Source organism: Deltaproteobacteria bacterium, assembly GCA_016235345.1.
Classification (GTDB): domain Bacteria; phylum Desulfobacterota; class Desulfobacteria; order Desulfobacterales; family Desulfatibacillaceae; genus JACRLG01.
This window is the reverse complement of record JACRLG010000011.1, coordinates 99172-156842: the sequence shown is the minus strand read 5'-3', so window position 1 is coordinate 156842 and position 57671 is coordinate 99172. Positions and strand designations below refer to the sequence as shown.

Here is a 57671-nt window from a genome sequence, read left to right as displayed (position 1 = left end):
GAGCACGTAAACCGCGAGCGGAAACAGCGTGAAATTTTTTTTCGTTGCAAGCACCGAGAGCATGGAGTGATCCATGAGGCAGATGCGGTAAAAATCGAAGGCCGCCGAGGCCAGGGTTGAGTCCCTGCGCTTTCCGGCGTAGCGCACCAGGTGCGCAAGCCTGCCGGGTGCCACTTCTTCGGGGGAAAGCTCCGAGAGGGTCTTCACGTCGTAGAGGTGCTTCCGCCACTGGGCCGCGCTCATCTTGTAGGCTTCCGCCACAAGCTCCTCGGCGATGGCCCCGGCTTCCGCCACGGTGCTTATCTGGCCCTCATCGAAATGAAGAAGCTCTCCCATGCCGCCTCCAAGGTTTTACCTCTATAATATAAGACAGGCCGGGCAGGTTTTCAAGGGGGGGGCGGCGGGTTTTAAGCGGTAAGAAAGGACGGCTTGGGGGCCGGTCCGCCGGGGCAGGAATGAGCGCCCCGGCGAACGCGGAACACGGGTTGGAAAAGGCTATTTGTCGGTGGTTGTGATCTGGCCGCTTGCATCCAGGCTGTAAACCTTTTCGCCGTCCTTTTGGCTGGCGCTTATGGCAAGCCCGGCCTGATTGCCGGATACAGAGATTTCAACGCCTTCCGAGGGCGTAAAGCCCACCTGCGCAAGGGCCTCAAGGGAAGCCTGGGCGTCCGGGTTCTGGACGAAATACGCCTGGGCCGCCATATAGGCCATCTTGGCGTCGTTACTGGCCGGATCGCTGTCCTCCATCATCTCCGAGGATTCATCGGAAGCCCCCTGCCCCCCGTTCTGCTGGGACATTGCCTGTTTCATGAGCGCCTGCAAATCCATGCCGCTTTCCGAATCTTTCTCCGAAGCTTCATCCTCGTCGCTTGAAATGTTACCCTCGGCATTCACCGTATAGGTGTTTTTGCCCTCTTCGTGGAAGGCGGCAAGCATGAGGTTTTCCCTGGTTCCGTCCATTATCTCAAGGCTCACGCCCGGAGTGGGGACATAACCGCTTTGTTTGAGCAGGTTCTCGTCTACCGCTCCGCCTGGATTATCTGTAAAAAAGGCCTGGGCTGCAATGTAGGCGTTTTTGATGTCCGCATTGGCGGCGGCATCGTAGCTTTTTTTCTGGTAGGCGATGAAATTGGGAATGGCGATGGCGGCCAACACGCCGATTATCGCGGCGGTCACCATTACGTTGGCGATGGGGTTGCCCGCGCCCACGTTGGGAACGAAAGCAGCGAAAACAAAGGCCAGGGGGTGGCGGGTGGGAAAGGCCAGCCTTGGGGGCATTACGCCGGGAATCCTGGCAACGCGCTTGACCAGCCAGGGGTAGCCGGCGGTAAGCTCGTGAAAGGACATGAAAAATCCGCCGGTTGCAAAGGACTGCTCCGCGAACCTTGAAACCGAAAGGGTTTTCCAGCGCTGCCCGCCAGCGGCCAGGGCCGAAAGTGCGATGGCGGCGTCTTCGGGGTTCGGGCAGCAGTGCAGGCCGTAATTGTCGCAGGTGTACTCCCGCGCGCGGGAATAGGCCGCGCCCAGAAGGGGCAGGATTTTTCCGGGCGCGAGAATCGGGGAAATCAGCATGTGCTTGCGGGCGATGTGTCCAAGCTCATGGCCGATGTAGAATTTCAGGGATTCGGGGCGTTCGGCCAGGGCGTCCACCACGTCGGAGAAAAGGACCAGGAAGTTGCGGCCCAGAAAGCGGGCGGCAAAGGCGTTGAAGGCCCCGTCCGCGTGAAGCAGATAGGCTTCCGGAATTTCCCTAAGCCCAAGGGTGTTGCAGCATGAAACAAGCTGCTCGTGGATGTCCGGGAACTGATCCTGGGTGATCAGGACGCCGTTTCCCTTGAGATATGAAATAAGGGCCGACTGGGCGAAGAGGTAGAATATGAAAAAAATGAGCAGGTATGCCAGCGCGATGCCGATTGTTCCGACGATAATGGCAAGCCATGCGATAATCGAGATTATCAGAAGAATTGCATAAAGCGTTTTTTCCTTCTTGTAGACGAGATCCATGTGCGCCCTTTCGAAATTAAGGTTTCTGGCGGCCCCGGGTGCTTTCCCGGCACAGGGCCGCAGGAGGACAAAGAAAGACGAAGGGCCTTCCCCCTGGCCCGTCTTTCCCTTATAAGGTGGATCGAATGAATTTATATATTGTATTACATAGACTTAAAGCAAGGCAAGAGATATTTTTCTGCCGGTACGGAGCAAGTATGCAGCCCCTAAAAGTCCCCTGAGGCGGGAACGGCGTCTCCAGTGAAAAATGGGCCGTATGGGAGGAACGTTTTTTGACGGGCATGGGGTATTATGTGAAATACGGGTAACCTTTTTCACATAGGGCGATCATGCAAATCCTCAACAAGCCCGTTGCATAAGCAGATAGCGGCGTGATAGCATTGCCCATCAAATTTTTCTGCGGGGGCGCAAACCTTGCCCCTCACCGGACATAGGGACTGCCCTATCGCAGTTCAGTCCACGGCGTATGGGCCGAAGGGCTTGTTTTACTTATGGAAACCGGATCTCATCAGGGGCCTGATCGAGAGATCGGGGCCGTTCAAAAGAATTCCGTTCAAATCAACATCGGGTGAAACAAAATGGCCGAAAAGCTAAACGGCGTAAAACAACCAGCCAAAGAGCCCGCCATCGGGGCTGTCATGGAAACCCTGCCCGTGCCGGACGCGGCGGAAATGGCCAGGGTTGCGGAAAAATGGATGAAGGCCAGGGAAAAAGAGGCCCGGCGCAAGGCCCGCCTGGAACGCTGGAAAAGGCGTCTGTGGAAGCTGCGCAACGCCGTGGCCAATCCCTGGAAAAAGGTGGAATACCAGCTTGAGTTGATCGGCAGGCGCATTCGTGAGCCCTTTGACGACATACTGCTCAAGATGGAGGCCAAGCGCGAGGAAAAACGTCAGAAGGAGATAGCTTATCTCAAGTCCATCGAGCCGGAGCGCGAGGAGGCTGCCCGCAAAAAGTGGGAAAAGCGGAAAACCCGGCAGGTGGCCCTTTCCATGCGCCTTGCGGTGTTGCAGGACTTTTTGTCTGCGGCGGGTCAGGTGATCGCAACGCCCTTTAAAAGGATAGACCGCCTGGGAGTGGACTTGAAGGACTTCCTCCTGGCCCCTTACATGGAGATGCTCCGCAAAAGGGAGGCCATTGTAGAGGAGCGCCGGAAGAAGATTGCCGAGATGATGAACAAGGACCGGGGAATGCAGGATGAAAAGATCCGGGCCCGGCACTACAAGATGATGGAAAAGATCATGATAGCCAAGGAGCGGGCGCGCCGCCGCCGCGAGCGCCTGGACTTCCTTTACCAGTGGCTGAGAAGTTTCGGCAAGTTCTGGCGCGACACCGCGCCCATCCGCAAGCTGATTTACCTCATAGTTCTGGTCTACCTGGTTTTCCGCTACAGGATGGTTATAGCCGACAGGTTCGGCAGCGTTTTCGGTTTCGACCTTCAGAAGCTGATGGAATAGTCGTCATCTTGAATGAATACAGTGAAAGGAGAATCTTTCCTGGGAGCGCGGGCGTCCCGCCCGCATTAAAGGCAAAAGCGGGCGGGACGCCCGCGCTCCCAGGTGCGCCATCCCTTTGCGATGGGGTTTAGGCTTCAAACAAACTTCATTAATGTCCCGCACGTTTTTTATTCGGTGGTAAGCCCCTTTATCCTGTAATTGAACTCGTTGGCCAGGACCGTTTTCCAATCCGGCGCGAACATGCTTTTCATCCTGGTTCCGTCCTGGGGGCCCACCGGTGTGCCGTAGGTGTAGAACCAGTTCACGATGGGGCTTCCGGTGAAGCCCAGGGCAAGCCAGTACTGGCCCGGACCAAGCACCACGTCCCCTGCGAAGTTGAAGTTCTCCCAGTTGTAGCCCGGCTTGTAGGGTATGCGCTCCACCTCGGCCACCTCGCTGGTGCCGATCAGCTCGCCCGGCGCGTTTTTGGCGTCCCTGTAAAGCTCAAGCCATATCTGGCCCTCGCCGCCGAAGCTGTGAAGGGCCAGGCCCGCCTCGGAAAGTTTCAGCGGCTGGTCGGTCACGAAGGCCTGGGCGTACTGCTCGCCCTTGGTTGTGACGTATTCGGCGGTCTCCGCCAGAAAGGTCCGGGGGTAGCTCAGGGAGCCGTCCTCCGCAATCACGGGCTCGCCCTGCCAGGTTGCGAAATCGAGCCCCTCCGGGAAATCCATGTTTCCGAAGGCCACCGGGGTTGACAGGGCCGAGGCGGGCGGAAGGGCGACCGGGCAGGCGAAGACCGGGCCTGCGGCTGCTGCGGCCTTCACCTTGGCGAAGGTGCCCTCCACGTTCGGGGTGAGATAAAGGGCGCGGGGGCCGTAACCGGCCTTGTCGGCCCGCATGTCCACCCGGTCCTCCAGAAAATCCACGTGGAAGATTTCCGAGGGCCTGGGCTGGCCGGTGGTCCCCTTGGGCTGGGTCCACTGGATGAAGCCGTCCTTGGCCGCCTCGTCGTTGTCCCGGCCCGATTCCATGCGGATGAAGCGGTTGGAGACGAAAAGCACAGAGTTCTGCGGATTGAAGGGGACCCAGCCGAGATCGGGAAAATAGACCTCTATCCAGGCGTGGCGGCCCATTGCCATGTTCATGGTGATGATGGCGTTTTTGGCCTTCACCCGGTAGGGCCATTTCAGGGTGACGCCGGTCACGATCCTTACCGGAATGCCCACGCTCCGCATGAGGCCTGCTGCGAGATGGGCGTAGTTCTGGCAGTTGCCGCGCCCGGAGGAAAGGGCGCTTAGGGCGTCACGGCTCTGGGGCCTGGACTCGTAACGCATGTAATCCACAAGCCAGGTGAGGATGCTTGAAACCGCGTCGTATTCGGTTTTCGCCTGCCTCGTAAGCTCAAGGGCCTTGGCCGCCACCACAGGGTCCTCGCTCTGGACCAGACGGGTGGGGGTCAGGAAGGGCCGGACCTCCTCCGGGACCTCGGCCACGGGAAAGGGCGCCTTGGTTTCCAGGGTGTCCAGCTTCACCGTGTTTTCGGCCACGAAGCGCACCGTGCTGCGTATGGTGGATTGAGGCTCGTTGAACACGGCCTCCACGAATTCGTTTCCGCGCTGGTCCGTCACCCGCCTTTGGGATGCAGGCTGAGGGTAGAAGTAAAATCCCTCCTCCCTCACCGCTTGGCTGTAGGTGGCAGAGTCGAAGCCTCGCGGCACGGCGAACTTCAAGGTTAATGTCTTTATCCCAGGATGCGGCTCCACCTCCTGCACCATCATGTAATTGATCTCTGCCGTCTGGCCGCCGTTAAGAAGGTAGGTTTCGGCAAGGGCTTCGCCGTAAAGGCCGAAAAACGCGGGGATCAGGGCCAAAAAAAAGAACCGTGCGGAACGTTTCATGGTTTCTCCTTGCTTGCCTTTGCAATGGAAAAGGCCGTGGGACAGGGGGAATCTGACGCCAATTCGTTTCGCCGATGTTTTCATTCCATTTTTTCAGATTATGATTAGCGGGCGATACTGTCAAGCATGGTTTGTTGCACTCTATCCACCGGCATTGAATTGACTTGAAAAAACGCCGGGCTTATAGTGCGTCCCGGCTCGATGGAACCGGTTCGGCGGCCTTGCGGCGGACCGGGCCAAAAAACGATAATTGAAGGAGAAATCGGTGAAAGCGAAAAAATCGGCGTTCCTATTAATCAGTCTTGGCGTCCTTTTGATTCTTCAGGGATGCGTGGCCCCCAACGTGAAACTTTTCACCGACGCCCAGGACCCATTGCGGGAGCGCCTGCTTTCCGGCAAGTCCGCCCAAAAGGTGCTCATCATACCGGTCAAGGGCAAAATCTCCGACGCCCCCCAGGAGGGAATGCTGCGCTCCAAGCCCAGCATGATGCAGGAACTCGTCTCCCAGCTTGACATGGCGGCCAAAGACCCCAAGGTCCGGGCAGTGGTTCTTGTGGTGAACTCGCCGGGCGGAAGCGCCATGGCCTCCGACATCATCTACAAGGAACTCACCGACTTCAAGGAAAAGACCGGGGCCAAGCTCGTGGTGTCCATGCTGGACCTGGCCGCTTCGGGCGGCTACTACATAAGCCTTCCTGCGGACTGGATCGTGGCCCATCCCATAACCGTCACCGGCTCGGTGGGCGTCATAATGGCCCGCGCCCGCGTCACCGGCCTCATGGACAAGCTGGGCCTGGACGTCACCGCCCACACCTCAGGCCGCAACAAGGACATGGGCTCGCCTTTCAGGCCCGCCACGGACGAGGAAAAGGCCCTGTTCCAGGATATAACCGACGACATGGCCGCGCGTTTCATGGGACTCGTGAAGGAGCGCCGCAGGCTCACCACCGAAGCCGCAGCCGAGGTCTCCACCGCCCGCATTTTCACAGCCGCGCGGGCAAGGGAACTGAACCTAATAGATGAAGTGGGCTACATGAAAGACGCCATCGCCAAGGCCAGGTCCCTTGCCGGACTGCCGGAGGACGCAAAGGTGGTGGCCTACCGCCGGGCGGACTACCCGGACGACAACGTCTACAACCCTTCCACCATGAGCGCACCCGCAAGGGCCTCCCTGGTGGACCTGGGGATTCCGCCCCTGGCCCCGGCCAGTCTCTCGCCGGGCTTCTACTATATGTGGCTTCCAGGCGCTGAGTAGTCGCCCGTCTAAAAACGCGAATCGCTGTGTCAGGCTTCAAAGCGCGGGTCGGTCATATACGAACAGTATTATATCTCCCCGCGCTTCTCGCCAACCTTCGCGCTTCATCGTTTTTAGACGGGCTCGGTACGTGGCCCCGGCAAATTTTCAGTAACGAAAGACGAAAAATGCCCCAATCGGCGAAAAATCATTTCAAGGCGGCGGTGTTCGACCTGGACGGAACCCTTCTGGACACCCTGGACGATCTCACGGACTCGGTCAACACGGTGCTGGCCATGCGCGGATTTCCGGGGCGTACAAGGGAGGAGATGCGCTATTTCGTGGGGGACGGGATAGTGATGCTCGTCCGCCGGGTGCTTCCCGAAGGAGCGAAGGACGAAAAAACCGTGGAGGAATGCGTGGCGCTTCTCCGCGAAATCTACGGAAAAACCTGGAACGCCAAAACAAAGCCGTATGAAGGAATCGTCGAGATGCTTTCGGAGCTTGACCGGGCGGGACTTATGCTTGCCGTGCTCTCCAACAAGCCGGACGCCAACACAAAGGAGACGGTGAAGTTCTTTTTTCCGGGCATCCCCTTTAAGATGATCTTGGGCGAGCGCCTTGGGGTTCCCAAAAAGCCCGATCCCGCCGGGGCCGTTGAAATCGCCGAAAGCCTGGGGCTATCCCCGTCCGAAATCCTCTATCTCGGCGACACATCCATAGACATGAAAACCGCCATCGCAGCCGGAATGCACCCGGTGGGGGCGCTCTGGGGCTTCCGCACCCAGGATGAGCTGGCCTCATCCGGCGCGGCCCACCTCGCCAAGACCCCGGCGGACGTGGTTGAGCTTGCGCGGCCTTAGTATGTAACGGTTAGCATTTGATTTCAGTAGGTTGGGTGGTTCCGCGCGAAGTGCGGGTTCACCCAACATGGAGGCCGATAAGCATTATCTGCCCCCAATAAATACTTTTTTAGGTATAATCAATTTGTGCCCAAGCGGAAAAATAACTTCTATTGCATTATTGGTCCAAAAAACAGAAATTTTATCACCTTTTTGAAATAAATCTGTCTCGATGAAATGACCATATGAGTCGTCTTTGTTACGCATTATCATGATAATTGTTCTGCGAGGCCAACCAATGGTATTCCATTTGATTGATCCTTGAATAATTTTAAATATATAAGGGTCAAAAGACTCATAATGAATATTTGGTGGCTGTTGTGAAGCAAATAATACCTGTCCTCCTGGTCTATCACCCAAAAATATAATAACAATACTATATATAATAATTAGAAAAAAGATGCATGTCGCGCACGCAAAAGTTAGTTTTTTGGGCTTCATATAAGTTGTCCTCTTAAGTGGGCACTGTGCTTCAGCTTATCTGGTCAAATCATTACAAGTATGCTGCCAGGTCAGCCGCCGCCTGCCTATTCTCTGTCAGCCTGGCTTTTCATGAGCCTCGGCATATATATCAGCATCGCCGCACCTGTTACGAAAAAGACAAGGCCGAATATGGGCATGAACAGGGTCTGGCCCTTGACTCCCGGCTCCAGCACGCACACCTCCGGCCTTCCCGGCATGTAATGGACCGTTACGCTCGCCTCTTTAGGATACCTGTTCACAATGTTTTGGGCGCGGGCCACCGAGCTTGTGCTCAAATCGCCGAAGCCGACGGAATCGCCGCTGTACGTAACCCGGTTTATGATGAAATCATAAACGATTTCGGCGCTGTACGTGCTGCCGTCGCTGTCGGAATGGTATTCGACGGAGCTTCGCTCTATCACACCCTTCGCCGTGGGCCACGAAGCGCTTTCCATGGCCCGGTTCAGATCCCTAAGTCCGAAGAACAGGATTACGGCCCCTGCGATGAAAAAGGGCAGGGGGAACAACCTTCCGAAGAAAAAACGCATTCCCGGCGACATTTTCTGGTCCATGTCTGGTCCCGCCCTTTAAAGGCTGTCACGCGCCTGTTGGTTTCATCCTGTTCCCGGCAAGGCATCGTGAAAATCCGATAGTCTTAAGAACTTCCCTTGCAATGACCTCGTTTCCGTAAGCGCTCGGATGAGAATAATCCTTCTGGCTGACAAGGCTTGACGGATGCGCGGATAAAAGAGGCTGCAAATCCTTTACGTAGAGGCCGTGATGCCTGGAAAGCGCGGTTATCAGGCCGTGTATGTGGGCGAAAACGTAACTGTCCGTTTTATCGGGGGTGAAAATCGGGACGATGAATATATACGGCGATATTTTCGATTTTCTGCAGAACCTGCCGATGCCGGATAACCCGGCGTTCAATTTCAGCAGGTAATACAGCTTATTGTAATAATCGGGATAATAAGAATGTTCCGCATTGCCCCAGTTCACGTCGACATAATGATGTTTGTATTGCCTGGATAAAAAGCCGTTGATTATTTTTAACGCCGTATCGTCGGTTCGGTTTTTCAAATAAGTGAAATCGGCTTGAACGCCGGTTTTTACCGCTTTTCCGTATTTCAATTTTCTGTACAGAAGAACGCCCCTTTGCGCCATTTGTAGCCGCAGCAACAGATCGATATATTTTGTTTCCAACATTTGTTCGGGCAATATCAATTTATCGTTGTTGGCGATCAAAAAATTTCCGGCCTGTCCTGCGTCATCAAAGATATCGTTGAGGCAGTATATGTATGCCAGATAATCCGCTTCGTATTTTGCGCCCTTGTTTTCGAGCCGCGCGCAAATCTGCCCTATTCCGTGGCCCGGCACCCCCAGGTTGAGGGCTTCCCAATCATCGGTCAGCCCGCAGCCTTTCAGAATGCGGCCCATTGTTGCAGAAATCGTCTGGCCGGGGCCGACCCCGAGCCCGTAGGCAATGGAATCGCCCGTTACGAGAATTTTTTTCCCGTGCGGCCCTTTGCCGGTTTGGGGGCCGGATACCCTTAGTCCGTCCCGGTCGTGTTCCGGCCACCTTGGGTTAAGCTCGTAACAGACGGCGGGGTCGGCAGACGGCGCTATCAGGCCCTCCGGGAAAATGACCACCTGCACCGGGCTTAGGGTTCTCATTACGATTTCGGCGATAACGAGGCCAAGGGCCGCAGATATTGCAACCGCAGCAATTTTGAACCCAAGAGTTCCTGATATCGCGCGGCGCATGGCCTTTTTCCCTTTTTTAAAGGTCTCCAGCCAGGGAGGAAATTCAGCATCCCCTTGCGACGCGCCTCACCCTTTTTCCGGGCGGTTTTTTTTCATCCATTTTTCGAGGTCGGCGGAAAGGGCGGGGTCGAGCCTGTTCATATCGGCGAGTTCTTTTCTTGCGCGGTCGGGCCTTCCGGTCATCCACAGGAATTTCACAAGCTCCTCGCGGGCGTTCAGAAAATCCGGGGCCAGCGCCACCGCCGCTTTCAGATGGGGCTCGGCCTCGGCAAAGCGATTCCGGGCGAAAAGCTCCCGGCCAAGGGCGAACCGGGCCTCGGGAAAATTCGGGGCAAGTTCGGCGGCCCTTGCGAAGTGAGCGAAGGCCTCCCCGCCGCCGCCCTTGGCGATTAGGAGCACCCCGATGTTGTAGTGGGTTTCCGGGTTTTTCTCCTCCACATGAAGGGCCTGCCTGTAGCGGGCCAGGGCCTCGTCTTTTTCACCCGCCTTCACAAGCAGAAGGGCCAGGTTGGTGATGGCCTCTGCGTAGCGCGGATTGAGCGAAACGGCCCTTTTGAAGGACTCCATGGCCTCGGATTCCCTGCCCTCTGCCACAAGTATCGCGCCCAGGTCGTTATGGATGGTGGCCTCGCCCGGAAGGCCGACAAGGGCCGTGCGGAATTTTTTTTCCGCGCCCTTTGCGTCCCCTGAGGCGGCCAGCACGCGGCCTATGCCGTGATGGGCCTGGGCCATGGTTGGCTTTATCGCAAGGGCCTTTTGAAAATAATAGAGAGCCCGCCTGTCGCCAGCCTCCGAAAAAAGCGCTCCCGCCTCGTAAAGGGCCTGGGCGTGCGAAGGGTTGGCCTTGGCGGCCTTCAGGAAACGCACAAGGGCCTCCTGTTTACGGCCCTTTTCCAATAGCAGAAGGCCAAGCTGGTAATGCACGTCATCCTTGGAGGTCTCAAGGGAAAGGGCCTGCTCCAGGTGCTCCGCCGCCTTGGCCCTGTTCCCCTTCCGGCCGTAATAACCCGCCAGGTTGTAGTGCACTTCGGGCAGGTCCGGGCGGATTTCCAGGGATTTTTCAAGATGCGCCAGGGCCTCGGCCTCCCGGCCCGCCTGATCGAGGTACACCCCAAGGTTGTTGTGGGCGATCCAGGCCGAAGGATTCGACTTTATGGTCCTGCTCCAGAGGGTCTCCAGGCTCGTGAACACCCCGGCGTGGCCCGACGACGAAGCGGCGAGGAAGGCCAGAAGCGCTGCGGGAGCGATCATGGCCGCCCTTGGGGGCTTTTGACGCAAGCGTTCCAGAAGCCCAGCCCCCCCGCAGACGACAAGGGCGATGAAGAAGGGAAGCGCGTGATAGGCGAAGTGGTCCGCAACGAAGGAATAGCGGTGTGGAAAGACGTTGAAAAAGCCCAGGGACGGGAAAAGGGCCATGGCAAAACAGGCTATGGCCGTGGCCGGTCCCCTGCCGATTTTTCCGCGAAAGGCGAAAAGGGCCGCGAAAAAGAGGATGAAGGCCGCCGGAAAAAGCCAGGAGACGAAATTTACGGCGTCTGTGGAAAACCTTGGGTAGATGAAGCAGAGGTTTACCGGCAGGAGAATTTTTCCGATATAGAACCAGAGGGCCTTTCCCGCCACTATGATGCGTTCCGGGAAGGTCAGGTCCCACTCGCCCCCGGCGGCCCCCACGTGGTGGCGCTCAACCCAGGCGGTGATGCTCCCGAAGGCCAGGGCCAGGGCGAAGAAGGGCGCGAGCCTCGCCCAGTCGGTCTTTTTCACCGCTCCGTTTTTCCACCACAGAATCGCCACAAAGGCGGCTGGAAGAACGGACGTGACGGTCTTGGACAGAAGCGCCGCCAGAAAGAGCAAGAGGGCCGCCGCGTACCAGAAGGAGGGGGTCCTGTTGCCGGTTTTGGGGCCGAACCCGAAGAAACGCGCAAGGCAGAAGGCAGAGGAAAAATAGAAAAATCCGGAAAGCACGTTCTTGCGCTCGGTGATCCAGGCCACGGATTCCACGTTCATGGGGTGAAGGGCAAATACTGCGGCGGCGAGCCAGGCTCCGGGAAGGCCGAGCCGTTTAAGAACCCGCCACAGGATGAGGCTTCCCAGAAGGTGCAAAAGCACGTTGGCCGCGTGATATGGCAGGGGATTTACGCCCCACAGCGAGCGCTCCAGCAAAAAGCTCGTGAAAACCAAGGGGTAATACTGGGGATTGGCGGAAAGGGAAAACCAGGTCCGGGAAAGGCCGTCCGGCGAGGCAAGGGTTTTGTTGGCGGTGAGATAGGAGTCGTCGTCCCAGATGAAACCGGCCTTTAAGGCAGGGATATAGGCCGTGATCACCAGCGCGGCCAGAAAAAGGGCCAGAAGGATATTTTTTCGCGGCACGCCTCGCCTCGCGGATGTTTGCCCCGCCTTGGGCGCAAGGCGGGGCTTTTGGCCATGTAAAAGCTAAAGCGCCTCCGGCGGCCGGGGGAGCGTCGCTCCCCCGGACCCCCCTTTATCTTACGCTACGCGTGCTTCGCACGCTTGCGCGGTTTTTTAAAGGCGCTACGAACTTCGGGGGCATCGTATTTTTCATCCAGGCTACTATGGATGCCGTGTTTTTCGGGATACTCAAAATTGCAGATCATCTTGAAAATATTGGCCGACAACAGGTATTGGTTCAATAACCCTCTAATATTTAAAGTTTTTTGGAAATGGTGGGAGGGGGTGTGGGGGAGGGCGGGAAAACCTTTTTTTCAAAAAAGGTTTTCCCGCCCTCCCCCACAAAATCGCAAGTCCTGTGTTTAAGTATCTTTCGGTTTTCAGATGGCGGCTGGGCCGCGTTCTCCGGTGCGCACACGTATGGCCTCGTCAACGGGCAGCACGAAAATCTTTCCATCGCCTATGGAGCCGGTGTTGGCCGCCTGCCGTATGGCCTCCACCACCCGTTCGGCCACGTCGTCGTCCACCACTATTTCCATCTTCACCTTGGGCACGAAGTCCACCAGGTATTCGGCGCCCCTGTAGATTTCCTTGTGGCCCTTCTGGCGTCCGTAGCCCTTGACCTCCCACACGGTCATGCCCTTGATTCCCATTTCGGACAGGGCCTCTTTGACTTCCTCGAGTTTGAACGGCTTGATTATGGCTTCGATTTTTTTCATGTCGTTTTCCTGAAGCGTTCTGATTGAAGTTGCGGATAAAATTATTCAGGATCCCGGTCCTGACGGTTTCCCGTGCGGTTTTCGAAGGGTCTGAACGACTCGTTTTTGAAAAGGACCTGGGTGGCCGTGGCGGTGGCCACGGCTTTCCTGTCCTCACGGATGAAATCGGCGGCAAGGTGGGCCATGTGGCGGCTGCGGTTGATGACCCTGCCTTCCACGTAGAGCCGCCCGCCTGTCACCGGCCTGAAAAAGGACATGCGAAGGTCGCTGGTGGTGAACATCTCCTCCGGGCCAAGCACCGTCATGACCGCAAAGGCCAGTATCTGGTCGGCCAGGGCGGAAAGATAGCCGCCGAAAAGGGTGCCCGCCGGGTTCATGAAGGCCGGGTCCACGGTCCAGGTGAACCACACCCGGCCCGGCTCCCAGCCGTCTATGGGGGGCAGCTTAAGGTTCACCGCGTGGGGCGGGGCCTCGGTGAGGGTGCGGGCCTCCATGCTGTCCAGGAACTCGGTCCAGAAATTTTTCGATCCGGTCATGGCGCTAGGGTTAAAGCCTGGGCGGTTTCAGGGGCCGCCGCAACCGGGCTTGCGCCCGTGGGCCTCGGAACAAAGGGGAACCTGGCCAGTTCGGCGGAGGTCAGAAGGGCCATGCGGGTGTAGCCGCCGTCCATTTCCACGAACTGGAGAACGCCTTTGTCGTCCACGTAGAACCGGCATTCCCGGCGCACGCCCCTTAAAACGAACAGGGTGCAGGCTAGCTTGCGGTCGGCGGCCTTTATCTCGGCCTCGCCCATGCATTCAAGACCGATGCCCTCTCCGGTTTCGGGCCTGGGCTCCTGGGGGTCGAAATAGCCGGGAAAGGTGTACAGGACGCCCTTTTCCCTGGGCAGAACCTCCACGATCCTCATGAGCCCGGCCTGGGACACGATATTGTCGGGATAGTCGATGACGTTGGGCTTGGCCTTCAGGAAACTCTGATGGAGCTTGCCGTTTTTCACCTCGACCCTGGACTCGTCCAGGATTTTCCCGCCCTGCTCCTCGGTTACGTGGCTGCGGACCACGTCCAGATAGGGGCTTTTTTTGCAGGTGAGGCGCATGTTGTAGGTTTTCGCGCCTGCTGTCACGGTGTCGAACATTTCAACTGCGGTGGCAAGGATCGTGGTGGTCCTGCTGTAAAGGAAATTGGACTTGCTCTTCCAGTCCCATGTTTTGGGGTCTGCGTTAAGGCCCAAGGCGTAGTGCATGGTTTCGGTTTTCCCGAAGGCGCTCACCTCTATGGGAATTTCATTCAAAGGCTTCTTTTTGGGCTTGCCCGAACAACCCCCTGCGAATATAACCGTGACGGCGACGACAGCGCACAGCGCGATGATCCGGTTACTGTTCCAACGCCCCATGATTTTGAAATCCTTTCGGCTGATTTCGTTTTTATGTGACCCTGTTGCCTGGTTTGGATTCAAAGCCCGCAGATGGCCGAAAAATGAAGCGGCGGGCGTAAGTCTTTTTTACGGATTGGTTCCCGCCTACCCGTATCGTGTCGGAATAATCAGAATAATACAAATTCCACGGGCTTTGCAATTCCTTTTACATGCAAAAAAATTAGACTTGCAATTCCCGTGAACCTCGCCTAATGTTATTGAACACGATTCAATTAATGAACTTGATTACACCACTGCAGGAGGACCATCATCCGAAACCGGATAAAAGCGAACGCTCGGTAACAGCCTGTTGAAAAGGCAAGATGCAAAGCCTGAATAAAAACGATGAACACGGCGCGCTAAAAGCCAATGAGTAAGCCTACTTAAGGTACGTGACGGAATTGGCTTTGAAGCGCTGGCGCTGCCAGTTCGCGTTTTTAGACAGGCTGGTAAAATGATCCACGAGGCCAAACGCTGGCATAGAAAAAGGAGCCCTTAATGTATCCATACCTCTTTTCGCCTTTGAAAATCGGGCGTCTTACGGTGAAAAACCGCATAGCCTACCCGTCCCTTGGGCTTTTGTACTCCTACGACGGACTTTTGAACGACCGTTATTACGAGTTTTTCAGGGCGCGCGGGGCTGGCGGCGCGGGCATAGTAACCGTGGGCCCGGTGGGCATCGACTTTATCGGCGCGGGCTTCGTGGCCCTGTCCCTGGCCGATGACGACGCCATCCCGGCCTTCGCCAGGCTGGCCCAGGTCATCCGCGAAGGCGGCGCAAGCCCCTGGGTGCAGATATTCCACGCGGGCCGGTATTCCCATCCCATTCTCATCAATAACGGTGTGCCCATAGGCCCAAGCCCGGTCTACTCCCGCTATTCCAAGGCGACTCCAAGGGAAATGACCCTGGAGGACATCGAGCGCACCAGGAAGGCCTTCGCGGCGGCGGCCCTTAGGGTGAAGCAGGCGGGCTTCGACGGCGTGGAGATAATAGGATCGGGCGGTTATCTCATCACCCAGTTCCTTTCGCCGGTAACAAACATCCGCACCGACCAGTACGGCGGCTCTTTTGAAAACCGCACCCGTTTTCCGAGGGAGGTTCTGGAGGCCGTGCGGGAATCCGTAGGGCCGGATTTCCCCATGGGCATAAGAATGGCCGGAAACGACTTCATACCCGGAAGCAACACGGATGTCGAGGCCGCCAGGATCGCCGTGGTGTACGAGAAGGCGGGCGTGGACGTGCTGAACGTGACGGGCGGCTGGCACGAGACCCGCGTTCCCCAGCTTCCCATGGAGCTTCCCCGCGCGGGCTTCGCGTTTCTGGCCTTAAACGTGAAGCGGGCGGTGAAGGTTCCGGTCATGGCCTCCAACCGCATAGCCGATCCGGTTTCCGCCGAGGCCATAATACGGGACGGCTGCGCCGACATGGTGAATCTTGGCCGGGTGCTGATAGCGGACCCGGAATGGCCGAATAAGGCCCAGGAAGGCCGGGAGGATGAAATCCGCCCCTGTGTGGCCTGCTCCCAGGGCTGCACCGACATGGTCTTTTCCGGCAGGCCGGTCTATTGCATAGGAAACCCCCTTGCGGGCTACGAGTTCGAGCGCGGCCTTCCAAGGACGAAATCCCCCAAAAAGATTCTGGTGGCGGGTGCCGGGCCGGGCGGCCTTGAGGCTGCCGTCACCGCAACCCAGATGGGCCACGCGGTTTCGCTCTACGAAAAATCGGGCAGGATAGGCGGCCAGCTTTGGCTTGCGGGCGCTCCCTCCCACAAGCACGAAATCCTGGAGTTCATCCGCTACTATCGGGCCATGCTGAAAAAGCTCGACATCCCGGTGTTTCTCAATACCGAGGTGGACGCCGCCCTGGTTGCGCGCGAAAAGCCGGATCACGTGATAGTGGCCGAAGGCGCGGAGCCACTGGTTCCGCCAATAAAGGGAATCGACGGCCCCAATGTTCTCACAGCCTGGGAGGTGCTCTCGAACAATCCGCCCATAGGCCCCAACGTGGCCATAGTGGGCGGCGGGGCGGTGGGCCTGGAAACGGCCATTTTCGTGGCCCAGAAGGGGACCCTGACGCCAGAGGTGGTTCATTTCCTGCTGGCCTACGAGGCGGAGCCTCCGGAACGCATAAGGGAGCTCATTTTCAAGGGCTCCTGCTCGGTGGTCGTTTTCGAGATGCTGGACAAGGCGGGCAAGGACGTGGGCCGCTCCACCAAGTGGGTGCTTCTGGACAACCTGAAGCGCCACGGGGTTGAAATCAACACCGGGACCAAAGTCCTTTCCTTTGAAGACGGCAAGCTCTCCTGGGAAAAGGACGGGGCTGTCCTGTCGGGACAATTCGACACACTCATCCTGGCATCGGGCTCCAAAAGCCGCAAGAGCCTTGCCGAGGCCCTGTCATCAACGGGCGTGCCCATGAGCGTGGTGGGAGACGGAGGCAAAATCGGGAAGATTGACGACGCCATTCACGGGGGCTTTTTGGCGGTGACCGCCCTGGGCTGACCGCTTCCCGCCTGAAACAGAACGAGCCGACCGGAGATTGTCTCCGGTCGGCTCGTTCGTGTTTGTTAGTAACACATGTCGTACGCCGGTCAGGCTGAATAACAGCCAGGATGCGAAGCCTGGATAAAAACGATGAAGTGCGAGGCGATGCACAACGCAGCAATTCGCGTTTTTAGACGGCTTCGCTGGCCCACTCCTGGGACCAATAGTGGAACGCGTCATAGACACAGAGCATGGGGGCGATGGAAAAAGAGCCCAGAAGCAGTATCACCGCTATTATGACTATGTCCGTGAAGGCCTGGTGAAGGGGCGGCTGGTAAGCCTTGAAGTAGGGGTCGGTGGCCCGGAGCACTTCCTCGGAGCCTGTGAAGGAGGCCATGCTGATGTCCAGCACCGAGCCTATGGTGTGCTCCCCGCGTGCTATCTGCATCCAGTGGTCGAGGTAGACGGCTACGTTGGCCTGGGTCTTGGGGCCGAGGCCCGGAACCACGCTGACCGCGCCGTCCTCAATGTTTATGGTGTAATCGGCGAAGAAGATGTCAGGCAGCTTTTTTGCCTCCGGGGCTTCCTGGCCCGGCATGGCGAAGTCGCTTTTCCCCGCCTCCTCCATGCCCGCGAATTTCATGAGGCGCACCCCGATGGAGGCGTTCACGCCCTGTACGGCGGCCATGTTCACCCTGTCGGGCAAAGTGGCGAAGGAAGCGCTGATGAACTGCTTCTGGGTCACTCTGGGGGCGAGAAGGGCCAGCACCACGCCCACTATCACCGCCACGCCCACCATGACGGCCACAGTGAGCCTGATGGACGCCCAGGCCGGATAAACGGCGTCGAACTTGATTCTTGCGTAGGCGATCAGAAAAAGGACGCCCACCACGAAGGCCGCGCCGAAAATCAGCATGGGGTATTTCGCCAGGGCTTCTACCATTTCCGTCTTGGCGTTCATCATGGTCCAGACCGGCGAATCCTGTTTCACAAGGCTGACCACGGTGAGGATGGCTCCGTAGCATACCATCCAGATGCAGAGCATGGCGGCTGCGGCCCAGTTGATCCATGAGCCCACCGCGCCCGAAATGGCCCCGACGGCTATCAGTCCGACCCTTTTCTGAAAAGCGGCCAGTATCACTCCGGTCAAAAGCCCGTACAGGGTGACGTACATGAGGATGAAGCGGATGCTTACGATGTTGTCGATTTCCGCCACCGAGGCAAGGCCGCGCGCCACCAGGAAGGTGACCACGAATAGGGCCGAGAAGAACACTACGAAGAAAAAGGCCGAAGGCATTGAACCAACGAGGAGATTACGCTTGTCTTCCATGGCGGCTCCCTGGCGAGATGAGATTTTTGAAGAGGAAAAAATGGCGAATCGGGGGAAAACGGGCAGCAGCGCCGGTCCCCCCGAAAATTTGACCGTATCGTCAACCTTAGCCGCATGGTTGGCCGGGTGTCAAGGGCAAATCAGCCACAGGGCCGCGTTGAATGGAAAATTTTGAGGCCGGGGGCGGGGCATTTCAGTCCGGGACTCGCGAGGCGATCGCCCGACGCACCTTCTCCATGAGAATCTCCATGTTGCCGTCGTCATAGCCCGCAGTTTCGATGGCCGGGTGGATGACCATATGGGCGTCCCCGGGGAAGAGCTCCATGGTGAAGGCGGGCAGAATTTTGGCGGTGCCGATGATGGTTACCGGCAGGATGGGAAGGCCCATGTCGCAGGCCATCTTGAAGGCCCCCTTCTTGAAATTTCCGAGTTTTCCGTCCCGGCTCCTGGTGCCTTCGGGAAAGAACAGCACGCTTTCGCCGCCCGAAAGCCTCTCTTTGGCGGCGTTGATGGAGGCCACGGCCCTTTCGTGGTTGGAGCGGTCTATGTAGATGTGGCCGAGCCTGTCGCAGGCCGCGCCCAGAAAGGGAACCTTCCTCAACTCCATTTTCATCACCCACTTGAAGGGGGCGGGAAACCAGCCGTACAGCACGAACACGTCGAAGTGGCTGGAATGGTTGCAGCATATCACGTAGCTTTTGCCCGGCCTCACGTTTGAAAGCCCCTCCGCCGTAACGTGCATGGGGGTGAGCTTCGCCATGATGCGGCTCCAGATGACGCCCATCACGTTGGCCCTTTTGGGCCCGGCGGTGGAGGCCAGGGCTATGGCGGTAAGGCCGCAGAGCATTGTGAAGAATGCCAGGCCCGGCATGAAGACCAGCCACTTGTACGGAAGATAAAGAATGCGGGCGAGTTTGGACCCGGTGAAGGTGCGCGGGAGGTTAAGGCGTCTGAAAAGCATGGGCGAATTCCTTCCGGGGAGAAAGGCCGGTAATCAGCATAGATGTCCGTAAGGCCCCCCCAAGGGCTTTTTCGCTTATCAGATTCGGCGGCTTTTCACAAGACTCTTCGTTTTTAAGCGTCCGGTTGCCGCGCAGAAAAACATGAAGGCACGTTGGCATCGCCTGCATGAAAACTGCGGCGATTTTGCGCAGCAAAAGCGCCGTCAGATAAAAGGGGGCCTGGGGGAACTTGAGTTCCCCCAGCCGCCGGAAAAGCTTTTCATCTTTTGCTTTTCGTATGCGCCCTCCCTGCCCCAAGACGGGATTTTCTTGTATTGTAAGGTAAAAAAGGCGATAATATTATGTTATGGGCCGGAACCGGCCTGCGGGCTCCAACACCTTCTTCAACGGGAAAACCATGTCGCCCATTCCCCGCGACAAATCGGGCCTCACCGTCATCACCACCCACGCAGGGATGGACTTCGACGGCTTCGCCTCCTGCCTCGCGGCCCGGAAGCTCTACCCGGACGCGATGGTGGTTCTGCCCTCAATCCACAAGGGCGGGGTGCGCGACCTGATCCCGCCCGGAATGCTGGATGAATTCACCATAGTCAGCCCGGAGGACGTGGACCTGGACCTCGTCACCACCCTTGTTCTGGTTGACACCAGAAAGGCCGGGCGCATAGGCCCCCTGGCGAGGCTTCTTCCCCGCACGGATGTTGCGGTGCACATTTTCGACCACCACCCGGACGCCGAAAACGACATCGCGGGAAACGTCTGCCACTGCCTGCCCTACGGGGCCACCGTCACCATACTGGTGGAGCTTTTGCGGGCGAACAGCATCCACGTCACGGCGGAAGAGGCCACGGTGATGTGCCTTGGCATTTACGAGGACACTGCAAGTTTCACCCAGAGCTCCACAACGCCCAACGATCTTGCAGCCGCCGCCTGGCTCCTTAAAAAAGGGGCCAACCTGAACATGGTTTCAAGCCTCATCATCAAGGAGTTCAGCCCGCTCCAGATAAAGCTTTTGAACGAGCTTCTTGAGTCCATGACCAAGAAGACCGTGCACGGGGTGGAAATCGCACTCGCCGTAATCTCGACAGAGGAATACATCGCCGACTTCTCCTTTCTGGTGCACAAGCTCGCCCGCATGGAGAACCTGGACGCGCTCTTCGTGATCGCCCGCATGGGGCAGACCATTTACATAATAGGGCGAAGCAGGCTGAACGAGGTGGACGCAGGCAGGATTCTCGCGGCCTTCGGCGGCAGCGGGCACAGGCAGGCCGCAAGCGCGGTTGTGAAGGACAGCGACCTCCACAAGGTGTCCCAGAGGGTGGAGCGCCAGCTTTTGCGCAACGTGAAGCCCAGGCAGAAGGCCATCGACATCATGAGCACCCCGGTGATTCACACGGGCCTTGAAACCACCATAGCCGAGGCCGGGCGGATGCTCACCCATTACAACATAAACGCCCTGGTGGTGGCCGAGCCGGGCGTGGGCAAAAAACTCAGGCTTTTGGGCTACATAAGCCGCCAGGTGGTGGAAAAGGCCCTTCAGCACGACCTTTCGGATGCCCCGGTCTCCGAGTACATGACCACGGACCCGGCCACCGTGGGGCCGGACGCCGAGCTCGCCGAAATCCAGCGCACGGTGCTGGATCACAAGCAGCGCATACTCCCCGTGGCGGAGCATGGAATGCTCATAGGGGTGGTCACCCGCACCGACCTTTTGAACATCATGGCGGGGGAATCCCTGCGCGCGGCCAGGGACGACAAGGCCGACCACGAATACCGCTCCCGCAGCCGCACCCGCAGCGTTGCCTCCATCATGAAGGAGCGCCTGCCAGCGCACATCATGGACATAATCGAAAACCTGGGCAGGGCGGCGGATGAGGCCGGGGTTTCGGCCTATCTTGTGGGCGGCTTCGTGCGGGACCTGGTCATCGGCTCCAAAAACGAGGACGTGGACGTGGTGGTGGAGGGTGACGGCCCGGCCTTCGCAAAACGCGCCGCAGGCCGGCTTGGAGGACGGGTCCACGTTCACGAAATCTTCGGAACGGCGGTTCTGACGCTTCCCGACGGCTTCAAGGTGGACGTGGCCTCGGCCCGGTTCGAGTATTACCAGTCGCCCGCAAGCCTTCCCGAAGTGGAGAAAAGCTCGCTGAAACTCGATCTCTACCGCCGGGATTTCACCATCAACACTCTGGTGATCCAGATCAACCCCGACCGCTTCGGCGCGCTCCTGGATTTTTTTGGGGCCCAGGAGGACCTGAAAAAAAAGACCATCCAGGTTCTGCACAACTTAAGTTTCGTGGAAGACCCCACCCGGATTTTCCGGGCCATACGGTTCGAGCAGCGCTTCGGCTTCACCCTGGGAAAGCTCACCGCAAGCCTTATATCCAACGCGGTGAAGCGCGGTTTCGTGGAGCGCCTTTCCGGGCGGAGGATAATGACCGAGCTTCGGCTCATCCTCTCCGAGGAGACCCCCCAGAACCCCCTTCGCCGGATGCACCAGCTGGGGCTCCTGCGCCTGGTCCATCCGTCCCTGGTATACGACGACGCCCTGGACGCGCGGCTTTCGCGGGCCAAGAACGCCCTGGCCTGGTACGAGCTCTTGTACCTCAACCGGCCCTTCACCAAGTGGAACGTGGTCTTTTGCGTGCTTCTCCACGGACTTGGGGCCAGGGAGGCCGCAAGCGCCTGTCGCCGGATGGAGATTCCGCCCAGGCTCAACGCCATTTTTACGGAAGACCGCCTGGATGCGAAAAAAAGGCTGGGCCTTCTTGAGCGGAAAAAAGACCCTCTGCCCAGCGAGCTTTACAAGGCTCTTTCCGGCCTTTCCCACGAGATGCTGGTTTACATGATGGCGGTTACCGAAAAGGAGCCCGTGCGCCAGGGCGTAAGCCTATACATTACAAGGCTTTCCCGCACGAGTACCCTTCTTCGCGGAAACGACCTTAAAAAAATGGGTTTTCCCGCAGGCCCGCTTTACGGAAAAATTCTGGATGCCCTTATCTGCGCCCGCCTGGACGGCCACGTGGAAACGCTGGATGACGAGATCGCCCTGGCCGGAAAAATAGCCGGGGACTTTCCGTAGGCCGCCCGTAAGTAAGTCCCGTATCACGAAAGCCGATATGGACAGAATAATCGACATCGTCATGGCCGTTTCGGCCCTTGTAATAAGCGTATCGTTTCACGAGGCCGCCCACGCCTACGCAGCCTGGCGTATGGGCGACCCCACGGCCAAGCTCATGGGGCGCATCACCTTGAATCCCATAAAACACCTGGACCCCGTGGGGAGCGTGGCCCTGCCCGTCATTCTCTCCCTCATGGGCCTTCCCGCCTTCGGCTGGGCAAAGCCGGTCCGGGTGAACCCGGCCAATTTCCGGGAACTCCGCAAGGGCGACATAATCGTGTCTCTGGCCGGGGTCATGGCCAACCTTGGGCTTGCAATCGTCACGGGCCTTTTCCTGCGGCTCCTCTTTTTGTCCGTGGACGGACGCCAGACCTTCTCCGCCCTTCAACTGATATGGCGGATGCTGCCCTTTTTCATCACCTTCATATATCTCAATCTCATCCTTTTCGTGTTCAACCTGATTCCCGTGCCGCCCCTGGACGGCGGGCGCGTGGTGTCCGCGCTTTTCCCGCATTCCTATCAGGCGGTGGCCCGCCACTTCCAGGCGGCAAGCCTCGCCCTTCTGATCATTTTAATGGTGACGGGAAGTCTGGACAGCTTCATATCAGCCGTGGTAAGGCCCCTTTTCATCGTCATAACCGGGCCGGACGTCTTGAACGCCTTTATCCAGATGCGTTACGGCATGGGCTGAGGGCGGGGAAGGAAGGAAAGCCGGAAACTTGAGATCACAGATTGTGATCTCAAGTTGGGGCGGGACGCGCTGCTGCGGGAATCAGGTTTTGCAATTACCTCTAAATTCAGTTTGTTATATTTAATGATAATCTCCTGAAAAGAAACCAGCCCCATGAACCCGATCTTAGAGATCCCCATATCCCTCGCTGTCTTGATGATGAGTGCAAGCGTTCATGAAGCCTCTCATGCCCTGGCCGCGTACAGAATGGGTGACCCGACGGCCAAACTCAAGGGCCGGCTCACCATTAACCCCTTGAAGCACATTGATCTTTTGGGAAGCCTGGCCCTTCCCCTTTTACTCATCTTGATTCACGGGCCGATCTTTGGCTGGGCCAAGCCGGTACCCGCAGTTCCCGCCTATTTTTATGACCGCCGCAAGGGGGAGATCATGGTGTCCTTGGCCGGGGTCGCGGCCAATCTGGGGCTTGCGGTGGCAGCAGGAATTTTTCTGCGGATACTTGAGCTGGCGGCCATTTTGGGAGGAGCTTTTGGAGCGGTAGTTTATGACCATGTCCTGCCATTTTTCATACTCGTAATACGCATCAACTTCATCCTTTTAATAATCAACCTAATTCCTATTCCGCCCTTGGACGGCCACAAGGCGCTTGCCGCCATCCTTCCCCGCTCGTTCAAGCAGGCCGGAATATACGTCCAGGCCGCAGGCCTGGCCCTTTTTGTTTTCCTTTTCGCAATATTTAAGCTGGACGGCGTTCTCTCCGACATTCTAAAGCCGCTGGCCACCCTGATATTCGGAAGCCGTGTATTGGATGCACTTACAGGAATGAGATAGAAAATTGCCGCGAAACCGGGAAAATGCTTTTCAAGTTCGAAAAAAGCTGCCAGAAGAACTCCCACGCATTTGCGGAACGTGAATAAAAATCGAGGAACAAACGATGGCGAAAAAACGAATCCTAAGCGGCATGAGGCCCACCGGGGCGCTTCATCTTGGCAACCTCCACGGGGCGCTCGCCAACTGGAAATCCATGCAGGACGAGTATGACTGCTTCTTTTTCGTGGCCGACTGGCACGCCCTCACCACGGGCTGGGAGGACACCGGCAACGTGGCGGCAAGCATAGGCGAGATGGTCACCGACTGGCTGGCCGTGGGGCTGTCGCCCGAAAAATGCACCCTTTTCGTGCAGAGCCACATAAAGGAGCACGCCGAGCTCTTCCTGCTTCTCAGTATGCTGACCCCAGTACCCTGGCTGGAGCGCAACCCAACCTACAAGGACCAGATGATCCAGCTCGAAGACAAGGACCTGTCCACCTTCGGATTTCTGGGCTACCCGGTTCTCCAGGCCGCCGACATAATCATGTACAAGGCCCACGGAGTGCCGGTGGGCGTGGACCAGGTGCCCCACGTGGAGCTTACCCGCGAAATAGTGCGCCGCTTCAACAACTTCTACGGCCAGGTCTTCGTGGAGCCCCAGGCGGTTCTCACGGAAACCCCCAAGATTCTGGGCCTCGACCGCCGCAAGATGAGCAAGAGCTACCAGAACGCAATCTTCCTTTCGGACCCGGCGGACGTCATCGTCAAAAGGGTGGGGGAGATGATCACGGACCCGGCGAGGATGCGCAAATCCGACCCCGGCGACCCGGACATCTGCAACGTCTTCTCCTTCCACAAGATGTACTCGGACGCGGCCACGGTGGAGGAGGTCAACCGGGAATGCCGGGTGGCGGGAATAGGCTGCGTGGCCTGCAAGAAGAGGATGGCCGCCAACCTTGCCGCATGGCTCGCTCCCATCACCGAGGAGCGCATGAAGATAGCGTCAAAGCCGGGATTCGTGGAGGAAGTGATTGCCGACGGCGACGCCCGCGCGCGCAAGACCGCCCAGGAGACGATGGAGCAGGTTCGATCAGCCATGAAAATCTAACCACAAGGGCGCGCACAAGCGCGAACTGCGGTGTCAGACTGCGCGGCGAGGTCGGGTTATAATGTAGTTTGGTTCCCCCCTCCGGCTCGCGCTTCCCCGTTCATCGCTTTCAGAACGCCTGGACGCAGTGCCGTCGATAGCGCCAACCGCTGTGTCAGACTGCGCTTGTGCGCGCCCTGGACGCGGTGCTATCGGGATTTTAAGGTTACTGCCGGTTGTGCATTCGAGTGGATGACTGGCTCGCCTACTGGGGGTCCATGTTTTCCAGCCTGCAATGGATCTCCAGGATTCCTTTTTTGCCGGACCAGACAAAGGTGGGGCCTTCGCCGTAGGGGTAGGGGACAAGGACCGCGCTGCCGTTGAAGCGCGCGCCGTTTTGGGCGGAAAAAAGCCGCTTGGCAAGGGCCGGGGGCGAAAGGTCGGGGTTGGCTATGCCCACCCAGCGCCTGCCCCTTATGTGAAAACGGAAGGATACCCAGGAGGGAAGCTGCCCGAAAACCAGCCGCTTTCCGGCTTCGTCCTCCTTTACAAGAAATTCGCCGGAAAAGCGTTTTCCCGGAACAAGTTCCCTGGAAAGCTCGGCAAAGGCCTCCTTTTCCATCTCCGCCCGGCAGGTGGCGCAGGTTTCTGCGCGGCTTTTGGACAGAAGGTAGAGCGCGCCCTGGGGAACCGGCCCGTCTTCTGCGGGCGCAGTCGAAGGCGGGGCGGTGGCGCAGCCCAAAGCCGCAAGCCCGATAATCGCCGCCATCCCGATAATATATATGATGCGCTTGGTTCCCACCGGTCTTCCCCTTTTCCTCAAAAATAAATTTTGACACAAGCGCCCGCCGTTGTCTCAGAAAAAATGTAATCCCGCGAAAAATTGATATCTGCCGCCACCGCCGCGTTGGCGGAAACCGCCCATGACGCATCTATGGAAAGGCTCTCCCTGTGATGGTCCGGGTCCGGGAAAAACCGGGCCGCCCCGCCTTTAACGTGAATGGTGAGAAAGGGCAGGGGCCGGGCCAGGATTCCCGCCTCCAGGGTGGGCCCCAGGGCCCAGCCCCCGTCCAGGCCCTTTCCGGCGTCCGCGCGGGCTCCCAGAAAGACGTAGGCAAGGCCGGAGCCGGGAAAGCGCCGACACAGGCCCTTTCCTATTTCGATTTCAGCCATTCCAAGGCGCTTTCCGTCCCCTGACACGGCCTTCTTGTAACCGGCGCGGGTTTTCCATGAAACCGGCGAAAAAAGGTCGTCACGGGGCGACAGGGAAACCAGGTCCAAAAGGTCCAGCCGCTCAAGAGATAAACCGCTGCCGTCCTCTGGAGCCTCTATTGCGAGCCTGCCCGCCAGGACCTGGCTGCCTAAGGGGTAGCCGGGGGCCGGGTCGGTGAGGCCGTGGCCCGCAACGGTGATGTCCAGTCGGAAAAGGCCCTTGCCGTCCCGTTCGCCCCAGCCGAAAGCCAGCATGGATGCCCGGTGGCCCTGCTCCGGCGAGCCCCGTCCTTCGTCGTCTCTTACCCCCTCCGCCGGAGGGCCGGGATCATCCGCGTTGAGGAGGCTTCTTGCGGAAAGCGCGCCCCTGAAGCGCGAAACATAGTCGTCCTTTCCGATTTTCTCCGCAGTGTAGAGATAGCCCAGGGCGTCCGCAGCAAGGTCCAGCACGCGGGCCTTGACCGGGCCGGAAAGGGCCGGGTCGGCAAGCACTGCTTCCGGCGAAACCCTGCCACGGGCGGCGTCCATGGCGAGCTTCCTTTCGGCGGGCGCAAGGCCCTGCGCCCTTTGCCTCATTTTTTCCGCAGCCGAGGGCCTCAGGACACCATCTCCGATCATTCCGGCCTCTTTTGCGATCCTCACCGTGTCGGACGGAAACACGATGGCCCCGGTCTTCCCGACAAGATCGAGCCCCGGCCTGGCCGCATCCAGAAGAAACAGGAGGCCAAGCGAGCAGTTCTCGCCCACAAAAAAATAATCGGAGTAAATCCCGTTCAGTTCATACAGATGGGCCATCATGCGCCGGATTTCAGGGGGGGTGAGATTGGCCGGGTATTCCCACAAGTCCCGATGGGCTATGTCGGCGTATTCCTTGATTTTTTCGTGGTAGGGGCTCATGGAGTAATAGCCCTTGTAATAGCCCAGAAGCCCTTTTGCGGCGTATCCGAACCCAAAGGTTTCCCCGGTGAGGGCGGCGTAATTTATCGCGCCAGCCGTGAGGCGGCTTCCGGAGGCCGTGTCCGCCACCAAAAAGGTGTGGCCGAACATGGAGGCCGGGCTGTTCATGGAGGAAGATGCGAAAACCAGGCTCACCGATTGCGGGGAAAGGGCGGCGAAAATCTCCTCGAAGGCCTGGGAGCGGATTCCGGGCGCGGCTTCGGGCGCAAGCCCCAGGCGCCCGGCCAGAAAGTCGGCCCTGGCCGGGAACCTGGAGGCCGGGCTTCCCGGCTTGTCCGCTTCCGGGTCAAAAATGGCCGAAAGTGTGGCGAAAAGCTCCTCTTTGGGACTTTCCTTCCCGTTTTGGGACAGGAAAAACCCTGGGTCGTCAACCAGGCTCTTTCCGTGTCGAAAATGACCCAATGTGAGCCATAGGGGGTCTTCCCACAATTTCATGGCGCGGGCGCGGGCCTTGGCGTCATCGAGGGATATGTGCAGTGGGGATTTTTCCGCATCCGGCCCGGCAAGGATGTTCGGGTCAGACCGGGCGGACGCAAGAAACAGGAACAAGAGGGCTGGAATCAATACCGCGACGGCGATGTTTTTTTTCATCCGTTTTCGCCGGACCTGCAGGAAGTGGAAAGGCCCCGGCGGGGAATTGGTCCCCCGCCGGGGCCGGAATCGTCCGGGCCTCTCAAAAACAGGCCCGACAAGCCCGTCAGGCGGCTTCTTTGAGGGAAAGCTCGATGCGGCTTAACACCTCGTCGCGCGTAATGGAGTCCTTGGAATAAATCCCCGCGAAATCGGCCTTGAGCCTTGCGTAAAAGCCGGCGCGGGAGGCTTCGGGCACTTCCAGAAGGACTGCCAGGGTATCCAGGTATTCGCCTTCGCCGCGCGCCATGTCGCAGGCCAAAGCGTCCATGTTGGAGGCCACGAAATCCTTCACCCTTGGGTTTCTTACAAGGGCTTCGGGCCGCTCGCACTCGCTGGTCCCGGCTGAAATGCCCAAGGGCTGGCTGCAGAAGACCCAGTTCAGGCCCGCCGCCGCGACCTGGCTCACCAGGCTTTCGTTATGCCCGAAGATCATGGCTCCAAGGCCGCAGCCGGTGTTTTTCTGCTCGGCGCATACGGTCCCCGCCGCCGAAACCAGCACCAACGCGCACAACAGCACAGTCGCCGTCCTTTTCATTCCCGCCTCCTGGTTTGATTGTTGAAAGACACCGCCGGATTTTCTTTCGTTTTTACACCACGCGACCCTTCTATGCAAGTCCAAAGGCGCATGTGGCAGGGCTGGCGGAAAAAGGCCGGAACAGGGGCGAATGCGACCAAAATCTTCTTGACAAGAAAGTCCTGTTGCCGCTATCTTTCGGGGTCGTTGAGGGATCGTCTAGCGGCAGGACGGCGGGTTCTGGCCCCGTTAACCTAGGTTCGAATCCTAGTCCCTCAGCCACCGACTTCAAGCGCCCGATTGACCATCGGGCGCTTTTTTTGTATCCTGCGTCCATAAGGCCGCGCCCCCCTCCACATGTTGTGCGCGGTTTTCAGAGCTACCACCCAAAAGGCGCGCACACCACCCCATGAACATCCAGTCAAGGCTTCGGGCCGTGGTGGCCGCCATCCTCTCCGTGGTGCTCTACGGCTCCATCGGTTACTACCTCATTTTCTGGGGCGAGCAATCTTTCCTAAGCTGCGTCTACATGACGGTTATCTCCATAACCTCGGTGGGTTACGGCGAGGTCATACCTGTATCGGGGCATCCGGGCGCACAGATTTACACAATGCTGGTCATCACCTTCGGCCTGGGGGTGATCACCTACGGCATATCCACATTGACGGCCCTCATCGTGGAGGGCGAAGTCTCCGGCATACTACGGAAACGCGGCATGGAAAAGAAAATCGCAAAGATGCACGGCCACATCATCGTCTGCGGCGGCGGCCAGACCGGACGCCACGTTGTCACCGAACTCGTCAAAAACAGGGAACCGGCGGTTCTGATCGAAAAGGACCAGGACCAGATCGACCACATCCTGACCCTGGTGGACGTGCCATATATCCAGGACGACGCCACGGAGGACGAAAATCTCATCAAGGCGGGCATCGAGCGGGCCGCCGGGATCGTGATCTCGCTTCCCTCGGACAAGGACAACCTCTACATCACCATGACAGCCCGGATGCTGGCCCCCACCATACGCATCATAAGCCGCATGACCAACTCGAGGCTGGAAGCCAAGCTCAGGAAGGCGGGCGCAAACGGCGTGGTTTCCCCCAACGCCATAGGCGCGCTGCGCATGGCGAGCGAAATGGTGCGGCCCACAGCCGTCACCTTTTTGGACAAAATGCTCCGAAGCACCACCCAGACCCTTCGCATCCACGAAATCCACATCTCAGCCGAATCCCCCCTGGCCGGAAAACCCCTGCACCAGTCGAAACTCCGGGAGCGCTTCGGAGTGATGGTCCTTGGCCTGGAGCCCAGGGGCACGGAAACCATGGTGTTCAACCCGCCCGCGGATTACATCCTGGAGCCGGGAACCATTCTGGTGGTCATGGGCGAGATGGATCGTATCGCCGAGGCCCGCAAACACTCATAGGCGGCGCAGGGGCGCGAACTGCGGCGTCAGGCGGGGGCTGGCGGCGCGTCATGTACTTTTTGTACTATTCCTTCCCGCCCTTCCCCGCCTTCCTGGCATTTCATCGCCCCTGCGCCGCCTATGCCGAGCTGATATCGGAGCGGGAGAAAGACTGAGTTATACCATAATGTCTGCGCCTTGCCTGACGACCCCCACACACCCCTCAGCCGGGGTTTCGATGGGACGGGCATTTCATCGCCTATGCGCGTCTATAGTTGAAGGTAGATAAAAAGAATTGCCCTGCCTTGTATCTTGCAGTAAAATGAAAGTATAAAAGATCGAACAAGAAAAGGCCAGCCAAGCGGCTTGATTTTGGGTGGCCCCGGCAACTCGTTGCCGGGGTGCGAAGCACAAGAGGGCTTTTGTTGGGTAAAGTAAAATCCTATGATTTCAGATACAAAAGGAACATCCTGTATGACACTGTCAAAAAGCCGGAACAGGAATTTTTATATTGAAATGTTGCCTGTATCGGCTTGTGTTATAATATTTATTCTCTTCTTTTCAATGGCGCTTGCAAAAGAAGTCAAAGCCTCGGATCAGGACACCAGATATGACGATGTAGAATTTAAAGGTCGGTATTCAAACGCAAACTATTTATTTTCTTTTTCAATCCCTGAAGGATTCATTTGCTTGGGCAATCCTGCACCGAATCCGAATCATGGTTGCGGCATCAGATTATCGGAAAATCCCAAAAGATATATTTGGACTGACGGCAGCTACAATGCAGTTGATGAACCATCAATATCCAGTTGGCTTGACTGGTTGATTGAACATCGCCAGGAAAAAGGATCTGAATTGTCAATCTTGGAGCGTAAACCTTGCCTGTTGGGCGGCATTGACGCTGAACGGGCGGTCTTCACCTACAAATCTAAAGATCAAAAAGAAGCCGTTATCGAAGATGTTGTCGTTTCATTCAGAACGGTGGAGGGATACGGCGAAATAGTGTATACTGTCGGCCTGATTTCTTCGGCATCACATTATAAAAATGACAAGACTCTGATTGAACAAATTATATCATCATGGACCAATGACCCGACGCAGGAAGAAAAATAGTTCCTGGCCCATCCCTTCCATCATTTCACCAAGCCCGCCTTGCAATCCGTTTCCGGGAAGCGGCGCAAATCCGAATAGGTGAAGGTCCATTCAGGGGTTTCCAGGGTTCCGCCCGAAAGGGCCGGGTACCAGGGGCTTTTGGAATCCGAGGGGTTTTTCAGCAGGTGGATGTCCTGGGCGGGCATGTAGCTCTGGAGCAGGAGAAAGGCCCTCCGGCCCTGCTTGTTTTGGGCCACGTCCGCCACTATGACCGCGTGGCCCGGAAAACCGCCCTCTATGAAAACGTCGCCCGGAAGAATCTGCGCGGGGTCTTTCACCTTATCCAGCTCAAGGGACAGGGACTTGGAGCCCGCGTAGGTGAAAACCGTGTCCAGGTAGCCGCGAAAAGTGCCGTAGGAGCTGTCGGGACGGCTTTTTACGGCCCACGAAACCCGGTTTCCGTTGATCTGCGGGCGTTTGCCCTTCGCCCAGTCCGCCCAGCGGGCCGGGTGGCCGCTGGTGAAATTGAAGCTTATGCGGTCGGCGCATCCCGAAGCCCTCAGATACTCGGCCCTAAGCCTCATCACCGCGTCCGCGCACTGCTGCAGGTCCTTCGATCCCACGTCGATGTCTATCACTGCAAAGGCGACGCCCCCGCGCCACTTTCTGCCGCCGTCGTAAAGCCTTACCGGCGTCCCTTCCGGGCGGAGCGGAAGGCCCCGGAGCCAGGCGGCGAAAGAGCCCTCCTTTGCGGCAAGGCGCGTAAATCCGGGCGGTGGCGGAATCCGGGCGGAAAGGGTTTCCGCCCTGGTTTCCTTTTTGGGCCAGGGATAGGGATCGGCGGCGGAAAGTGCAACAGGGGCGGCAAGCAGGAGAATTGCAACAGCCAGGAATATGAGGGAATTTACGCGGATAATTTTCGGGATCATTCGACTCCCCCGGCCTTCATGGTCCGTCAGGAATCCTTGGTTTTTTCAAGCTCAAGCATTCTGGCTTTTAACTCCACGCCGCCGCCGAACTTGCCGATGTCTCCGCCTGCGCGGACCACCCGGTGGCAGGGGATGATGACCGGAAAGGGGTTATTGGCCATGACGTTTCCAACGAAACGCGCGGCCTTGGGGCGGCCCACGGCCTTGGCGAGTTCGCCGTAGGAGCGGGTTTCACCCCTGGGAATGGCCGCCGTGGCCTTCAAGACCTCGATCTGGGCCAAAGTGAGACCCGAAAGGTCCAGATTGGGTAAAAATTGGGACAGATCGGGCGATTGTCCCGCAAAGTACCCAACAAGGGACAAAACCGCCCGTTTTGCGTCATCGCACGGGGCCTTTTCGATCCCGATTCCGGCAAGCGCCTTTTCATCCGCGCCGCCCGGAAGGAAGACCCCGGTGATGGCGAAGGGCGAAACCCTGTAAGTCAGCCCCGCCGTCCCGCAGGCCGTTTCCGCCCTTAAAAAGTAATCCTGCCGACTTTTAGCTTTGTCCATCTTCTTGTCTTTTTATCAAGCCGGAGGTAACCCGTTTTGGAGACTCGGACAGGCCGAAAAAAATTGCCACAACCGTAACGAGGGCGATCACAAGCGATGAGCCGCAAGGAAGACGAGTCGGGCGCGGGCGTAAGCGTATCGAGATACGTGCGCACCGCGCCCGGCGAAGTCTGACACAGCGGATCGCGCTTGTGGACGCCCTCTCATCGGATGGAAGCGCGGCGCACATGCGCCGCCGCCTGGGCCGAGAACCGCGCCATGGCCGCCGGGTCGGGAACCGGGGGCAGGTTTTTGAAAAATTCCGGGCGGAGCATTTTCGTGGTGGCCATTTTCTGGAAAATCCACAGCTTGGCTCCGTCCAGTGCCCTGGCCATTTCCTCCACCAGGGCGGGGTCCACGAAACCCGGAGCGCAGGTGGTGCGGAACTCGTAGTCCACGCCGGATTCCATGATCACCCTTATGCTGTCCTCTATCACTTCCTGGGTCACGGACTCGCACACAAGCTCAGGGTAGAGCCTTGGCGCGGTTTTTATGTCCATCGCCACGTAATCCACCAGCTTGGCCCGCAAAACCTGGACCAGGGCCTGGGGGTGGCCTCCGTTGGTGTCGAGCTTCACCTTGTAGCCCATCTTGCGGATTTTTCGCAGAAAATCCAAAAGTCCGGGCTGAAGGGTGGGCTCCCCGCCCGTGACCACCACCCCGTCCAGCATGACCTTGCGCTTTTCGAGAAAGGCCAGGACCTCGTCCTCGTCCAGTGTTTGCGCGGATTTGACCGTCACCAGTTCCGGGTTGTGGCAGTAGGGGCAGGAAAAATCGCACCCCGCAGCAAACACCACGGCGCTCACCTTGCCTGGAAAATCAATGAGGCTGAGTTTCTGGATACCACCGAAAATCATTAGGAAAAATTATCCTGTAGGCTTATTGGGGAGGGGAAATTATTTGGTTAAAGGGCGGGAACCGGTTTCCCGCCCTCTGATACCTTCAATTACGCCACTTTGTAGGTCCGGCGCAAGGCAAATTCCGCCTGCTTCCCGTCGTTCCACTGGCCCACGGGCCGCAAGTACCCCACAACACGGGAATAAACCTCTGTTGTGCTCTCGCAGGTGGGGCATTTGAACTGCTCGCCTTTTATGTAGCCGTGGGACGGGCACACCGAAAAGGTGGGCGAAAGGGTCATGTAGGGAAGCCTGTAGCCCGACGTGATCTTTTTTACCAGGCTTTTCACCGCGTTTGAATCCGTGACCTGCTCGCCCAGAAAGACGTGCAGCACCGTTCCGCCGGTGTAGCGCACCTGGAGGTCGTCCTGCAAGTCCAAAGTCTCGACCAGGTCATCGGTGTAATTGACCGGAAGCATGGTGGAGTTGGTGTAAAAGGGCGAGGCCCCGTCCGCCACTTCCCTTTCGTTGGCGCACATGATTTCAGGGTAGCGCTTTTTGTCCAGGATGGCCAGGCGAAACGAGGTGCCCTCGCCGGGGGTGGCTTCCAGGTTGAACATCTCGCCGGTTTCCTCCTGGAAGGCGGTTAGCCGCTCCCTGATGTGGTCCATGACCCTTCCGGCGAAGGCCCGGCCCGGCCCAGAGCCGATGTCCTCTCCTATGAGGTTTAAACAGGCCTCGTTCATGCCGATGACGCCTATAGTGGAAAAATGGTTGGTCCAGAACTGGCCGGAGCTTTCCTTGACCGAACGGAGATAGAACCTGGAATAGGGGTAAAGGTCGTTTTCGGTGAATTTTTCCAGAATCTTCCTTTTGATGGCCAGGCTCTTGCGGGCAAGGTTCAAAAGCGAGTCGGTGCGGGCCAGAAAGTCCTTTTCAGACACCGCAAGATAGCCGATGCGCGGCATGTTCAAGGTGACCACGCCAATGGAGCCTGTTAAGGGATTGGCCCCGAAAAGGCCGCCTCCGCGCTTGTAAAGCTCGCGCTTGTCCAGGCGAAGGCGGCAGCACATGCTGCGCGCGTCGTCCGGGGACATGTCGGAGTTCACGAAGTTGGAGAAATAGGGGATTCCGTATTTTCCGGTCATCTGCCACACGGATTCGAGATTGGGGTTGTCCCAGTCGAAGTCCTTGGTGATGTTGTAGGTGGGGATGGGAAAGGTGAAGACCCTGCCCCTTGCGTCGCCCTCCATCATCACCTCTGCAAAGGCGCGGTTTATGACGTCCATCTCGGCCTGGAAATCGCCGTAGGTGTCCGTGGGATGGGGCTTGCCGCCTATGATCACGGCCTCGTCCTTTAGTGTGGAGGGCGCGACGAGATCGAGGGTGATGTTGGTGAAAGGCGTCTGGAAACCCACCCGGGTGGGGATGTTGATGTTGAACACGAACTCCTGCAGGGCCTGCTTCACCTCGCTGTAATCGAGCCTGTCGTGGCGGATGAAGGGGGCCAGGAGGGTGTCGAAGCTGGAAATGGCCTGGGCCCCCGCCGCCTCGCCCTGCAGGGTGTAGAAAAAGTTCACTATCTGCCCCAGGGCGCTCCGCAGATGCCTGGGGGGCGCGCTTTCCACTTTTCCGGCCACGCCCTTGAAGCCTTCCATGAGAAGGTCCTTCAAGTCCCATCCCACGCAGTACACGGAAAGAAGCGACAGGTCGTGGACGTGCATGTCGCCGCTCTTGTGGGCGTCCCTTATTTCGGGAGGATAAATCTTGTTCTGCCAGTATTCGGCGGTGATGTCCGAGGAGATATAGTTGTTCAAGCCCTGCAGGGAATAGCACATGTTGCTGTTTTCCCGCACCTTCCAGTCTCTTTTATCGATGTACTGGTCAACGAGGTCGATTCGGGCGTCCGCCGCGAACTTGCGCAACTGGGCGTGCTGCTCCCGGTAGATGATGTAGGCCTTGGCGCTCTTGTAGTAGGGAGAGTCCAGAAGAACCCGCTCCACAATATCCTGTATCTCCTCCACTTCGGGCACCGGCCCCAGGCGAAGCTCGTGGGCGAGGTTCAGAACCTTCAAGGTCAGCTTCTTGGCGTCCCTTACCGTGAATTCCCCGGTGGCCTTCCCGGCGTTGGCTATGGCCTCGGTTATTTTGGGAGAGTCGAAGGGAACGATGCGTCCGTCGCGCTTCTTGATTTCATCAAACATGTCGGCCTCACGGGAAAAAAGGTTTCAGGGGTCATTTTGATCGGGTTTTGGAAACAGAAGTCCTGGCCGCCCAAGGTGCGTCTTCGGGCGAAGATGATGGGCGGCTCGATTTTTCGGGGTCATCATTTACCGCGATGATGAATCTTTTATTACCACCACATATTGTGGAAGTCAAGCATAAAATTTAATGTATGTTGTAGAAGAGACTTTAAATGAAAAGTCAACAGGGGCGGGCGGTTAGCCGGGTCGGGCCGCGAAAATTAAAATTCGCCCCTTTTTATCAAAAATGAAAAGCCCGGTTTCGGCTTCAAACCGGGCTTTTCGGGGCGAAGGAAAAAAGCGCACGGGCTAAGGGATTTCGGGGGTCGCAGGCGCTACGGGCTCTGTGGGCTTCGGGGCTTCCGGCTCCTTGGGCTTGGCGGCTTCCTTGATATGGGGCCGGATTTCGGCCAGAAGCTCCAGGGCCTCGCGGTGAACGCCGGTATCCGGGTAGCGGGTGATGACGTTTTCGAACCTGGCCTTGGCCGCCGCGTAGTTTTTCTGCCTGAGGTAGTAACGGCCTATGGAAAGCTCGTGCTCGGCCAGGCGCATCTGGCACATGCGCACGGGCTCGGATGCCTTTTTGGCGTAGGGCGAGTCGGGGTAGCCGGAGATCAGGCGGTCAAAGGCCGAAAGGGCCATCACGGCTGATGTCTGGTCCCGGTCCGGGGCGCTCAGGCGCTCGTAGTGGCACATGCCCAATTGGTAGATCACGTATGGGGTGGCCTCGTTGGCGGGATGCATCTTCTCGAAGTTTTCGTATCCCGCAGCGGCCTCCTCGTACTCGCCCAGCTTGAACCGGGAATCGGGCAGCTTGAGCTCGGCCAGGATCAGGAACTTGGAGAAGGGATACCAGTCCCGGAGCATCTCGAAATTTTTTATGGCTTTCGGGTAATCGCCCTTGTTGTAGGCGGCCATGCCTTCCTGGGCCAGCTCTTCGGCGTTGCGTTCCGGGGCCTTTGAGCCCTTTTTCCCGGCGCAGCCATAGGCTGAAAAACCGGCGAGAAGAAGAACCGCGCAGAAAATGGTGAAAACCCGAAAAGAACGGGATGGAATCATTTGACGCTCCCAGGGCCTGGTTGAATGCCCCTGTTAAGTGAGGGACTCGATGTAATGCTCGGCTGAAACGGCCGCTATGGCCGCGTCTCCAACGGCTGTGGCCACCTGCCGCAAGGGGGTGTTCCGGCAGTCGCCCACGGCGAAAATTCCGGCAACGCTGGTTTCCATGCGCTGGTCGGCTATCACGAAGCCGCCCTTGTCCAGGTCCACCACGCCGCTTAGAAACTGGGTGTTGGGGGTGATGCCCACCCACACGAAGCAGCCTGAGACGGCCAGATCGCTTGTGGCGCCGGTCCTGACGTTTTTTATCGAAAGCGCCTCGACCTCGCTTTCACCCTTCACTTCGGTCACCACCGAATCCCACACGAATTCGATCTTGGGCTCCGCAAAGGCCCGCTCCTGGATCACCTTGGCGGCCCGCAAGGCGTCGCGCCTGTGGATCACGTAGACCTTTTCGGCGAACTTGGCAAGAAAGAGGCTTTCCTGGATGGCGGTGTCCCCGCCGCCCACCGCCGCCACCACCTTGCCCCGGAAAAAGGGGGCGTCGCAGGTGGCGCAGAAGGAGACGCCGCGTCCGTAGTGTTTGTCCTCGCCAGGAACGCCCAGTTTTCTGGGGGACGCGCCGGTTGCGATGATGACGGCCTTGGCGGTGAGGGTGCGGCCCTCCATGACGAGCTTTTTGACCGGGCCTGAAAAATCGGCGTAAACGATTTCGCCGGAATCGGTTTTGAGCCCGAATTTTTCCGCCTGCCTCTGGATGAGAAAGGCCAGCTCCGCGCCGGAGATACCGTCCGGAAAGCCGGGGTAGTTTTCCACGTGGTCGCTTACAAGTATCTGGCCGCCGGGGGCGGTCTTTTCCACAAGAAGCACGTCCATGCGGGCGCGCGCCGCGTAAATGCCAGCCGTAAGCCCCGCAGGGCCCCCGCCCACAATGATCAGGTCATGATCCGCTTTAGACATCTTTGTTCCTCGCCCGGATTGGATGGCCCCGGCCCCCCGGATTCATCCGATGATTGAAAAAGCATCCCTCAAATTATCCGCAGATTCGCCCTGATAGCGGGCTTTTGCAGGCAGATTCCGGCAGTCTTCTGAATGATTCTGAAACCACCCCGCACTTGCTCGAAAGCACATCCAGGCCGATCACAAACGATGAGATGCAAGGAAGGCGAGTGGCGCGGGAGGGAGCGTACTCTTTTGTACGTGACCGATCCGCGCCGCCCGCCTGACACAGCAGATCGCGTTTGTGGACGGCCTGGATCAGAAGGCTTTGTTGATCGCTGCTTCTAGCTTGGCCCTGGGCGCCATGCCCGTGATCTGGTCCACAACCTGCCCGTCCTTGAAAACGATGAGGGTGGGGATGGCCCGCACGCCGTACTTGGAGGGGCTCATGGGATTGTCGTCCACGTTGACCTTGGCGAAAACCACCTTGTCGCCCATTGCCGCAGCCAGTTCCTCCACAACCGGGGCGATGGCCCGGCAGGGTCCGCACCAGGGGGCCCAGAAGTCAACCAGCACGGGTTTGTCGGCCTTCAACACGTCCTTGTCAAAGGACAGATCGGTAACTTCCAGGATTCCTGCCGCCATGATCGATTCCTTTCAATATCTTTTTCGCTTGCGCCGCAAAAGAGGGCTTGTTCCGAACGCCCGCCGCTGATCCGGGCGTCAATTACCCTAAAATACTGTCGTAATGCCTGATTGTCAACTAAACGGCCAGCCTGCTCAATCGGTGTCGGTCTTTAGAACCGCCAGAAACGCCGACTGGGGGATTTCCACCTCTCCCACCATCTTCATGCGCTTCTTGCCCTTTTTCTGCTTGTCCAGAAGTTTCCGCTTGCGGCTGATGTCGCCGCCGTAGCACTTGGCGATGACGTCCTTGCGGAAGGGCGTTATGGTCTCGCGGCTTATGATGTTGCCGCCTATGGCCCCCTGGATGGCGATTTTGAACATCTGCCGGGGGATTTCCTCCTTGAGCCTCTCGCAGGCGTGCCGGGCCCGCGCCACGGCGTAGTCCTTGTGAACGAGCTGGGAAAGGGCGTCCACCTTCTCGCCGTTGATCAGGATGTCCACCTTCACGAGGCTGGATTCCTGGTAGCCGATGATCTCGTAGTCGAAGGAGCCGTAGCCCTGGGTCACGCTTTTCAGGCGGTCGTAGAAGTCGTATATCACGTCCGCCAGGGGAAGCTCGAAGACCATCTCCATGCGGTTTGATGTAAGATACTGATAGCCCTTGTTGACGCCCCGGCGGTCCAGGCAGAGCTTCATCACCGCGCCCATGTAGCGGTCGGGGATTATGATGGCGGCCCGAATGAAGGGCTCGAAGCTCTTTTCGATCTGGGAGGGGTCCGGGTAGAGGGCCGGGTTGTCCACGATCATGGTCTCGCCGGAGCGCATGAGGATTTCATAGCGCACCGAAGGGGCCGTGAGGATGAGCGAGAGGTCGTACTCGCGTTCAAGGCGCTCCTGGACAACCTCAAGGTGAAGAAGGCCCAGAAAGCCGCACCGGAAACCGAAGCCTAATGCCGCCGACGAGTCCTTCTCGTAGGTTAGGGAGGCGTCGTTTAATTTGAGCTTTTCCATGCTCTCGGCAAGGCTCTCGTAGTCGTCCGAGGCAACGGGATAGATGGATGAGAACACCACGGGCTTGGCGTCCCGGAAACCCGGAAGGGCCTCTTTCGCGGGCCGGTCCTTGAGGGTTATGGTGTCGCCGCAGCGGGTGTCCGAAACCGTCTTGATTCCGGCGATGAAGTAACCCACCTCGCCCGCAGAAATCCGGTCCTTTTTCACCCGGATTATTCTGAAGATGCCCACCTCTTCAACCTTGTAAACCGCGCCGTTATGCATGAACATGATGCGGTCGCCTGCGGCTATGGATCCGTCGAAGACCCGGAAGTGGACGATGGTGCCCCGGAAGGGGTCGTAGTGGGAATCGAAGATGAGGGCCTTCAGGGGCGCTTCGGGGTCGCCCACGGGCGGGGGCAGGTGTTGCACCACGGCCTCGAAAACCGCCTCTATGTTGATGCCGTCCTTGGCCGAGACCGCTATGGCGGTTTCCGGGTCAAGCCCCAGGTCGTCCTCGATCTGCTTTAAGGTGCGTTCGATGTCAGCCGATGGCAGGTCGATCTTGTTGATGACCGGAACCACGGCCAGGTTGTGCTCCATGGCCAGATACAGGTTGGCCAGCGTCTGGGCCTCCACCCCCTGGCTTGCGTCCACCACCAAAAGCACCCCCTCGCAGGAGGCCAGGGCGCGGGAGACCTCGTAGGTGAAATCGGCGTGGCCGGGGGTGTCGATTAGGTTCAGCGAGTATTCAATGCCGTCCTTGGCCTTGTATGGCAGGACCACGGTCTGGCTTTTTATGGTGATGCCGCGCTCGCGTTCGATGTCCATGCTGTCCAGAATCTGATCCCGGAAATCGCGGGTGGATACAACCCCCGCAGCCTGGATCAGGCGGTCCGCCAGGGTGGACTTGCCGTGGTCGATGTGGGCTATTATGCTGAAATTTCGTATATTTTTCATGGCGCGCCGCCTTCGGGGTGTCGTGCTCGAATTTTTTTGGTGCAGGTTTCAGGACGGAAAACGGTTTGCCCGGAAACCCGAATTAAAAAATTTAGCCGCTTTCGCAACGGGTGTCAACAAAACCCGGAGAAAATCGGGCGAGCGCATATGGAAAAGAGCAGGCGTCACCGGCAGTCGGCCCAGTCGTTTTTTTCCTGGGAGCGCGGGCGTCCCGCCCGCTTTTGCCGCCGATGCGGGCGGGACGCCCGCGCTCCCAGGAAAGCCGCTAACCCTTAAATCATGGCGAAATTTTCCATATGCAGTTGCCCTGGGAGAAAATGCAGGGTGAACGCATATGAAAAGGAAAAGCGCCTTTGAATAATTTTCAGCTTTGTTAGGTGCAGTAATAACCAGGGAAGCCACGCCATCCGTCATTCCGGCGTAGGCCGGAATCCAGTCCTTTGCCGCCTGCAACATTTTTCCTGGACCCCGGCCTCCGCCGGGGCGACGAAAGCCTTCTCTCCAGCAGGTGCACAGTTTTTCATCCAAGAGGCACTGAACCTTGGTCCTTTCATTCCATTTGCGGCAGCCCTGGAAGAAAGCACATTTATTTGGTTTGGAAAATAACCGGCTTGGTGGTAAGAAAATTCGTTTGGTCGAAGGGTCCGCGCGCCCGCCTTGAAGCGGCGCGCATCCGCACCGGGACGCGGTTTTCGGCAGGGTCACAGCCCATGAAACTGAAAATTATTCATGTTTACCTTTTAAAGCAGATGATAGGTCCCTTCTTCGTTTCAGCCGGGATACTGTCCTTTGTTTTCCTCATGTCCCAGATGCCGCAACTGGCCGATTACGTGGTAAATTTCCGGGTGGGCATGCTTTCGGTGGTGCTTCTGGTCATCTACACCATGCCCTTTTTCCTCACCTTCGTGATCCCCATGTCGGCCATGCTGGCTGTTCTGCTCACCTTTTTCAAATTGAGCTCCGACAACGAGATAACGGCCCTGAAATCCGGCGGCTACGGGCTTTCGGGGCTCCTTGCGCCGGTCCTGGTCTTCTGCCTGGCCGCCGCGTGCCTCACGGCCTTCATGGGGGTGAAGGGCCTGGTCTGGGGCAGGGTTTCCATGAAGGACCTTCTGCGGCAGGTGGCGAAAACCAGCGCGGACGTGGCCCTGAAAGCCCGCGCCTTCAACACGAAATTCAAGGGCGTGGTCATCTATATCAACGAGATCGACCCAAAGAGGCGGACCCTTCGGCACGTTTTCATCGAGGACCGCCAGCATCCTGGGGTCACCGGCATAATCGTTGCATCGTCGGGCTCCCTGGAAAGCGATCCGGTGCGCGGCGTGTGGCGGCTCTGGCTCACCGACGGCGTCATAAACCATGTGAACCTTGCCGACAACTCGGCCAATTCCTTCAGGTTCGACACCTACCGGCTGGACATGGACCTGGAATCCGCCCTAAGCCTCACCGCCTCCAACCGGCCCAAGGACGAGGAGGAGATGACCTTTTCGGAGCTTCTGGAATTCATAGGAAACCGCATGGAAAGGGACGACCTGTACTGGCTCGCCGTGCTCCAGCTTCACAAGAAGATGTCCATACCCTTTGCCTGCGTGGTGTTCGGGCTTCTGGCCGTGCCTCTTGGCATAGTGTCGCGCTCGGCCCGAAGGAGTTTCGGGGTCGGGCTTGGAATTTTTTTCTTCCTGGTCTATTATATCATGCTGGCCCTGGGCGAGGTCCTGGGCGAGGCCGGGGCCTGGTACTACCCTCCGGCGGTGGGCATGTGGACGCCCAACCTTGCCCTTGGGGCGCTCGGTGTCTACCTGTTCATGCGGGCCGCAGACGACAGGCCGGTGGACCTCACAGCCATGCCCGCGAGGATCGGGTCCATGCTGCTTGCGAGAATCGGAAGGAAGCGGTGAAGACTTGACCATCATCGCGCGCCACATATCGAAAAATCTCGCCAGGTACCTCTTTTTCGTGCTCCTGGTGGCGGTGGGCATTTTCCTGTCGGTGGATTTTTTCGAGAAGATCGACGATTTCATGGAGGCCGGGCTTCCCATGTCGCGGGCCTTCGCCTTTTTCGTTTTGCGCGTTCCCTTTGTGGCGGCCCAGGTGCTCCCGGTGGCGGTGCTTCTGTCGGTTCTCTTCGTTTTCGGCATAATGAGCCGGAACAACGAGATAACGGCCTTCCGGGCAGGGGGCGGAAGCCCGGTCAGGCTTCTGGTTCCGGCGATATCCTTAGGGGTTCTGGCGGCCCTTGGGCTTCTGCTCTTTTCCGAGTCCGTGGTTCCCCACACGGCCCGCATGGCCAACAAGATCTGGCTGGGCGAGGTGAAGAAGGAACTTCCCAAGCCGGGAAAGGAAAGCACCGACCTGTGGTTTTCGAGCAGGGGGCTTCTGGGCCACGTGGCCCACTACGTGCCGGCCTCCGGCACGGCCTTCGGGGTGACCTTGAATTTCTTCGATCCCCGATACCGGCTTATAAGGCGGATAGACGCAGAAAGCGCCGAGTTCGACGGAAAGACGTGGCGGCTCTCCAGGGTTCTGGAGCAGACCTTCTCGCCCACCGGCGACACTGCCCGGTCCCTGGGGCAGAGGTCCGTGACCCTGGCCGTCACCCCGGAGGACATGAAAAGCGCCGTCAGGAGGCCGGAGGAGAGCACCTACCGGGACCTTTCGGAGCACGCGGACCGCATAGAGGCCGAGGGTTACGAGGCCGTAAGGCTTAGGGTGGACTCCGCCGCCAAGCTGGCCTTTCCCTGGGTCTCACTCATAATGGCGGTTTCCGCCGGGGGGCTCGCGGTTTCCGGGGGAGGCCGCGAAAGCCGGGGAATGGCGGCCAACGCCGTAATCGGCATAACGCTTGCCTTCGCCTACTGGGCGGTTCACAGCCTGGCCCTTTCGGTGGGCTATGCCGGGTATTACTCCCCGGCTGTCGCGGCCTGGACCGCCAACGCCATTTTCGGAGCCCTTGCCGGTTTTCTGCTCTTCCGCTTGAGGGAGAGCCTTTGAAGGGTCGGCATTGAAGGCTTTTACGGATTATCGCCGGATGAATATGGCAGACGGACAAATGCGTTCTGAGAGGTTGATTGATGACATTATCCTTCGTGTTGATCGCGGTTTTGGTGATGGGGATTCTGGGCCTTGTTCTGGGCCTTGGGCTTGCCGTGGCCAGCAAGGTTTTCTACGTTTACGTTGACCCTGTCATAGCCGCCGTGGAAGCGGCCCTGCCAGGAGCCAACTGCGGAGGCTGCGGCTTTGCCGGGTGCTCGGCCAACGCGATTGCCATTGTGGAAGGAAAGAGCACGGCCACCTCCTGCGTCGCGGGCGGCGAGGACGTGGCCCTTGCCATCGCCGCCGCCCTTGGCGTCTCGATGGTTGCCAGGGAGCCTGATTTCGCGCGGCCCGACTGCACATACGGCATGGAAGAGGCCGAAACCAGGTTCCGTTACATGGGCCTTACGGACTGCCGGGCCGCCGCCGTGCTTCACGGCGGGGCCAAGGTGTGCAGGATCGGCTGCCTGGGCCTTGGCACCTGCATCAGGGCCTGCCCCTTCGACGCCCTTTCCATGGGGCCGGACGGCATCCCGGTTGTGGACGAGGCCAAATGTACCGGCTGCGGAACCTGCGAGAGAATCTGCCCCAAGCACATCATCCGCCTAAGCTCCCTCACGCGCCGGATACTTGCCGAACTCACCGAGGACCAGTGCGTCACCCCCTGCCAGGCGGCCTGCCCGGCGGGGCTTTCCATAAGCGGCTACGTTGGGCTGGCAGCCGAAGGAAAGTTCGACGAGGCCCTGCGCGTAGTCAAGGAGAGGATGCCCTTTCCGGGGATCATAGGCCGCATCTGCCCCCGTCCCTGTGAAACCGCCTGCCGCAGAAGCCTTGCCGACGAGGCCGTTTCCATCAACTGCGTAAAGCGCTTCCTGGCCGACCGCCAGTACGCGGTCACCGAAAGGGTCCTTCCCCGCAAGGCGCCGGAAACCGGGAAAAAATTCGCGGTGGCGGGCGGCGGCATAGAGGGCCTTTCAACCGGTTACTTCCTGGCCCGGCTGGGCCATTCCCCCACGGTTTTCGAGGCGACGGAGATGCCTGGCGGGCTTTTGCGCATGGCCATTGCCCCGGATCGCCTCCCCCGCGAGGTTCTGGATCACGAGATCGAAGACGTAACGGCCATGGGCGTTACGGTGCGCACCGAAACAGTCCTGGGCCTGGACGTGACCGTGGCGCAGCTTCTGGCGGATGGGTATGAATCGGTCTTCACGGCCCTTGGCGGCTGGGACGCGAGGCTTGCGCTCCTTGGCGGGGAAAGGCCGGGTCCTGCGGTTCCGGGCGTGTTTCTGCTGGTGGACGTCATGAGGCATGGGCCGGAAGGCCTGGGCGAGCGCCCTGTTTTCGTGGGGGGCTCAAAGGCGGCTCTGGCCGCCGCGCCCGAAGGCTCTGTGGCGGTCTTGAGGAATGAACCGGACGAAAAGCCGGGCGAGGGAGTGAGGATCGTTACAGGCGCTGTCACCGCGCTTCTTGGCGAGGGTGATGCCCTGGCGGCGGTGCGGGTGGAGGGGCTTGAGGGAACCGTTGAGATTCCGGCCACTTCCGTGGTCTTCGCATCGGGCCGGGTGCCCGAACTGGTTATTCGCAGAAAGCCCGTGGATGAGGCTGTCGAAAAGGCCGCTTCCGAAGAGGCCGCGCCTGATGCAAGCGCCGCTTCCCCCGTGGTCTGGGAGGCCCTGGCCTCCTACAAGAACCCGGCCACAGCCACCGGCCTTGGATTTTGCGCCCCGTCGGACGCGGGCACCGATTATTTCGCGGCGGTCGCCGCAGTGGGGGCGGGTCGAAGGGCGGCTGCGGCCATGCACGTGCTTTCCGAAGGCGGCGACCTTAAGCGCGTGGAAAATTTCCGCACCCCGGCCTCATTTGTCCAGAAGGTTTTCGAGGTTTCGGGGGTCAGGCCCGCGCCCAGGAACCCGACGCCTGCCGGAGCGCCCGGTTCGGGCGAGCGGGAAGCGGCCTATAACGCCGAAACCGTTTTGGCCGAGGCGTCCCGCTGCCTTCAGTGCGGTCTTGTATGTTACAAAAAAACCGCCAAGGCCGGTGAGGCGGCCTGATTTCGGGGCGGATGTCGTTCTCCTATCGGAAATGAACAGGCATGGCTGAAGAAGAAGGAACGGTGGTGAGGCTCTCCGGCGGCATGGCCCTTGTGCGCACGTGCCGCACAGGGGCCTGAGAGTCATGCACGGCCCGGTCGGGCTGCCATTCTTTAGGGGGCGGAAACGAGGTTGACGTGCTGGTTGATAACAGCCTTGGCGCCCTGCCCGGAGACACCGTGAGCCTCGTTCTCTCCAGCAGGCGGGTTCTGGCCGGGGCGTATTTCGTTTACCTTACGCCAGTGGCGGCCCTTTTCTGCGGAACCTTCCTTGGGCAGGCGCTTTCGGGAAGGCTCGGCGTTGACCCGGAAACAGCCTCGGTGGCCGTGGGCTTTGGCTTTCTGGCCATAGGTCTTCTGGTGGTGAGGATTTTGGGAAGAAGGATGGGGGCGGGCGGAAAATTCACCCCGAAGATGGGAAGAATCGTCAGGCGGGGGAAACCCGGTCCCGATAATCGCGCCATATCCCCCGAAAGCACCTGATTCTGTAGCTTCCGTTTCCGAGTATTTCCACCGAGCCCGGCAAAAGCGCGGTTTTCCCGAACCCGCCCGGAATGTCCAGCATGTAGTGGGGCACCGCCATGCCGGATATCCTGCCCCTAAGCGAGGCCGCCAGTTCCAGCCCCCTTGAGAGCGGCACGGAAAAATGCCCGGTTCCCGCCACGGGGTCCGGGTGGTGCAGGCAGTAGGGCCTTATCCCCATTCCCAGAAGACCGGTGAAAAGTTCGGCCAGGGTTTCGGAATCATCGTTCACCCCCCTTAAAAGAACGCTCTGGGACCCAAGCTGGATTCCGACCTTGGCCAGCCTCCTTGCGGCCTCTTTCGCCTCATCGGTCAGCTCCGCCGGGTGGTTGAACTGGATGTTGATGAAAAGGGGCGAAAACCGTCCAAGCCCGGAAACGAGTTTTTCCGTCACCCGCGCGGGGTCTGCTCCCGGAACCCTCGTGTGGATGCGAAGCGCCTTCAAGTGGGGGATTTTCCGAAGCTCCCCCAGAAGCCCCAAAAGGCTGTCCCGGTCCATCATCAAGGGGTCCCCGCCCGAAAGCACCACCTCGCGCACCGCCGGATTTTCCTTTATGTAGCCTATCCCGCGATCCAGGATAACGGGGGCGACCGGCCCGGTTGCCCCCGTGCGGCGCTTTCTCATACAGTGGCGGCAGTAGAGGGCGCAGCGGTTTTCCACCAGGAAGAGGACCCGGTCCGGGTAGCGGTGGACCAGGTTGGGAACGGGCGACTGTGCCTCCTCGCAAAGGGGGTCGTCTTCGCCGTCGCATAGAAGCTCGCTGATGGATGGAACGGCCTGTAGGCCCAGGGGGTCGTCGTGCGTACGGATGAGGGCGGCGAAGTGGCCGGGGATGCGCATGGGATGGCGGCGGACCACAAGGGTTGCGGAGTCCGGGTTCGCGCCCTTTATGGCCGCAAGGGTTGCGGGGTCGCAGATGGCCTTCCGGGAGTCCATCAGGAGAAAAGGACCTCCCGCATGGCCCCTTCGATTTCGGGATATTTGAAGGTAAAGCCGAGTTTTGAAAGGCCCGTGGGAACTCCGCGCTGGCCGTGAAGAATGGCGTCCCCGAACTCGCCCAGGGCGAGCTTCACCGCCCATGCCGGGGCCGGGATCACCGCCGGGCGCTTGAGGACGCGGCCCAGGGCCTTTGCCATGTCGCGGTTGCGGACCGGGTAGGGGGCCATGAAATTGAGCGGCCCGGAAACCGCCTTGTTATTGAGGCAAAAGAGCATGGCGGAAGCGAGGTCTTCGATATGAATCCACGAAAACCACTGGTTGCCGCTTCCCAGCGGCCCTCCGACTCCCAGGCGGAAGGTTTTGGCCATCTGGCTTAGGGCCCCGCCGTTTTTGCCGAAAACCACCCCGAAGCGGGTGATAACCACCCTCGCGCCCCTGTCAGCCGCCTTTTTCGCCTCCGTTTCCCAGCCCACGCACACCCTGGCCAGAAAGTCGTCGCCGGGCAGGGTGTCCTCGGAGCATTCCTCGTCCCCCCGAAATCCGTAATAGCCCGCCGCCGAGGTGCTCAAAAGCGTGATTCCGCTTCCTTCGGGAATGGCCTGCACCAGATTCCTGGTGGTGAGTATCCGGGAGTCCCAGACGGCCTTTTTGTACGCATCGTTCCAGCGTTTGAATATGGTGGCCCCGGCCAGGTTCACGACGGCGTCGTGGGTGGCCACGACCTCCTGCCAGGGGCCGGGGAGGGTGGTGTCGGCGCTCAGATAGGCGTAGCCGGGATGTGCAAGTCTCGCGTGGGGGGCTCGGTCCAGGGAGGTCACCGAGTGGCCTTCCTCAAGAAAGCGCCCGGTGAGGCAGGTTCCCACGAATCCGAGTCCGCCGGTTATCAGGATTTTCATGGGGCGATTCTCCGTTTGAACCTCAGGCTATTTACGGACCTGAAGCTCGGCCTGGATCAGCACTATGCGGCCAGCCAGGGCGGCCATTATCAGAAGATCGAACAGGAAAAGCCCCCCCCACAGGACGGAGTCGCGTGAGGCGGGGAAGAACCCCAGGAGCACGGCCCAGAATATGAGATAGATGGTGCGGAAACCGCGCTCCATGAATCCGGGGGGAATCTCCACCCCAAGGGCCGTGGCCCTGGTGCGGGTGTAATTGAAAAGGGAGATCAGAAGGAAGCTGGAGAAAATGAGGCCGGAGCCCGGAAGAGGGTCGTCCGCCCCGAAAAAGAGCACCCAGAAACCGAAAAGGAAGAGAAAGTCCCTCACCCGGTCCATGCAAGAGTTGAGAAAGGCCCCAAGGGGGGAATCGAGCCCGGATTCCCTGGCCGCAACCTCCACCATGGTGTCGAAGAGGCCGGAGGCCATCATGAGAAAAGCGCCCACGAGCGGATGAAGCCAGAACCCCATGGGAACCAGGAGGGCCGCCAAAAGGGACGCCGCCGTGTAGATGTCGGGGTCTCTTGCGACCTTGGACGTGAGGGGCCAAAGGCCCTCCTCCAGAAGGCGATAATAGGGCTGGGCCACCGGCGTGTCCGAAAGGGCCGGGGGGGACTTGACCAGCTGGAGTATTTTTTTCCTGTCCATTTCGTGATTCCTTGAAAAGTCCTTAAAATCTTTTGGTTTTTATGGGAGTCCAAGCCGTATTGCGAACGGAATTCCGTATATATACCCTATTGGCCCCTCATGCAAAAGGAAAAGAACCTGAAAGCGGCTCATGCGGCTTATCGGGCAGCTTCGGGGGTTTCAAAGGCCACCGAAAGGCCGGCTGGAACCGAGGGGGGCAGGATCACCCTGGCCGAGTGGTTCAGCTCGGAAAACCAGCCGGTCGCCCTTATGTCGTAATGATGGATCAGTGTGTCCCCTTTTACCTCGCGCCTGTCGGTAAGAACCCTCCGGGCGCTGAAAAAACCGAAGCCCTGGGAATCAAGCAATATCCTGGGCAGCCCCTGGGCGTCCCTTATCACCTGCTCCTTTGTAAGGGCCACGTTCGTCCTTATCACAATTTTTTTTATGCCGGGTTCGAGGTAGACGTACCTTCTGTGATGCTCGAAAAAGGGCCTGTGCGCCGCGAAATCGAAGCCGAGCACAAGAAGGGCGGCAAGGGCGATAATCGCCGGGACCGGCCTTATACGGCCAGCCGCCTGTTCACGCCCAAAGAGGGGGTCCGGGAGGACCACGTCCCAGAACCCGGCGGAAAGGACTATCACCCCCAAGGCCCACATGGTGTCCGTTGCGAAATGGGCCCCCTGAACGATGCGGGCCGCGCTCATGAAAAGGCCGTAGGTAAGTCCGAAAACCGTTATTGCAAAAGCGGCTCGCGGGTAATTTTTGCGGGCTGCCCAGGCGCTTACGAAAAGGAAGGCTATGGTGCAGTGGCCGGAGGGAAAGGACTGGCCCTTGCCGGGGGTTCCGGGGGAAAGGGCGTCTCTGTAGGCCCACTCCCCGCCGAAGTCCGTGGTCTGGCTGGGCCTTGGGCGTCCCCAGTAGGGTTTCAGCACCACGTTGGCCATTATGCCGCTTCCCAGAAGCGCCGTAAGGACCACTATGGCGGCGGGCCTTCTGATGTCGGCCCACCTTGGGGAAAGGGTGGACATGAAAAAGGCGAAAATTGAAAGCGCTATGAAAACCAGGCCGGGGATGGTGCCAAAGCGGTACAGCCAAATCCAGGGCGCGTGGTCCTCCAGGAAAAAGCCTTCCTGGGGATGGTGGAAGACGCCGCTGATCCTTCGGTCAAGGTTGAAGTGCGCGAAAACGAGGCTTATCAGCACAAGGCCCAGAAAAAAGGCGGCCATGGCCAGCACGATCTTTTTCCGGGACCTTGGGGCGCAATCCGGGTTTTTTGTTTCATCCCACAAGAAAACTGCCTCCCGCCCTAATGAAGACGAAAACTCCTCCAGCCGTCTTATATAAGGCGCGGGAGCCCCTTTTGCAATAGCGCAGGCCCGGAAAAGGCAATGGCGGGCATGAAGGCCGGAAAAGGGCGACGGCGGAAAGGATGGCGAAAGACCTGGAAACGGGGATGGGGGCGTATCAGCCCGGGTTTTCAGCTGGACGGACCAGCCCGCCCCGGCGCAGGTGGTTTCTGTAGTCGTCGCCGTAGGAGGCGAGCACGTGGTCCAGGTAGCTGATGTTGTTTTCCATGGCCTCTGCGTAGAGGTCGGAGTCTATCCCGTGCCTGGACAGGAAATGGGCCTTGACGTAATGATTCATCCCGGAAAGCTCGTTTTTCAGGCGCTTTTTGGTGATGTCGTAGAAATTGGCTGTCTTTACCAGAAGGTCATATTCGTCCCTGAATCCGGGGATTCCGGCCTCGGAGAATTCCTTGTAAAGAAAAACCAGTTTTTCAAGGTAGGTGCGGCTGGCGATCTGCGGCACAGGTGAAAATCCGCCTCGGAAAGCCCGTGCAGGTTGAAGTAGCTTTCCATGAAGTCGATGGAGCGGTCCACGTGCACCTTTGTGTAGCAACCTCCGGTGCCGTTGGTTTCGGTGTCCTTCTGTATGTAGCCGGTGTCGTGCATCAAAGCGGTCACAAGTCCCAGCCGCACTTCCTTTTCGGTGAGATCAATACCGGACAGATGCGCGCCGTGCATGAGCCTGACCATTGCCAGAAGGCAGTCGGTGGTGTGCTGGAAATCGTGGAAATCGGTGTTGCAGCGCCGGTAGTGGGGATAGACGCCCTCGAACAGGGACCGGACATCACCGAAAACATGACGCACAAAAACCGTGTCAATTGAGGGGCTTATGAGCCGGGCCACGGCGAGGGTCTCGCCCAAAACCGCGCCCGGGTCTTCCATGGTGACCAAGTCGGCTAGTTTGGGTGAAGCGGCCTTTTCGCCAGGAACAAGAGCCTTGGCTTTCCGGTTCATGCGCTTTTCCCGATGGTTGAAAAGAAAGACTGTGGATTGATTAGATTCAATAGCAATCTATTAATACTGTTGTCAAGGACGATGCCTGACAGGCTGTCGAAAAACGCGATCCGGCAGAGTTCTGCTTCAAAGCCAATTCCGTCACGTACGGCCATCCTGATTTAGCCCAAGAACTCTGCGATTTCTTGGGTGGGTACGCTTGACTCATTGGCTTTTCGCACTCCTTCACGGCTCATCGTTTTTCATCAGCCTGTCGTATCATGATTTTCCAACAGACTGGCGAAAAGCTGCTGGCAGCGGAAGGGCCAGCTGTTTCCATCTCAACCGTTCACAGCCACTTCATCATCTTTTTCACGGCATCGGCGGTTTCCGGGGTCTTTTTAAGGTCCATGAACTCCAGGGTCTGGGCCTTGATCTGGCTGGCGTACACCTGGTCGCTCCGCTCGCCTATCCTTTTCACGCCGCGCAGAATTATCTGGAGTATGCCCAACACGTCCAAAAGGTGCTTTCCGCCCTTTGCCAGGCGGTAGAGCTCCGAGTGCGGGTCTCCGTATTCCCGGAGGGCGCTTCGCAAGGTGGCCACGGCGGCCACGCCCCCGATGAGGGAGAAGAAGATGTAGATTTCCCGCTCCAGCGAGAGCAGGTAAGCGGGCGGCATGGAAAACGACGCGGTCTTGGGGTCCAGGGCCTCCTGGCGCTCCCGGTGTATGGTTTTCACCTTTAGAAAGAAGCGCTCCTTTTCGGCGTCTATGATGCTCCGGGCAAAGCCGGTGCGGTCCGGGTCAAGGCCCTTCACCACCTGGAGGACCTCTTCGGGGGTGGTTTCGATGTTCTGGTGAAGCTCCTTGGTGAAGGTGCGCAAGAGGAGGTTGGCCAGCATGAGGCCGTTTCTGTCGTAAAAATTCACCGACTGGGGGTCGTGGGCGAAATCGCCCAGAAGAACCCTTAAGGCCCGCTTGGGCTCCTTCATCTGGTCGATGAGCACCTTCAAGGCGTTCAAAAAAGCTATGCGCTCGGCCCGGTGCATGTGCTCCTTCAAAAAATGCCACAGAAACTCGAACACCTTGTGATGTCGGGCAAAGGCCGGAATGTTCATGTCAAAGACGGACCTCTGGAAATGCCCGCCCTTGTCGAAACAGGAGCCCACCAGTTCCAGGAGTTCGCGGGCCGCTTCCGGGCTTGAGTCGAAATCCCTGGAAAGGGCCTCACAGTCCGCGTTGTCGAAGCGCACCGGCTCCTTCACCATGGCCTTCATTTTTTTCCGCACCGTGGCCCGGCTCTGGAAAAAGAGGCAGAGGTCGAAAACGCGCTCGTCCAGAAGTCTTCTCACCGGGCCTGTTCCGGGGGCCGATGCCTCGGCCTGCCTGTTGGAAAAAGAGATGGATTCCAGAATGTTATCAGGCACCAGCTCCATGTCGGCCCGGAGTGTGGAAAGCACGTGGCCCGTAAGGACGTCCCTGGATGCCGCGTGGCGGTCCAGGGCCGCAAGAAGGTCCGAGGCGAGCTTTAAGCGCTCCACGAGCTCCACCGAGTCTATGCGCCCGTAGTCGTCTGCGTAGAGGCTGGTGGCCAGGCGGGCGGCCTTTCTGGAGTCGCTTCCGAAAATCACCGACGAGAACCTTACGACCGCCGCGCTGGGGGGGGGAAGGGCGTCGGAGTCGTCCGCCGCAAAGAGCCAGCGCATGTTGTTGACGGACACCGAGGGCTTTTTGAGCTGGGCCTTCAGCTTGTCGAAGGCGAAGGCGGCGGCGGACACGGACACGTACTGGAGAAGGGGGCTGTCCGGGGCTGCCCTGTCCATGAGGGCCCGGACCTTTTCCGCCATCTCGTTTATGGCAGTTGGCTTCACGCCGTTCACTGCGGCCAGTATGGAAAGATCGGCCACCGGCTCGCCCAGGGGGTCCCGTAAAACGGTTATGCAGGCCCCGGCCTCATCGGCGCAGACGCCCTCATCCACGGCAACCGAGTAGCAGTAACCCAAAAGGGCGGAAAGGGACCTCTCGGCCATCCCGTCAAGGTCATCGTCCTCGTCGAACAGGGTGAAGTGCAGGGTGTTGATGCCAAGGGAGGTGAAAACCGAGGCGGCCCGCAGGAAGTCGGCCTTGAGGCTTTCCGAGGCCGTCCTTTTGGCCACTCCCGCCACAGCCACCGCGTCCAGGCGGGCCGAGCCCAGAAGCACCTCGTAATCGTTCCTGGCGCTTGCCTTGCCCTCGCTTGGCAGGTGTCGGCCACGGAAGCGGATGACCAGGCCGCCGGGCCGTTCGGGCATCCGGCCCATTGTGTCCAGGGCCTCCTTCATCCGCGCCTTCAACTGGCCGGCCTTTTCCATGTTTCCTTTGGACGCCGCTGAAATGGCGTCCGCGCAGTCAACCATGAACCTCACCAGAAGAACGCTTCTGGCGTCGGCCATTTTCTGTTCCTCGTGCAGGCGCTCGGAAAGGCCGGGAACGGAAAAACCCTTGGCCGACCTGCCTGACGCCTCGTTGACGAGCCGTTCGGCCTCGATATCGAGGCTCAAATCCTTTTCGGCGGAAATGGCCATTTCGGATTTTGCTCCCTTGGGTTTCGGCGGAAAACCGGCTGAAGAACCAACCTGTAATTATTGCTGAAATTAAACAGTATTGCTGCGGGAATTGTAAAGGGCAAATATTGAAGGCCTGCCAATGGAAGGAAAATTGCGGCGCGGCCTCAGTCCTGTTTTTCCGGCGCGCCCGCACGGCCTTTGGCCGCAAGATATTCACGCCAGCGGGAGAGGCGGTCCTTCACGTATTGGTAGCCCTTTCCGTAACCGAGCTGGCGCATGGGGGGGGGGGGGGGCGTTTCTTATGACCAGGGGAACGTCCAGCGCCCCGGTGCGGGCAATGGCGGCCCTCACCGATTTTTCCGCCATGTAGAGGGAGTTGCTCTTGGGGGCCGTGGCAAGGTAGCAGGCCGCCTGGCAAAGGGCCAGCTCGCCCTCCGGGGAGCCGAGAAAGTGGTAGGCATCCCTTGCTGCGATGGTTACGGATAGCGCGTTGGGGTCGGCGTTGCCCACGTCCTCGGTGGCGAAGCGCACCATGCGCCGGGCGATGTAGAGGGGGTCCTCGCCCGCGTCAAGCATCCTGTAAAGCCAGTAAATCGCCCCGTCCGGGTCGGAGTCCCTGAGGCTCTTATGAAGTGCCGAGATTAAGTTGTAGTGGGATTCGCCCGCCTTGTCGTGGGAGAGGGTCTTTTTCTGGAGGGCCTCCGCAGCGTGGGAAGGGCTTATGGCCCCTTCCGCCGCAGGGTCGCTCCTGGCCAGGAAGGCGGCGGTTTCCAGGCTGTTCAGGGCCTTCCTTGCGTCGCCGCCTGCGGCGTCGGCCAGGATATCGCGGGCCTCGGCTGAAAGGGAAAGGCCCTGGCTTCCAAGGCCCCGTTCGGGGTCGGTTACTGCGCGATCCAGAAGAGCGGCCAGGCTTTCAGCCGAAAGGGCCTTTACGGTGAGCACCCGGCAACGGGACAGAAGGGGAGCGATGACCTCGAAGCCGGGGTTCTCCGTAGTCGCGCCCACAAGGGTTATGAGGCCGCTTTCCACGTGGCCAAGAAAGCCGTCCTGCTGGGCCTTGTTGAAGCGGTGGATTTCATCCACGAAAACAATGGTGCGGCGGGATTGCGCCCTTTCCTTTTTGGCCTCAACAACCGCCTCGCGTATCTGGCCCACACCCGCGCCCACCGCCGAAAACTGGATGAAGCGGGATTTCGTGCCAAGGGCAAGGAGGCGGGCCAGGGTGGTCTTGCCGCAGCCGGGCGGTCCCCAGAATATCAGCGAGAACAGCCGGTCCTTTTCCACGGCCTGGCGCAAAAGCCCGCCGTCCGCCAGAAGGTGCTCCTGGCCCATCACCTCGTCAATGGTCCTGGGCCGCATCCTCTCGGCTAAAGGAGCGTCCCTTTGAAGCTCCTCCGCGGCCTTCTGCTCGAAGATGTCATCCATGAAAGGCGGCCTTGTTTTTGATGTTCATGGATGGGATTTCTTTGTGGGTTGTATGAGATAATCATTTCTGTCAGTCTGTCGAAAAAGGCTTGATACAAGCCTGGATAAAAACGATGAAATGCAAGGAACGCAAAAAGCCAATAAGGGAGCGTACCCGCCCAGGAAATCGCAGAGCTCCTGGGCTATGTCAGGATGTTTGTACGTGACCGAAATTGGCTTTGAAGCGTGACACAGCAGTTCGCGTTTTTAGACGGGCGTTTATTGGTCTCTCGATCTGCGATCCCTTTGCCTGAAAAACAAACGTATGGGCGTGTGGGTAAGGCCAAGCTCGGCCCTTATGTGGTTTATGAGGTAGCGCTCGTAGGAAAAATGAATGTCTTCGGCGTAGTTCACGAAGGCCACAAAGGTGGGCGGCTTGGTGGCCACCTGGGTGGTGTAGAAGAACTTGATCCGCTTTCCCTTCACCATGGGCGCAACGTGCCGGGTAAAGGCAGCCTCCATTACGCGGTTCAAGGCCCCTGTTCCGGTTCTTGCGGAATACTGGGCGTAAACCTCGTCGATGAGCGGAAAGAGCTTGGAAATCCTCTGGCCGGTGAGGGTGGACATGGTGAGGAAGGGCGCGAAACCCAGAAACCGGGTCATGTCCCTCACCTTTTCCTCGAAGCGTTTTGAGGTCTTGTTGTCCTTTTCCAGAAGGTCCCACTTGTTGGCGACCAAAATCACGGCGCAGCCGCGCTCGTAGGCGTAGCCCGCCACCTTCACGTCCTGGTCGGTGATGCCCTCCGAGGCGTCTAAGAGGATCATCGCCACGTCGCACAGCTCAAGGCTTTTCAAGGCCCGCATGATGGAAAAGATTTCGAGCCGCTGGCTGGTTTTGCTTTTGCGGCGTATGCCTGCGGTATCAACGAAGACGTAGCTCTTGCCGTCGCGCTTCACGGTGCTGTCCACCGAATCCCGCGTGGTGCCCGGAACGTCGCTTACTATCATGCGCTCTGCGCCCACTATGCGGTTGATGAAGGAGCTTTTGCCCACGTTGGGCCGTCCCACCACTGCGATCTTGGGGACGTTTTCAAGTTCGGGGTCCGGGTCGTGGCGGGGAAGCGCCTTTACGAGCCGGTCCAGAAAGTAGTCCACGCCGTAGCCGTGGGCCGCCGAGAGGGTGTAGAGGCGCTCCAGGCCGAGTTCGGCGAAGTCGGCTGAAAGGTGTTCCTGGCCGGGGTCGTCAACCTTGTTCACCACGAAGAACTTGGGCTTTTGAAGGGGCCGCAGAAGGTCCAGCATGTCCCGGTCATAGGGCGAAAGGCCCAGGCGGCCGTCCAGGAGCATCACCACGCAGTCGGCCTCGTAAACGGCCTCCTTCATCTGGTGGTGAATCTGGGAAACGAACCCGTCCGGGTCGTTTCGGTGAAAGCCGCCCGTGTCAACCAGGGTGAAGGTGGTGTCCTCATGGGTGACCTTGGCGTAAAGCCTGTCCCTGGTGACGCCTGCGATGTCGTCCACCATTGCCTTGCGGCTCTTGGTGAGACGGTTGAAAAACGTGGACTTGCCCACGTTGGGCCTGCCCACAACTGCGACCACTGCTCCCACTTTACTTTCCTTTTTTTGCTGCGTGAAAAAAACCAGCTTGCCGGGCTGTAAACAACACCGGCAGGTCGGGTGGTTTAAGCCCAAGGGCAGGTTCACCCAACACACTTGAATCATATTAAAATTGTTGGGTGAACCCGGTCCTTCGGACCGGAACCACCCAACCTACTACCTTTTTAGGGTCGAGCAACCCAACCATTGGGCCGCAAGTGCAGCCTGGCTAAAAACGATGAAATGCAAGGAAGGCGAGCTAAAAAGGAGGGAGCGTACGCTTTTGTACGTGACCGACTTTTTAGCGATGCCTGACACAGCAGTTCGCGTTTTTAGCCAGGCTGCTAAGCGGTTTTGATGCGCGCTACTACCTCGGGGCGGATTCTGAGCGCCGCCTGGCCTTCCTCGCCGGGGCCTTTCAAAAGCCCTTCCGCCTCGGCTGCGGCTATGGCCCGTTTTTTCTTGTTGTTGGAGGCGAGCATAAGGTGATCCAGGTTTTCGCACTCCACCTTGCCCGCTTCCAGAAAGCCCTGCTTGATCGCCCACTTGACCAGCTCGTCCCCGGCCTCGGTGCGGATGATGAGGGTGTTCCAGCCGGGACAGCCCTCCACCATGCCCACCGAAAGGTCGGCCCACTCGGCGGTCATGTCCGGGCAGATGGCGCAGCCCTTTGGGGTGATGGGGCGAAGGCGGTCCAGGGAGATTTCCACTTTCCGGGTGGCGGTGGAAACAACCAGCACCTTTGCGGGCGGGGGTGGAATGTCCATGCTTATTACGTGCTCGTCGCCGATTTCCTCCTTCACCAGGGCCTCAAGGGCCCGGCCATCCAGGGCGAAGGTACAGAAAAGGCCGATGGTTATGGCAACCGGATCGGCGAAACCGGGCTTTTCCAGGGGATTTTGCCGAAGGGCCGCGATTGCCGTCATCTGGCAGGGGGTGCCCACCACGGCGAGCTTTTTCGCGCCTTCGGCCTGTGCCTTGTTGAGGGCCGCCACAACCGGGGAACATGCGTACCTGGAGCCCGCGCCCTCAAGTATTCCGGCAAGATCGGTGACAACCACCGGATCGCCAAGAACGTTGTCGCTTTTGGTGACCAGCGCCCCTTCTGCGAGGCCCTTTGCAAGGGCTGCGGCCAGGAGGGCCGAGACCGTGCCGCCGCCCTGGAAAGCGCCTTCACCCGCCTTTTTTCCCGCCCGGGCCGCCACAACCCGGCGGTACTCGCCGACCGGGCTCCCCCGGTAGGGCTCGTTGTGGATCGCCTCGGAAAGTTCGTGAAGGTCCACCTCGGTTTTCGGGCAGTGGGCGTAACAGCGCCCGGTTTCACGGGTGCAGGGAAAGGTCATGGAGGTCTTTCCCCGGTACGTCACGAAATAGGGGCACAGGTTGACGCAGCCACCGCAGCCCACGCAAAGCCCCTTGGCCACGACGTCCGCCAGAAGTTCTTTCTGTCCCTTGATTTTCAATTTGCCTCCTTATCAGCCCGTCTAAAAACGCGAATTGCTGTGTCGTGCTTCAAAGCCAATTCCGTCACGTACATTTAGTACGCTTACTCATTGGCTTTTCGCACTCCTTGCACTTCATCGTTTTTATCCAGGCTTGATGTTAGCCGTCTTCAACGGCTGTTATTGTATGCCTTGGCCAAAAGGCTCAATGGGTGCATTGTTTTTATCTGCCTGAAAGGGCCACTAATAAAGCTGTTGCACATGGGGCAGGCTGTCACCACGCATTCCGCCCCGGTTTTTGAAATATCGGCCATTTTCCGGCTTTTTATATTTTCCGACATTTTTCGGTTTTTTGCAAAGAAAAGCCCTCCCGCCCCGCAGCAGGCGTCCGGGTGCGCCATTTCCCGCCAGTCAATGCCCGGAACCTGTCTTAAAAGTTTCCGGGGCGCGTCGTCGCAGGTGGCTGAAAAACCCCGATGGCATGGGAGGTGATAAGTTGCGGATATTTCCAGGCGGGCAGGTTCGGACGAAAGCCCAAGGGCCGCCAGGTAATCGGTTGCC

General features: G+C 58.8%; 47 protein-coding genes, 1 tRNA gene and 2 pseudogenes (1 of these 50 running past the window's edge). 15 read left to right on the top strand and 35 right to left on the bottom strand.

The window, feature by feature from the left end:
- Together HZB23_06020 and HZB23_06015 are read right to left on the bottom strand one after the other, a co-directional pair.
- Window positions 1–336: the 5' portion of a hypothetical protein gene (locus HZB23_06020; GenBank protein MBI5844207.1), read on the bottom strand. Its footprint begins 180 nt before the window's first position; 336 of the gene's 516 nt are visible here — the first part of the coding sequence; it begins with the start codon at window positions 334–336; its stop codon lies off the left edge, out of view.
- A 159-nt stretch (window positions 337–495) separates the two neighbouring features.
- Entirely contained in the window at window positions 496–2004 is a 1509-nt protein-coding gene (locus HZB23_06015; protein ID MBI5844206.1) for a M48 family metalloprotease, read from the bottom strand.
- A gap of 578 nt (window positions 2005–2582) precedes the next feature.
- On the opposite strand from HZB23_06015, the gene HZB23_06010 reads away from it, so the two are divergent.
- Entirely contained in the window at window positions 2583–3458 is an 876-nt protein-coding gene (locus HZB23_06010) for a hypothetical protein (protein ID MBI5844205.1), read from the top strand.
- 167 nt (window positions 3459–3625) lie between these two features.
- On the opposite strand, the gene HZB23_06005 is transcribed toward HZB23_06010, so the two are convergent.
- Window positions 3626–5335, bottom strand: a complete 1710-nt coding sequence (locus HZB23_06005; protein ID MBI5844204.1) for a transglutaminase domain-containing protein — start codon at window positions 5333–5335, stop codon at window positions 3626–3628.
- Window positions 5336–5648: 313 nt separating this feature from the next.
- Here HZB23_06005 and sppA point away from each other — a divergent pair, with 313 nt between their 5' ends.
- Entirely contained in the window at window positions 5649–6590 is a 942-nt protein-coding gene (gene sppA, locus HZB23_06000) for a signal peptide peptidase SppA (protein MBI5844203.1), read from the top strand.
- A 167-nt stretch (window positions 6591–6757) separates the two neighbouring features.
- Window positions 6758–7432: an HAD family hydrolase gene (locus HZB23_05995; GenBank protein MBI5844202.1), complete on the top strand. Its 675-nt coding sequence runs from the start codon at window positions 6758–6760 to the stop codon at window positions 7430–7432.
- 84 nt (window positions 7433–7516) lie between these two features.
- On the opposite strand, the gene HZB23_05990 is transcribed toward HZB23_05995, so the two are convergent.
- The 7 genes from HZB23_05990 to HZB23_05960 all read right to left on the bottom strand — a co-directional run bounded on the left by HZB23_05990 (window position 7517) and on the right by HZB23_05960 (window position 14215).
- Window positions 7517–7912, bottom strand: a complete 396-nt coding sequence (locus HZB23_05990; GenBank protein ID MBI5844201.1) for a hypothetical protein — start codon at window positions 7910–7912, stop codon at window positions 7517–7519.
- Between the two features lie 86 nt (window positions 7913–7998).
- Complete coding sequence (locus tag HZB23_05985; protein MBI5844200.1) at window positions 7999–8505, bottom strand: DUF3592 domain-containing protein; 507 nt, start codon at window positions 8503–8505, stop codon at window positions 7999–8001.
- A 25-nt stretch (window positions 8506–8530) separates the two neighbouring features.
- Complete coding sequence (locus HZB23_05980; GenBank protein MBI5844199.1) at window positions 8531–9370, bottom strand: hypothetical protein; 840 nt, start codon at window positions 9368–9370, stop codon at window positions 8531–8533.
- Window positions 9371–9763: 393 nt separating this feature from the next.
- Complete coding sequence (locus tag HZB23_05975) at window positions 9764–12064, bottom strand: tetratricopeptide repeat protein (protein ID MBI5844198.1); 2301 nt, start codon at window positions 12062–12064, stop codon at window positions 9764–9766.
- A gap of 419 nt (window positions 12065–12483) precedes the next feature.
- Window positions 12484–12822, bottom strand: a complete 339-nt coding sequence (locus HZB23_05970; protein ID MBI5844197.1) for a P-II family nitrogen regulator — start codon at window positions 12820–12822, stop codon at window positions 12484–12486.
- A 41-nt stretch (window positions 12823–12863) separates the two neighbouring features.
- Window positions 12864–13358 (bottom strand): PaaI family thioesterase, encoded by a 495-nt coding sequence (locus tag HZB23_05965; GenBank protein MBI5844196.1) that lies wholly within the window; start codon window positions 13356–13358, stop codon window positions 12864–12866.
- Window positions 13355–14215: a hypothetical protein gene (locus tag HZB23_05960; GenBank protein ID MBI5844195.1), complete on the bottom strand. Its 861-nt coding sequence runs from the start codon at window positions 14213–14215 to the stop codon at window positions 13355–13357. The genes HZB23_05965 and HZB23_05960 overlap by 4 nt, the downstream gene beginning before the upstream one ends.
- A 519-nt stretch (window positions 14216–14734) precedes the next feature.
- Here HZB23_05960 and HZB23_05955 point away from each other — a divergent pair.
- Window positions 14735–16738: an FAD-dependent oxidoreductase gene (locus tag HZB23_05955; GenBank protein MBI5844194.1), complete on the top strand. Its 2004-nt coding sequence runs from the start codon at window positions 14735–14737 to the stop codon at window positions 16736–16738.
- A 172-nt stretch (window positions 16739–16910) separates the two neighbouring features.
- On the opposite strand, the gene HZB23_05950 is transcribed toward HZB23_05955, so the two are convergent.
- Entirely contained in the window at window positions 16911–18050 is a 1140-nt protein-coding gene (locus HZB23_05950) for a hypothetical protein (protein ID MBI5844193.1), read from the bottom strand.
- 193 nt (window positions 18051–18243) lie between these two features.
- On the bottom strand, window positions 18244–19011 hold the full coding sequence (locus HZB23_05945) for a 1-acyl-sn-glycerol-3-phosphate acyltransferase (GenBank protein MBI5844192.1): 768 nt from the start codon (window positions 19009–19011) through the stop codon (window positions 18244–18246).
- A 347-nt stretch (window positions 19012–19358) separates the two neighbouring features.
- Here HZB23_05945 and HZB23_05940 point away from each other — a divergent pair, with 347 nt between their 5' ends.
- The 4 genes from HZB23_05940 to trpS all read left to right on the top strand — a co-directional run bounded on the left by HZB23_05940 (window position 19359) and on the right by trpS (window position 24736).
- The gene (locus tag HZB23_05940; protein MBI5844191.1) at window positions 19359–22088 is read left to right on the top strand and encodes a CBS domain-containing protein; all 2730 of its coding nucleotides are present in this window, start codon (window positions 19359–19361) and stop codon (window positions 22086–22088) included.
- 37 nt (window positions 22089–22125) lie between these two features.
- A complete protein-coding gene (locus HZB23_05935) occupies window positions 22126–22818 on the top strand; it encodes a site-2 protease family protein (GenBank protein MBI5844190.1) in 693 nt (230 codons plus the stop codon).
- A 153-nt stretch (window positions 22819–22971) separates the two neighbouring features.
- Window positions 22972–23649, top strand: coding sequence for a site-2 protease family protein (locus HZB23_05930; protein ID MBI5844189.1), 678 nt, complete (start codon window positions 22972–22974; stop codon window positions 23647–23649).
- Window positions 23650–23752: 103 nt separating this feature from the next.
- Window positions 23753–24736: a tryptophan--tRNA ligase gene (gene trpS / locus HZB23_05925; GenBank protein ID MBI5844188.1), complete on the top strand. Its 984-nt coding sequence runs from the start codon at window positions 23753–23755 to the stop codon at window positions 24734–24736.
- Window positions 24737–24980: 244 nt separating this feature from the next.
- Here the strand turns inward: trpS and HZB23_05920 are convergent, their stop codons facing one another.
- From HZB23_05920 to HZB23_05910, 3 genes are all read right to left on the bottom strand, one after another.
- Window positions 24981–25517 carry a hypothetical protein gene (locus tag HZB23_05920; protein MBI5844187.1) on the bottom strand — a complete coding sequence of 179 codons (537 nt, stop codon included), beginning with the start codon at window positions 25515–25517 and terminating at the stop codon, window positions 24981–24983.
- Between the two features lie 17 nt (window positions 25518–25534).
- Window positions 25535–27475 (bottom strand): DUF4105 domain-containing protein, encoded by a 1941-nt coding sequence (locus tag HZB23_05915; protein MBI5844186.1) that lies wholly within the window; start codon window positions 27473–27475, stop codon window positions 25535–25537.
- Window positions 27476–27581: 106 nt separating this feature from the next.
- Window positions 27582–28052 (bottom strand): DUF3015 family protein, encoded by a 471-nt coding sequence (locus tag HZB23_05910; protein ID MBI5844185.1) that lies wholly within the window; start codon window positions 28050–28052, stop codon window positions 27582–27584.
- 187 nt (window positions 28053–28239) lie between these two features.
- On the opposite strand from HZB23_05910, the gene HZB23_05905 reads away from it, so the two are divergent.
- The 3 genes from HZB23_05905 to HZB23_05895 all read left to right on the top strand — a co-directional run bounded on the left by HZB23_05905 (window position 28240) and on the right by HZB23_05895 (window position 30543).
- A tRNA-Gln gene (locus tag HZB23_05905) sits at window positions 28240–28313 on the top strand.
- A 127-nt stretch (window positions 28314–28440) separates the two neighbouring features.
- Complete coding sequence (locus tag HZB23_05900; GenBank protein ID MBI5844184.1) at window positions 28441–29451, top strand: potassium channel protein; 1011 nt, start codon at window positions 28441–28443, stop codon at window positions 29449–29451.
- Between the two features lie 453 nt (window positions 29452–29904).
- Window positions 29905–30543 carry a hypothetical protein gene (locus tag HZB23_05895; GenBank protein ID MBI5844183.1) on the top strand — a complete coding sequence of 213 codons (639 nt, stop codon included), beginning with the start codon at window positions 29905–29907 and terminating at the stop codon, window positions 30541–30543.
- Window positions 30544–30563: 20 nt separating this feature from the next.
- On the opposite strand, the gene HZB23_05890 is transcribed toward HZB23_05895, so the two are convergent.
- The 9 genes from HZB23_05890 to HZB23_05850 form a co-directional block, all read right to left on the bottom strand.
- Window positions 30564–31451: a DUF4846 domain-containing protein gene (locus HZB23_05890; GenBank protein ID MBI5844182.1), complete on the bottom strand. Its 888-nt coding sequence runs from the start codon at window positions 31449–31451 to the stop codon at window positions 30564–30566.
- Between the two features lie 26 nt (window positions 31452–31477).
- On the bottom strand, window positions 31478–32002 hold the full coding sequence (locus tag HZB23_05885; protein ID MBI5844181.1) for a methylated-DNA--[protein]-cysteine S-methyltransferase: 525 nt from the start codon (window positions 32000–32002) through the stop codon (window positions 31478–31480).
- A gap of 203 nt (window positions 32003–32205) precedes the next feature.
- Window positions 32206–32898 (bottom strand): anaerobic ribonucleoside-triphosphate reductase activating protein, encoded by a 693-nt coding sequence (locus HZB23_05880; GenBank protein MBI5844180.1) that lies wholly within the window; start codon window positions 32896–32898, stop codon window positions 32206–32208.
- Window positions 32899–32987: 89 nt separating this feature from the next.
- Window positions 32988–35081, bottom strand: coding sequence for a ribonucleoside triphosphate reductase (locus HZB23_05875; protein ID MBI5844179.1), 2094 nt, complete (start codon window positions 35079–35081; stop codon window positions 32988–32990).
- 348 nt (window positions 35082–35429) lie between these two features.
- Window positions 35430–36179, bottom strand: a complete 750-nt coding sequence (locus HZB23_05870) for an outer membrane protein assembly factor BamD (protein MBI5844178.1) — start codon at window positions 36177–36179, stop codon at window positions 35430–35432.
- A 33-nt stretch (window positions 36180–36212) separates the two neighbouring features.
- Window positions 36213–37139, bottom strand: coding sequence for a thioredoxin-disulfide reductase (gene trxB / locus HZB23_05865; protein MBI5844177.1), 927 nt, complete (start codon window positions 37137–37139; stop codon window positions 36213–36215).
- A gap of 297 nt (window positions 37140–37436) precedes the next feature.
- On the bottom strand, window positions 37437–37763 hold the full coding sequence (gene trxA, locus HZB23_05860) for a thioredoxin (GenBank protein ID MBI5844176.1): 327 nt from the start codon (window positions 37761–37763) through the stop codon (window positions 37437–37439).
- 135 nt (window positions 37764–37898) lie between these two features.
- A complete protein-coding gene (gene lepA / locus HZB23_05855) occupies window positions 37899–39695 on the bottom strand; it encodes an elongation factor 4 (protein ID MBI5844175.1) in 1797 nt (598 codons plus the stop codon).
- Between the two features lie 48 nt (window positions 39696–39743).
- A complete protein-coding gene (locus tag HZB23_05850; protein ID MBI5844174.1) occupies window positions 39744–40223 on the bottom strand; it encodes a hypothetical protein in 480 nt (159 codons plus the stop codon).
- A 182-nt stretch (window positions 40224–40405) separates the two neighbouring features.
- Between HZB23_05850 and lptF the strand changes: the two genes are divergently transcribed.
- The 4 genes and pseudogenes from lptF (at window position 40406) to HZB23_05830 (ending at window position 45300) form a co-directional block, all read left to right on the top strand.
- Window positions 40406–41593: an LPS export ABC transporter permease LptF gene (gene lptF / locus HZB23_05845; GenBank protein ID MBI5844173.1), complete on the top strand. Its 1188-nt coding sequence runs from the start codon at window positions 40406–40408 to the stop codon at window positions 41591–41593.
- 4 nt (window positions 41594–41597) lie between these two features.
- Window positions 41598–42686: an LPS export ABC transporter permease LptG gene (gene lptG / locus HZB23_05840; GenBank protein MBI5844172.1), complete on the top strand. Its 1089-nt coding sequence runs from the start codon at window positions 41598–41600 to the stop codon at window positions 42684–42686.
- 95 nt (window positions 42687–42781) lie between these two features.
- Window positions 42782–44779, top strand: a complete 1998-nt coding sequence (locus HZB23_05835) for an RnfABCDGE type electron transport complex subunit B (GenBank protein MBI5844171.1) — start codon at window positions 42782–42784, stop codon at window positions 44777–44779.
- 122 nt (window positions 44780–44901) lie between these two features.
- Window positions 44902–45300, top strand: a pseudogene (locus HZB23_05830) (SoxR reducing system RseC family protein).
- Here HZB23_05830 and HZB23_05825 read toward each other — a convergent pair.
- The 11 genes and pseudogenes from HZB23_05825 to HZB23_05775 form a co-directional block, all read right to left on the bottom strand.
- Window positions 45245–46276 (bottom strand): KamA family radical SAM protein, encoded by a 1032-nt coding sequence (locus HZB23_05825; protein MBI5844170.1) that lies wholly within the window; start codon window positions 46274–46276, stop codon window positions 45245–45247. The pseudogene HZB23_05830 and the gene HZB23_05825 sit on opposite strands and share 56 nt — an antisense overlap.
- Complete coding sequence (locus HZB23_05820; GenBank protein MBI5844169.1) at window positions 46276–47175, bottom strand: TIGR01777 family protein; 900 nt, start codon at window positions 47173–47175, stop codon at window positions 46276–46278. The genes HZB23_05825 and HZB23_05820 overlap by 1 nt, the downstream gene beginning before the upstream one ends.
- Window positions 47176–47202: 27 nt before the next feature.
- On the bottom strand, window positions 47203–47862 hold the full coding sequence (locus HZB23_05815; GenBank protein ID MBI5844168.1) for a CDP-alcohol phosphatidyltransferase family protein: 660 nt from the start codon (window positions 47860–47862) through the stop codon (window positions 47203–47205).
- Window positions 47863–47999: 137 nt separating this feature from the next.
- The gene (locus HZB23_05810; GenBank protein MBI5844167.1) at window positions 48000–49133 is read right to left on the bottom strand and encodes a phosphatase PAP2 family protein; all 1134 of its coding nucleotides are present in this window, start codon (window positions 49131–49133) and stop codon (window positions 48000–48002) included.
- A gap of 175 nt (window positions 49134–49308) precedes the next feature.
- Window positions 49309–49653 (bottom strand): hypothetical protein, encoded by a 345-nt coding sequence (locus HZB23_05805; GenBank protein ID MBI5844166.1) that lies wholly within the window; start codon window positions 49651–49653, stop codon window positions 49309–49311.
- Entirely contained in the window at window positions 49545–50144 is a 600-nt protein-coding gene (locus HZB23_05800) for a hypothetical protein (GenBank protein MBI5844165.1), read from the bottom strand. The genes HZB23_05805 and HZB23_05800 overlap by 109 nt, the downstream gene beginning before the upstream one ends.
- A gap of 328 nt (window positions 50145–50472) precedes the next feature.
- Window positions 50473–52686, bottom strand: a complete 2214-nt coding sequence (locus tag HZB23_05795; protein ID MBI5844164.1) for a hypothetical protein — start codon at window positions 52684–52686, stop codon at window positions 50473–50475.
- 146 nt (window positions 52687–52832) lie between these two features.
- Window positions 52833–54093: pseudogene (locus HZB23_05790) on the bottom strand (replication-associated recombination protein A).
- Window positions 54094–54351: 258 nt separating this feature from the next.
- Window positions 54352–55794, bottom strand: a complete 1443-nt coding sequence (der, locus tag HZB23_05785; protein ID MBI5844163.1) for a ribosome biogenesis GTPase Der — start codon at window positions 55792–55794, stop codon at window positions 54352–54354.
- A 218-nt stretch (window positions 55795–56012) separates the two neighbouring features.
- On the bottom strand, window positions 56013–57131 hold the full coding sequence (locus HZB23_05780) for a Coenzyme F420 hydrogenase/dehydrogenase, beta subunit C-terminal domain (protein MBI5844162.1): 1119 nt from the start codon (window positions 57129–57131) through the stop codon (window positions 56013–56015).
- Between the two features lie 149 nt (window positions 57132–57280).
- Window positions 57281–57671, bottom strand: a 391-nt coding sequence (locus tag HZB23_05775; protein ID MBI5844161.1) for a hypothetical protein, incomplete at its 5' end; no start/stop codon positions are given.

What these genes read in the sequence shown, in the direction of transcription:
- lepA (MBI5844175.1), bottom strand. Translation starts at nt 39,695, where the DNA reads ATGAAAAATATACGAAATTTCAGCATAATAGCCCACATCGACCACGGC.
- trpS (MBI5844188.1), top strand. Translation starts at nt 23,753, where the DNA reads ATGGCGAAAAAACGAATCCTAAGCGGCATGAGGCCCACCGGGGCGCTT.
- HZB23_05880 (MBI5844180.1), bottom strand. Translation starts at nt 32,898, where the DNA reads ATGATTTTCGGTGGTATCCAGAAACTCAGCCTCATTGATTTTCCAGGC.
- der (MBI5844163.1), bottom strand. Translation starts at nt 55,794, where the DNA reads ATGATTCAAGTGTGTTGGGTGAACCTGCCCTTGGGCTTAAACCACCCG.
- HZB23_05910 (MBI5844185.1), bottom strand. Translation starts at nt 28,052, where the DNA reads ATGAAAAGGACGGCGACTGTGCTGTTGTGCGCGTTGGTGCTGGTTTCG.
- HZB23_05875 (MBI5844179.1), bottom strand. Translation starts at nt 35,081, where the DNA reads ATGTTTGATGAAATCAAGAAGCGCGACGGACGCATCGTTCCCTTCGAC.
- HZB23_06010 (MBI5844205.1), top strand. Translation starts at nt 2,583, where the DNA reads ATGGCCGAAAAGCTAAACGGCGTAAAACAACCAGCCAAAGAGCCCGCC.
- lptF (MBI5844173.1), top strand. Translation starts at nt 40,406, where the DNA reads ATGAAACTGAAAATTATTCATGTTTACCTTTTAAAGCAGATGATAGGT.
- HZB23_05945 (MBI5844192.1), bottom strand. Translation starts at nt 19,011, where the DNA reads ATGCTTTTCAGACGCCTTAACCTCCCGCGCACCTTCACCGGGTCCAAA.
- HZB23_05815 (MBI5844168.1), bottom strand. Translation starts at nt 47,862, where the DNA reads ATGGACAGGAAAAAAATACTCCAGCTGGTCAAGTCCCCCCCGGCCCTT.
- HZB23_05995 (MBI5844202.1), top strand. Translation starts at nt 6,758, where the DNA reads ATGCCCCAATCGGCGAAAAATCATTTCAAGGCGGCGGTGTTCGACCTG.
- HZB23_05965 (MBI5844196.1), bottom strand. Translation starts at nt 13,358, where the DNA reads ATGACCGGATCGAAAAATTTCTGGACCGAGTTCCTGGACAGCATGGAG.
- HZB23_05935 (MBI5844190.1), top strand. Translation starts at nt 22,126, where the DNA reads ATGGACAGAATAATCGACATCGTCATGGCCGTTTCGGCCCTTGTAATA.
- trxA (MBI5844176.1), bottom strand. Translation starts at nt 37,763, where the DNA reads ATGGCGGCAGGAATCCTGGAAGTTACCGATCTGTCCTTTGACAAGGAC.
- HZB23_05915 (MBI5844186.1), bottom strand. Translation starts at nt 27,475, where the DNA reads ATGAAAAAAAACATCGCCGTCGCGGTATTGATTCCAGCCCTCTTGTTC.
- HZB23_05980 (MBI5844199.1), bottom strand. Translation starts at nt 9,370, where the DNA reads ATGGGCCGCATTCTGAAAGGCTGCGGGCTGACCGATGATTGGGAAGCC.
- HZB23_06005 (MBI5844204.1), bottom strand. Translation starts at nt 5,335, where the DNA reads ATGAAACGTTCCGCACGGTTCTTTTTTTTGGCCCTGATCCCCGCGTTT.
- HZB23_05885 (MBI5844181.1), bottom strand. Translation starts at nt 32,002, where the DNA reads ATGGACAAAGCTAAAAGTCGGCAGGATTACTTTTTAAGGGCGGAAACG.
- HZB23_05930 (MBI5844189.1), top strand. Translation starts at nt 22,972, where the DNA reads ATGAACCCGATCTTAGAGATCCCCATATCCCTCGCTGTCTTGATGATG.
- HZB23_05800 (MBI5844165.1), bottom strand. Translation starts at nt 50,144, where the DNA reads ATGAACCGGAAAGCCAAGGCTCTTGTTCCTGGCGAAAAGGCCGCTTCA.
- HZB23_05825 (MBI5844170.1), bottom strand. Translation starts at nt 46,276, where the DNA reads ATGGACTCCCGGAAGGCCATCTGCGACCCCGCAACCCTTGCGGCCATA.
- HZB23_06015 (MBI5844206.1), bottom strand. Translation starts at nt 2,004, where the DNA reads ATGGATCTCGTCTACAAGAAGGAAAAAACGCTTTATGCAATTCTTCTG.
- HZB23_05870 (MBI5844178.1), bottom strand. Translation starts at nt 36,179, where the DNA reads ATGATTCCATCCCGTTCTTTTCGGGTTTTCACCATTTTCTGCGCGGTT.
- HZB23_05960 (MBI5844195.1), bottom strand. Translation starts at nt 14,215, where the DNA reads ATGGGGCGTTGGAACAGTAACCGGATCATCGCGCTGTGCGCTGTCGTC.
- HZB23_05820 (MBI5844169.1), bottom strand. Translation starts at nt 47,175, where the DNA reads ATGAAAATCCTGATAACCGGCGGACTCGGATTCGTGGGAACCTGCCTC.
- HZB23_05990 (MBI5844201.1), bottom strand. Translation starts at nt 7,912, where the DNA reads ATGAAGCCCAAAAAACTAACTTTTGCGTGCGCGACATGCATCTTTTTT.
- HZB23_05970 (MBI5844197.1), bottom strand. Translation starts at nt 12,822, where the DNA reads ATGAAAAAAATCGAAGCCATAATCAAGCCGTTCAAACTCGAGGAAGTC.
- HZB23_05950 (MBI5844193.1), bottom strand. Translation starts at nt 18,050, where the DNA reads ATGGAAGACAAGCGTAATCTCCTCGTTGGTTCAATGCCTTCGGCCTTT.
- HZB23_05985 (MBI5844200.1), bottom strand. Translation starts at nt 8,505, where the DNA reads ATGGACCAGAAAATGTCGCCGGGAATGCGTTTTTTCTTCGGAAGGTTG.
- HZB23_05895 (MBI5844183.1), top strand. Translation starts at nt 29,905, where the DNA reads ATGACACTGTCAAAAAGCCGGAACAGGAATTTTTATATTGAAATGTTG.
- HZB23_05955 (MBI5844194.1), top strand. Translation starts at nt 14,735, where the DNA reads ATGTATCCATACCTCTTTTCGCCTTTGAAAATCGGGCGTCTTACGGTG.
- HZB23_05795 (MBI5844164.1), bottom strand. Translation starts at nt 52,686, where the DNA reads ATGGCCATTTCCGCCGAAAAGGATTTGAGCCTCGATATCGAGGCCGAA.
- HZB23_05900 (MBI5844184.1), top strand. Translation starts at nt 28,441, where the DNA reads ATGAACATCCAGTCAAGGCTTCGGGCCGTGGTGGCCGCCATCCTCTCC.
- trxB (MBI5844177.1), bottom strand. Translation starts at nt 37,139, where the DNA reads ATGTCTAAAGCGGATCATGACCTGATCATTGTGGGCGGGGGCCCTGCG.
- HZB23_05890 (MBI5844182.1), bottom strand. Translation starts at nt 31,451, where the DNA reads ATGATCCCGAAAATTATCCGCGTAAATTCCCTCATATTCCTGGCTGTT.
- HZB23_05940 (MBI5844191.1), top strand. Translation starts at nt 19,359, where the DNA reads ATGGGCCGGAACCGGCCTGCGGGCTCCAACACCTTCTTCAACGGGAAA.